Below are 56,800 nucleotides of genomic sequence, written 5' to 3'. Positions count from 1 at the left end.
GCGCGTACGGGCACGGGGCCGGCCCTGACGACGGTCGAAGGGCCGGGGGAGGACGGGGGCGGTGCGGACGCCCCGCTCAGAAGGTGCGACAGAGCATGGCGGCGACGCGGCACAGGTCTACTGCCCGCCGCTTCGTGAGGTCCGCCTGTCGCTTCATGGGTCCGATCGTAGGGAGGTACGGGCGGAGATGTCACCGCCGTGTCGAATGATGAGACGCGATCATCCGCGATGTGGGACGGAGGGAGGGGGCACGCACTCCGGGGCCTTCGCAGCGCTCCTCCGGGACCGTCCCGCATCTGCGGACCGGACTCGGGTGTCTCACTATCCGGATCAGCCCGTCGGCAGCGGTGCCGGACGGGCCGGCCCGTGAGCGGCGGGGCAGCCCCCGGCCGTTCGCGGCGGTCCGTGGCGGTTCACGGCGGACGGCGGCCCGCCACGGCCCGCGGCGGTCCGGTCAGCCCGTGAGGGAGACGTCCGCGCCGGTCACCGAGATCTCCAGGCCCTTCTCGGTCACCTTGACCTGCCGGAGTTCCAGGCCCTGGGGCAGTCCGTCGATCTCGCCCTGGAAGTCGGTCTTCTTCCGGACCAGCTCCTCGACGCCCGGGATGCCCTCGCCCGGCACCTCGTCCGCGCGCACCTTGATCGTGTGGCCGTCGACGCGGGTCACGGTGGACAGCACGCTGCGCGAGATCGGGCGGCCGAGGACGTCGACCGTGCCGGTGACCTTCGCCTTGCCCTTGCCGCCGTACTCCACGACGACACCGTCGCTGGCCGCCGCCGTCAGGTCCGCGTAGCTGACGAGCGCGGTGCCGGTGGCGCGGGCTGCCGTGGCGCTCCGGTAGCCCGACCCGAGCTTCACGTCGTGCAGCTCGGCCCGGACCTCGCTGACCCGGATCGCGCGGCCTGCGGCGCTGGTCTCCATACCGGTGAGGCTGACGTCGACCCGGTCGAGCCGCGAACCGGCGAGCTGGGTGAGGAAGGGGAAACCCTTGATCGAGATCTCCGTCGTGGCGGGACCGCCACCGCTGATCGTGACCCGGTCCTCCGCCTCGGACTCGGCGAACCAGACGGCCGCGCGGTCGACGGCGAGGAAGAGGCCGCCGAGCACCACGACCAGGACCAGCAGTATTCGCAGTGCGCGCATGTGTCGTTTCCCCACCCTGAGCCGATCGGTCCCCCGGCGCCCGGGAGCCTGCTGCCGCAGGAGTGGACGCCCCCTTGATGACCGACGACCGGCGGCCCCCGATCGGTTCCCGGGGAGCGCCGGCCGGGGCCGTGCGAAGGTCAGAGGATGGCGCGGCCGACCAGGTAGACGGCCGGGGCCGCCACGGTCAGGGGCAGCGCCACCCCGGCGGTCATGTGCACGAAGCGGGACGGGTAGTCGTAGCTCGCCACCCGCAGCCCGATGAGCGCACACGCTCCCGCCGCGAGGCCGAGCAGCACGCCTTTCGCGCCGAAGTCGGTCAGATTGCCGGTCGTGAGGCCCGCGCCCGCGCCCGCGAGCAGGGCCACCGCGAGGGAAGCCGCGCCGGGCAGCGGGAGGGCGCGGACGAGGGTGGCCGCCGCGACGGCCACTCCGCCGACCGTCACCGCGTCCGGGACCGCCGCGAGGTGTCCGCCGGCGAGCACCGCCAGGGACGCCGAGACGACGGTGGCCATCAGGCCGTACATCCGTTCGTCGGCCCCCGCGTGGCTGCGGAGCTGGAGCACCACCGTCAGCAGCACCCAGACGCCCAGGGTGCCCAGCAGCGCGGCCGGACCGTGCTCCCGGCCCGCCGCGAGCAGGACGACGTCGGCGACCAGCCCGCCGGCGAAGGCGAGCGCGATGCCCTGACGGGCGGGCCACATGCCGTTGAGCCGGAACCAGCCGGCGGCCGTGACCGCCTGGAGGAGCACCACCGGGACGAGCAGGGCGTACGGCCCGATCGCCGCACCCCCCGCGAGCAGCAGACCGAGTACGGCGGTGAGCGCCGCGGGCTGCATCCCCGGCGCGATGACCGGCGAGCGGCCTTCCGCACGGGCCCGCTGAGCGTCGGTGATGCGGGCGTTGCCCAGCGTCGTGGGCGCGCTGTAGCCCGTGTCCCCGGGCCCCGGCCGCGCGGCCACGGGCTCGGGAGCGGAGGCGGACACGTCCGGTGCGACGGAGGCGAGGGGGGCCTCGGGCGGCAGCGGGAGGGAGCCGGACGCGCCCTGCGGCGGCGACTGCGCGGACCCGGCCGCCGAGGCCCCGTACGACAGCTGGTGCGGATACGACGGCCGGCCCTGGAGCTGGGGCTCCCGGTACTGCCCGGGCTCCTCGTACGGCTGCGACTGGCGCTGGGGCCCCTGGAACTCCCGCGGCGCCTGGTGCTGCGGGGGCTCCTGGTACCGCTGGGGCTCCTGGAACTCCTGCGGCCCCTGGTACGACTGCGACTGGAGCTGGGGCTCCTGCAACTCATGCGGCCCCTGGTACGGCTGCGACTGGAGCTGGGGTTCCTGGTACGGCTGGTGCTGCCCGTACGGAGAGTGCGGCTGCGGCGTCCCGGACGGGGCGGGCTGCCGCTGCCCGTACGGGTCCGGCTGCGGCGTCCCGTACGGGTCCGGCTGCCGCGGCCGCCCCGGGTGGCCGTGCGCCTGCCCGGGCGCCTGGCTTCGCCCCTGCGCCTGTGCCGGGTACGGGTCCCCGCCGGGCCGGATCGCCGGCTGGTACTGCGTGTCCCAGGTCGGCGCCTGCCACGTCTGCGTCGCGCCCTGGTCGGAGTCGGCCGGCTCCTGGGACGCGGACGACTGCCCGGCCGTCCCGTCGGGCCAGTGCGGCGACGCCGGGGGCTGCCGCTCGGGGTCGTACGGATACGGGTACTGCTGATCGCTGCTCATGGCCTGCGGTTCACCCTCCTGCGAACGGCGGGAGCACCTCGACCGTGCCGCCCTCGGCAAGGCGTACGGTCTCATGCCCGCGGGCCCCGACGGGGTCGCCGTCGATGAGGAACGAGCATCGCCGGAGCACCTGGGTCAGCTCCCCGGGGTGCCGTCTCCGCGCCGCGTCGAGTGCCTCGGCGAGGGTCGCCGCCGCGTACGGTTCCTCCGCGGTGCCCGCGGCGGCCTTGGCCGCAGCCCAGTAGCGGATCGTCCCCGCTGCCATGGCGCCACTCCTTCGGTCGGTTCGTCGGACGCCTCGTGCGTCAGCTCTCCATGATGGGTCACGCGGGCGGCGGCGCCGTCGCCCAGTCGGCGATGCGGGCCAGGAGCCCGTCGTCCGCCGCGTTCTCCGCGTGGCCCATTCCCCGCTCCAGCCACAGCTCCGCGCCGCCGGGCCCGGCCGCCTCCGCGAGCATCCTCGGGTGGTCCAGCGGGAAGTACGGGTCCCGGTCGCCGTGCACGAGGAGCAGCGGGGCCGGGGCGATGAGCGGAACCGAGGCGACGGGAGAGAGCGGGACGGGGTCCCAGTCCTCCGTGGCGATGCGGGTCCGGAATCCGTGGCGCCCGACGAACCGGCCCGAGGGGCGGGTGACCACCCAGTGCAGCCGGCGCATCGGGGCCGTCCCCCGGTAGTACCAGCGGGCGGGGGCGCTGACGGAGACCACCGCGTCCGAATGCGCCCCTGTGCGCTGCGTGCGCCCCTCGCGCTCCGGCACGCGAACGGCCGAAGCCCGTGCCATCGGTTCCGCCGCGTACAGAGCGCCGTGCCGGAGCACGACGGAGCCGCCCATCGAGAAGCCGACGGTCACGACCCGGGTGTGCCCGAGCTCCCGCGCCCAGGCCACCGCCGCGGCCAGGTCCAGCACCTCGCGGTCGCCCACCGTGGAGCGTCCGCCGGACCGCCCGTGGCCCCGGAACGAGAACGTGATCACGGCCGCACGCTGGGCGAACGCCCGCGCGGCGCGACGTACGGCCGGGCGGTCGGCCGAGCCCGTGAACCCGTGCGCGACGACGATCGCGGGGGTCGCCGCCGGGCCTTGGGGCAGGTGGTCACCCGGCGCCCCGGAACCCGCCGTACACGGTTCGTACACCGCCTCGACCGGGACGCCGTCATCGGTCAGCAAGGTGGCGCGGCGGGCGGGGGGAGTGAGCAAGGGAACAGAAGAACCCGGGAATCGGCCCTCGGACACGGAACTCATGTGGGCTATTCTGCTGCGAAGAGGATCCGGGCAAAGCAGCCCCCGGGTCCTTTTGTGCTTTACCGGCGTTGTTTCGGCGACGTTTCCACAAGCTCAGTGGTCCCGGGGCGCGGGACCGCACCGCACCACCTGTTCGACGAACGCCGCGGCGTGATCGCGGCGCCCTCGCCGTACAGCCGTACGAAGCAGTGCCGCATACTCCCCCGGGTCCGACCCGGGAGTGCCCCTCTCGCAGGGAACGAGGAGGACCGACGTAATGGGCGAGCGAACCGTGCAACACGATCGACCGAACCAGGCAGGTGGGCGGCGATGAGTTCACTGCTGCTTCTGACGAACGCACTCCAGCCGTCGACGGAGGTGCTCCCCGCCCTCGGGCTCCTGCTCCACAGCGTGCGGGTGGCCCCCGCCGCCGGCCCGGCCCTCGTGGACACCCCGGGCGCCGACGTGATCCTCGTCGACGGGCGCCGGGACCTTCCGCAGGTCCGTTCGCTCTGTCAGCTGCTGCGGTCCACGGGGCCGGGCTGTCCGCTGATACTGGTCGTGACCGAGGGCGGCCTCGCCGCCGTCACCGCCGACTGGGGCGTCGACGACGTCCTGCTGGACACGGCGGGACCGGCCGAGGTCGAGGCCCGGCTGCGGCTGGCGACCGGCCGCCGGCAGATCACCTCCGACGACTCCCCGATGGAGATCCGCAACGGCGACCTCTCCGTGGACGAGGCGACGTACAGCGCGAAACTCAAGGGCCGGGTGCTGGACCTGACCTTCAAGGAGTTCGAACTGCTGAAGTACCTCGCCCAGCATCCGGGCCGGGTGTTCACCCGCGCCCAGCTCCTCCAGGAGGTCTGGGGCTACGACTACTTCGGCGGGACGCGGACGGTCGACGTCCACGTACGGCGCCTGCGCGCCAAGCTCGGCCCCGAGCACGAGTCTCTGATCGGCACCGTGCGCAACGTCGGCTACCGCTTCGTCACCCCGGAGAAGGTCGAGCGCGCGGCCGAGGAGGCGAAGGACCGGGCCGCCGCGCAGCGGCAGCGGCAACCCCGGCGGGAGGAAACGGAAGCCGTCGCCCGTTCGGAGCAGTCGCCGGCCGCCGGGCTGCCGGAAGAAGCCCCGGTGGAGACTGCCAAGAGGTAGGTCCATCCGCGTAGACTGCGGCGCGTGGCCAAGGTGACGCGGGACGATGTGGCGAGACTGGCGGGGACGTCGACCGCGGTCGTCAGCTACGTCATCAACAACGGACCCCGGCCGGTCGCCCCGGCCACGCGCGAGCGGGTGCTCGCCGCGATCAAGGAGCTGGGCTACCGGCCCGACCGGGTCGCCCAGGCCATGGCGTCGCGGCGCACGGACCTCATAGGCATGATCGTGCCGGACGCCCGGCAGCCGTTCTTCGCGGAGATGGCCCACGCGGTCGAACAGGCCGCCGCCGAGCGCGGGAAGATGGTGCTCGTCGGCAACTCCGACTACCGCGACGAGCGCGAGGTCCACTATCTGCGGGCCTTCCTCGGCATGCGCGTCTCCGGTCTGATCCTGGTCAGCCAGGGCCCCAGCGAACGCGCCGCCGCCGAGATCGAGGCATGGGACGCCCGGGTCGTCCTGCTGCACGAGCGCCCCGAGGCCATCGACGACGTCGCCGTCGTCACCGACGACGTGGGCGGCGCCCAGCTCGCCACCCGGCACCTGCTGGAACACGGCAACGCGTACGTGGCCTGCCTCGGCGGCACCGACGAGACCCCGTCGGTCGGCGACCCGGTCGCCGACCACATCGAGGGCTGGCGCCGGGCCATGCACGAGTCGGGGCGCTCCACGGAGGGCCGGCTCTTCCAGGCCCCGTACAACCGCTACGACGCCTATCAGGTCGCCCTCGGGCTGCTGGCGGGCCCAAACCGGCCCCCGGCGATCTTCTGCGCCACGGACGACCAGGCGTTCGGCGTGCTGCGGGCCGCCCGTGAGCTGCGCATCGACGTGCCGGGCGAGCTGGCGGTGGCGGGCTTCGACGACGTCAAGGAAGCCGGTCTCACCGATCCGCCGCTGACCACGGTCCACTCCGACCGCCCGGCGATGGCGCGGGCCGCGGTGGACCTGGTGCTGGACGACGCGCTCCGGGTCTCCGGATCGCGCCGGGAGCGGCTGAAGCAGTTCCCCTCCGCCCTGGTGGTCCGGCGCTCCTGCGGCTGCGGGGAACCGAACCCGTCGGCGTGACCGTCGGCACGCGCGCGGCGGCGTGACCGTCGGAGTCTCCCGCGCCGTGAAGCCTTTACAGCGGGCATACGCGGTTCTTCCGGGCTTCTCAGGACGTACTCAGGCCCTTCTCATGTTCACTGACCAGCCTGGTGGACATGACGGAGAACCTTCGCCCGAGCGGCGCGCACCCGACGGACCAGAACCCGACGACCCCGCACCCCCCGTACCCCTCGCACGCCTCCTCCGGCACGGTGCGGGACGCCGGGGCGTACAACGACGCGACGACGCACGAGGGCCCGGCCCACACCGGCGCGGCCCACGAGGGCGCGACGTACGGCGGCGCGGCCCACGAGGCCGCTGCGGCGCACGGCGGTGCCACCGGCGGCTTCCCGCCGCCGCCTCCGTACGCTCCCTCCCCGCAGTACGCCCCCGAGCCTCCGTCCGGGCGGCGTGAGCGCCGGGCGAAGCGGCCGGTCGCGCTGCTCGCGGCGGTGGCGCTCGCCGCGGGCGCGATCGGCGGGGGCACCGCCACCCTGGTCGGGCAGCTGAACGACGCGGGCCCCGGAGCCACCGGCTCGGGCGGCGCGGTCACCGGCACTTCCGTCTCGCAGAGCAGCAAGGGCACCGTCGCGGGTGTCGCGGAGGCGGTCTCGCCCGCGATCGTCGAGATCGGCGCGGCCTCCTCGGCGGGCAGGTCCACCGGGTCGGGAGTGGTGATCACCGAGGACGGCGAGATCGTCACCAACAACCACGTCATCTCGGGCGCGCAGCAGATCCAGGTCACCCTCTCCACCGGCCGGACCTACACCGCCGACGTCCTGGGCACCGACCCGGACAAGGACCTCGCGCTCATCAAGCTCCAGGGCGCGAGCGGCCTGAAGACCGCGACGCTCGGCGACTCCTCGCAGGTCAAGGTCGGCGACCAGGTCGTGGCGATCGGCTCGCCGGAGGGCCTGACCGGCACCGTCACCAGCGGCATCGTCTCCGCGCTCGACCGGGACGTCACAGTCGCCAAGGACGACTCCGGCAGCTCCGGGCAGGGCCGGGGCGGGCAGGGCGGCGGCAACGGCCAGTGGCCGTTCGAGTTCGGGGGGCAGCAGTTCAACGGCGACACGGGCGAGGAGACCACCACGTACAAGGCGCTCCAGACGGACGCCTCGCTCAACCCCGGCAACTCCGGCGGTGCGCTGATCAACATGGACGGCGAGATCATCGGAATCAACTCCGCGATGTACGCGCCCAGTTCCTCGGCCGCGGGCAGCGGCTCCGCGGCGGGCAGCGTGGGCCTCGGCTTCGCGATCCCGGTGGACACCCTCAAGGCCGGCCTGGACGCCCTGCGCGCGGGCGACGGTTCCTGATCCCGCGCGCCGCCCCCGCCGTGCAAGGCTGGGAGCGCCCCCGCCGGCCGGAACGAGAAGAGGACACGCAGCGATGAGCCCCGCCGAGGACGAGCCCCAGCGCATCCTGATCGTCGACGACGAGCCGGCCGTGCGCGAGGCGCTGCGGCGCAGCCTCGCCTTCGAGGGGTACGGGACACAGGTCGCGGTCGACGGGTACGACGCCCTGGCGATGACCGAGGAGTACGCACCCGACCTGATCGTCCTGGACATCCAGATGCCCAGGATGGACGGCCTCACCGCCGCCCGCCGCATCCGGGCCACCGGCTCGACCACGCCGATCCTCATGCTCACCGCCCGCGACACCGTCGGGGACCGGGTCACCGGCCTCGACGCCGGGGCGGACGACTACCTGGTCAAGCCCTTCGAGCTGGACGAGCTGTTCGCCCGCATCCGGGCCCTGCTGCGCCGCAGTTCCTACGCCGCGTCGGCCGGCACGGACGCCCCCGACGACGACGTGCTCTCCTTCGCCGACCTGCGGATGGACCTGGCCACCCGCGAGGTCACCCGGGGCGAGCGGCGGGTCGAGCTGACCCGGACCGAGTTCACACTGCTGGAGATGTTCCTGTCCCACCCCCGCCAGGTGCTGACCCGGGAACAGATCCTCAAGTCCGTCTGGGGCTTCGACTTCGAGCCGAGCTCCAACTCCCTGGACGTGTACGTGATGTACCTGCGCCGCAAGACGGAGGCGGGCGGCGAGCCGCGCCTCGTCCACACCGTGCGCGGGGTGGGCTACGCGCTGCGTACGGGCGGGAGCGGGGAGGCGTGAGCACCGCGCGCCCCCCGGCGGGCGGGGCGGGACCCGCCGCGAACCGGTTCGTACGCCGCTTCCGCGCGCTGCCGCTGCGCTCCCGGCTGGCGATCCTGGTGGCCACGGCGGTCGCGGTGGCGGTCGCGGCGGTGGCGGTGGCCTGCTGGGTCACCACGCGCGACCGGCTGACCGAGCAGCTCGACACGACGCTGTCCCAGGTGAAGCCGAACGAGAACGCGATCCGTCTGCTGACGGCGTCCTGCACGAGCGGGCTGCCCGGCGACTTCCAGATCGTCGGGCCGTACACGATCCAGCTGGTGCCGGCCGTGGGGCAGCAGCCGTGCACGGTGCCCGGCAAGTCCGCCATCCCGATCGACGCCACGGACCGGGCTGTCGCCGGCGGGCTGCGCGAGGACACGACGCACACGACCACGGCCGAGGACGGCACGCGGATGCGGGTCCACACCTCGCCCGCCGGTCCGGACCGCCCCGGCCTCGCGGTCTCCGTGGCCGTCCCCATGAAGCAGGTCACCGATCCGCTGAACCAGCTGGCCTGGGTGCTGCTCGTCGTCTCCGGCATCGGCGTCCTCGGCGCGGGCGCGGCCGGGCTGTGGATCGCCCGCGCCGGTCTGCGGCCGGTCGACGAACTGGCCGAGGCCGTCGAGCACGTGGCCCGTACCGAGGACCTGACCGTACGCATCCCGGTGGACGGCGAGGACGAGATCGCCCGGCTGTCCAGCTCGTTCAACTCGATGACGGCCCAGCTCGCCTCCTCCCGCGACCGCCAGGCCCAGCTGATCGCGGACGCGGGCCACGAGCTGCGCACCCCGCTGACCTCGCTGAGGACGAACGTGGAGCTGCTGGCCCGCAGCGACGAGACGGGGCGGAAGATCCCGCCGGACGACCGCAGGGCGCTGATGGCCTCGGTGAAGGCCCAGATGACGGAGCTGGCCGCGCTGATCGGCGACCTCCAGGAACTGGCCCGCCCCGACGCGGCCGAGCCCGGTCCGCTCCAGGTGGTGGCCCTGCACGAGATCACCCGTACCGCCCTGCGCCGCGCCCGCCTGCGGGGCCCCGAGCTGACGATCACGGACGACCTGGCCCCCTGGTACGTACGGGCGGAACCGGCCGCCCTGGAGCGGGCGATCGTCAACGTCCTGGACAACGCGGTGAAGTTCAGCCCGCCGGGCGGCACGATCGACGTGCGGCTGCACCGGGGCGAGCTGACGGTGAGGGACCGGGGCCCCGGCATCCCCGCCGAGGAGCTCCCGCACGTCTTCGAACGCTTCTGGCGCTCCCCGACCGCCCGCCAGCTCCCCGGCTCGGGCCTGGGTCTGTCCATCGTGACCCGTACGGTGCACCAGGCGGGCGGCACGATCGCCCTGCGCCCCGCCCCGGACGGCCCCGGCACCGTGGCGGCCCTCACCCTGCCGGGGGCGCCGACGCCGCCGCCGGGGCTGTGAGGCGGCGGCGGACGCCCCTCACCCCGTCGGGTTGTGCCGGATCAGCGACTCGACCAGGCCGGACCGCTGGTTCGGGTAGTCCAGCGGGACGATGCCCAGGCCCGTCCATCCGGCCGTCTCGGCGCGGTCGAGGAAGGAGTGCACCTGCGGGTTGAGCCGGTCGGCGTTCCAGCGGGGCGGCATCAGGGCGGCCGTGGAGACGTAGTTCATGTAGAACTTGCCCGGCCGCTGTGCCGCCTTGCGGAACTGGGCCTCGATCTTCGGGTACTTGCCGAACGGCTCCGCCATGTAGTCGTCCTGGATGTCGAAGAGGGCCGGGTCGCCGTAGCGCACGCCGGGCAGCCCGCCGTTGTCCGCGAGCAGCACCACCTTGCCCCGGGCTCCGCCGAGGTCGGGCAGGGCGGGGTCGAGGCGGAACAGGGGCCGCCAGCCCTTCGCGTCGAGGTAGCGGTCGAAGATCCGCCGGAACGCGGCGTCACTCTCCTCGGAGTACTCCTGCTTGACCCGCATCAGCACGGTCTCGGTCGGCCGCGCGGCCAGGAAGTCCCGGCAGGCGATGAGGACGTCGCCGAACATCAGGTTCTGGAACGACGCCCCGTGATGGATCGCGAACGCGTCCCCGGTGATCCGGCAGCGTACGTCGAGGAAGCGGATGCCGCTCTCCAACTGCTGCGTGATCGTGGTGTTCTGGCACTCGGACCAGGGGCCGCCGAACCGGGCCCCCGAGTCGTGCGTGCCCGGGACGGTGAGCTGCCGGAGGGCGATGCCGTCGGGCAGGGCGGCCATCCAGTCCCGCGTCCCCCTGACCACCCGGGGCGCCTCCCGCGTGGCGGCCACGGCGGGCGCGGCACCGACGACCGCGGCGGCGGAGACGGCCAGCGCGCCGGCCAGGAAGCCTCTTCGGGTGCGCCGGGCGGGGGACTCGGACGTGAACGCGGGGGTGGACATGGGGACTGCCTCCAAGGGGCCGGGGGGCTGACCTAGATTGTGTCGGGGACACGTCAGACAGGAAAGAGGGCCCGCACGCCCGCCTCCGAGAGGTGCCGAGGTTAACGGAAAGCAGCGGAACGACATATTCACCGTGTCGCTCGCCGGAATTACCAAAGCCGCATAAAAAGGCTGCCGGAGATCACGAAGAAGCCATATCCTGTGGCCACTTGGCCGAACAATTCGGCCGGCACCGCCCCGAGGAACCGACGATTTCCGGCAGCCGCACGGGAAGCCGGAGTTCATCCTTCCCTCCATCGCGGAATCCTTGAGACGAAATACGAGGAAGACTTGTGCGACGCATACGCATGACCTCCGCCCTGCTTTCCCTGAGCGCCCTGCTGACCGCCTCCGCACTGGCCGCCCCCACGGCCGCGGCCGCCCCGCGGAACGACGGGCCGGCCGCCATGTCCGAGGGATGGGAGACGGTGCACGGGGACGATCTGGCGCGGATCACCGGGAACGGCGAGAGCATCCCCTCCCTGTCCGCCACCGGCCGCAGCCTCCCCGCCGCCGGCACCTCCGCCGTGGCGGCGGAGTCCGAGACGATGGCCCTCCAGTCGGTCCGCAACGGAAAGTTCACGGCCACCGAGAGGAACTACGCGGCGCCCAACACCGGAGTACTGCGTGCGCGTTCCGCCGAGGTCACCGGCGCCTGGGAGGGCTTCGCCTTCGAATGGCACGAGGACACCCAGACATTCGCGCTGAAGTCCCTGGCGAACAATCGCTACGTGGCGGTCGAGGGTAACTACTCCGGCAACACGCAGAACATCCTGCGCGCCCGTTCCACCGGAACGGGAACCTGGGAGCGTTTCACGCTGTACCACAACGAGGACCTGGACCGCTGGGCGCTCCAGTCCGCGCTGAACGGCCGCTTCGTCGCGATGGAGAACAGCTACACGGGCTCCCTCCAGTACGCGCTGCGGGCCCGGTCCATGGAAGTCACCGGCTCGTGGGAGCAGTTCGTCCTGTACAAGATCGAGGGCTGACCCGCCGAAGGCCGGAGGCCGGGGCCCACTGCCCCGGCCTCCGGCCGCGTCCCCGCCCGGCCGAGCCGCTTTGGGCCCCACCGGTGTGCCGGACGGCGCCCGCCGGCCCCGGTCCGCGGCCCTCAGACCGCGTGCGAGGAACGGAACCTGCGCCGGTACTCCGTCGGCGTCGTGTTCAGCCTCCGCCGGAACGCCCGGACCAGGGTGTCCACCGTGCCGAACCCGCTGACGGACGCGATGCGTTCGAGGGTGGCGTCGGACGACTCCAGTTCGTTGCGCGCCTTCTCCACCCGCACGGACTCGATGTAGGCGTGCGGGGTCGTGTTCAGCTCGGTCTTGAAGATCCGGGTGAGGTGGCGGTCGCTGACGTGCGCGTACGCCGCGAGGTCGACGACCGTGAGCCGGCGGCCGATGTTGCGCAGGATGTGGTGGCGGAGGTCCTCGATGCGCCGGGTCGCTGAGATCTGCTCCAGCGGAACGCTGAACTGGCTCTGGCCGCTCTGCCGCTTCAGGTACATCACGAGCTGGCGGGCGACGCGCAGGGCGACGGCCTCGCCCAGGTCGTCGGCGACCAGCGCCAGGGACAGGTCGAGGCAGGCACTGATTCCGGCGCCGGTCCAGACGTCGCCCTCACGGATGAAGATCGGATCGGCGTCGACCTCGACCTCGGGGTGTTCGGCGGCGAGCTGCCGCGCGGTCGACCAGTGCGTGGTGGCGCGCTTGCCGTCGAGCAGACCGGCGGCGGCCAGCACATGCGCCCCCACGCAGACGGAGGTGACCCGCCGGCTCCGCGCGGCCAGCTCCCGCACCCGCTCCACCACCTCCGGGTCGACGAGGGCGTGCACCCGCCGCTCACGGCCGACCTCCACGGCCCCGGGCACGATGAGGGTGTCGATGCTCCGCCGGGCCGCCTCCCCGAAGGTGGTGTCCGGGAGGATGCGGACACCGGCGCCGGTGGTGACGGGCTCCAGGGACGCGGCGGCCAGGACGACCTCGTAACCCACCGCGTCGTCCGCCTCGCGCCGGGCGAGCGAGAACACCTCCGGCGGCCCGGTGACGTCGAGCAGGTCGACGCCCTCGAAGAGGACGATGACGACGAGTCGCCCCACGGTGTCCACGCCCGGCCTCCTCACTCCGACAGCCCACGCATGTCGGTATCTGCATGTTAGACGTCATTGCGGACATCATCGCTCCGGCCCTAGCGTCGGGAACGGCTCGGCACCCGAGCGCATCCCCTCCCCGACGTACGACTCTCCGAGGCGGTACACCCATGTCCCGAACCACCCTGCGCGAACTCAACGGCTTCGACGAGACCCCGGCCACACTGTCCGGTTCGACGCTGATCCTCGTCGACTACCAGAACACCTACACCCGCGGCGTCATGGAACTCGACGGCTGGCGGGACTCGCTCGACGCCGCCGCGCAGCTGCTGGCCCGGGCCCGCCGGGCCGGCACGAAGGTCGTGCACGTCATCAACGACGGCGGCGAGGGAACCCCGTACGACATCCGAGCCGACATCGGGGGCATCCACCCGGACCTCACCCCGGCCGCAGGCGAGGCGGTCGTCGTCAAGCACGCGCCCGACTCGTTCCACGGCACCGACCTGGGCGACCACATCCCGCAGGGCCAGGACGTCGTCATCGCCGGCTGGATGACCCACATGTGCGTGGCCTTCACGGCCCAGGGCGCCTTCCTGCGCGGCAACCGCCCCACGGTGGTCGCCGACGCCTGCGCGACCCGGCCCCTGCCGCTGGCCGGCGACCCGGACGGCATCCCCGCACAGCAGCTGCACGCCTCGGCGCTGGCCACGGTCCAGGACCTGTACGGGGTGGTGGTCCCGACGCAGGAGGCCCTGAAGTAGCTCTCGCTCCCCCAGAAGTCCGGGCGCCTCCCTTCCGTGCCCCTATGCCCCCGCGATTGGTCCGTCGCCGCGCCGGCCACCGGGCGATCGGCGGCGCGGGCTTCCACCGGCTCCCGGCCGCGCCACGTCTGATCTGCACGTCCTTCCCCACATTCCTTGCGTCACCTGAGCGCCGGGTGGCAGTGTTCGCACGACTGAATACGTGTGCGGCCTCCAAAGACCAGGTGGGGATGGACGAGCAGGCGTTCGACGCCTTTTACGCCGGAAGCGTGGGCCGGCTCATCGGCCAGCTCTACGCCATGATCGGTGACCGCGCCGAGGCGCAGGACGTGGTCCAGGAAGCCTTCGTACGGGCCTGGGAGCGCCGGACCGCCCTGGACAAGGACGGTGCGCCCGAGGCGTGGGTGCGTACGGTGGCCTACCGGCTGGCCGTCAGCCGGTGGCGGCGGGTGCGCACCTCCCTCACCTTCGCGAAGCGGCAGGGGCCGCCGCCGAACGTGCCGCCGCCGGACGACCACCATGTGCTGCTGGTGGCGGCGTTGAAGCAGATACCCGCGGCGCAGCGGCGGGTCATCGTGCTCCACCACCTGTGCGATCTGGAAGTGAAGCAGGTCGCCGAGGAGACCAGTTCCCCTGTCGGCACGGTCAAGGCGCAGCTGAGCCGGGGGCGGGCTGCGCTGGCGAAGATTCTGGCCGATACTGAGCTGGATCCGCGGGCGGGCCGGGTTTCGGAGGTGGAGCGTGGGTGAAGAGACCGGCTTGGACGAGCGGCTCGCCGACCTCGCCACCGGGGGCCGGCTGGGCGCAGTGCCGATGGCGGCCGAGCAGATCCGGGCGCGAGGCGACCGCCGTCGGCGGCGCAAGCGGGCGGCTCGCGCGTCGGGCGGTGTGCTGCTGGCCGCCGCTGTGGTCGTGGGCGGCCTGACGTTGCTCCGCCCCGGGCCGGAGCAGGCTCCGACCGCGGCGGATCCGAACCCGTCCGCGAGCGCTTCCCTGTTCGTGGCCCCGACACCCGCACCGGGTGAGGAGTACGCCAGCGAGTTCGGCTACGTGTACGACGCGGCCGTGCTGGACGGCGGCACAGTCCGCGTCACCGTCCAGCAGCTGCGCGATGAGGCGGGGACGGCCGTGCCCACCGGGGTGGTGCACGAGCTGACCCTGCCGGCGACGACCCCGGTCGAGGTGGAGCATCTGACCGGGGGCACGCCCGGAGACGTGCGGCTGGAGGATGTCGCGGGCCGGCTGCGGGCCGGGCCGCGATGGGTGTTCGCCCTCGACTACGACGCCGAGGGCCGGGTCCGGTCCTTGCGGGAAGCTCACTGGCTGACCGTCAAGTGACGTCGGTCCTGCTCCGGTCGCCGTCCGGGACGGGCCGGGAAATGTTCCGGCCGGATGCAACCCGGTGGGCGGTGTGGGGCGTAGAGACCGTGTAACCCGTCCGCGCCGGCCTCCAGGAGCACGTCGACCATGACCGCCTCATGCCGCCAGGCCACGTTGCGCCTGCTCACCGCCCTCGCCCTCGGCACTCTCGTCCTGACCGGCTGCGGCGGGACGGCCGAGGGCCGTGCCGCGGCCCCCTCCCCCGTAGAGGCGTCGACCACCGCACCGGCCGACAGGGTCCCCTTCGCCGGTACCAAGCAGTTCGTGACGATCGACAGGGCCTGGGCCGAGGGCGGGCTGACGAAGCTGTCGGTGCGGCTCGCCGAGAAGAAGGTGAACACCCAGTTCGACACCTGGGAGATCATCCCCGGCACGGGCGCCCGCTCCACGGTGACCCTGGCGAAGGACGCACGGGTCCTGCTGACCGTGCCGGTGCGCGGCGAGGACGCCGCCGGGGTCCGGGGCAGTGAACCGGTGCCGACGCCGCAGGCCGAGTTCGTCACCCTGCTGACGCGGCTGGAGCCCCGGACCCGCCGAAGCGCCGGATTCGACCTGAGCTTCGACGGAGAGGGCCGGGTCGTCAAGTTGCAGTCGCTGTACCGGCCGTGAGCCCGGCGCGCGGACGAACGGCGCGCACCGGACACGAGGCGGGTACGGCGCACGCGCAGCAGGCAGGACGTACGGGTTCCCGCCGAGGACCGCAGCGGAGGTGGGACATGGACGACGCGACCGGCCTGGAGGGCCGGCTCGCCGACCTCGCCGCCTCGGGCCGGCGGTACGCCGCGACGCCCACCGCCCGGGAGGTCCGGGCGCGCGGCGACCGCCGCCGGCGGCGCAAGCAGGCCGCTCGGGCCACGGGCGGCGTGGTGACGGCGGCGGCTCTGGCCCTGGGGGTCCTGTCAGCGGTGCGGCCGGGGCCGCAGACGGCACCGTCCGCCGCGACGCCCACGGCAGCGGTCAGCGCCTCACCGTTCGTGGCCCCGGCGCCCGCGCCGGGAGAGGAGTACGCCAGCGAACTCGGATTCGTTTACCACGCCGCGACAGTGAAGGGGAATACGGTCCGGGTCACCGTGGCACAGATTCGTACGGAAAAGGGAATCGTCACACGCACCGGAGCGGTGCACCGACTGACCCTGAAACCGGAAACTCCGGTCGAGGTCAAACACCTGGCCGGCGGAGAAGCAGGGGACATGCGGGCAGGAGAATTGGTGGACCGGCTGAGCGCCGGGCCGAAATGGGTTTTCGCCGTCGACTATGACGCCGAGGGCCGCGTCCAGTCGCTTCGCGAGGCGCACTGGCTGACCGTGGATTAACCCGCCCACCTGGCAGAACACGCTCCACAGAACAGGGCGACGACCACCCTCCGGAACACTGGACCGGGGGGCGGTCGTCGATATCCCGCCGGTCTTCGTGATCGGTCGGGATCTTTCTCGTTCCGGGGCGGCACACCTCTCGAAGCCGAAATAGAAATAGTTCGAGACGGGTGCAACCCGGGGTGCGGTGCGGGGCGTAGAGAGTGTGTAACCCAAACACACCGCCCAAGAGGAGCAGTTGAGAATGAATGCTTTCCGCCGTCACTCCGCCAAAGGCTGGCTCACCGCTATCGCTCTCGGCACCCTCGTCCTGACCGGCTGCGGCCAGCCGCCCGCGGACCGCACGGCCGCCTCCGCGGGCGCCCGGACCGCTTCGTCCGCCGCGACCGACGAAGCGCCGGGCGACTCCGGGTCCGACGACGGCGACAAGGCCACTCCTGCCGCCACCGACGGCAAGCAGACCGATCCGCTCGCCCGAGCCGACAAGACGGGCTTCCGGACGGACACGGACTCCGACGACGACGCAAACGCCGCCGCGAACGCCGACGCCAACGCCCACACCGACACCGACACCGACACCGACAGGAAGTCCGTCGCCCCAGTCGCGCCGGCCTCCCCTGCGGACTCCCAGGGCGCCTCAACGGCGGCCGGCACGGCTCCCTTCGCCGGTTCCGAGCCGTTCGTGAACATCAGCAGGGCGTGGATCAGCGACGGTCGCGTCCACCTGTCCGTGCGAACCGCCCAGAAGAAGATCAACACCCGGTTCGACACCTGGGAGATCATCCCGGGCACGGGTGCCTTCACGACGGTGCCCATGGCCGAGGACAGCAAGGTGCTGCTGGCGGCCCCGGTTCGCGACGAGGTCGCCGGCACGAGCCGCGGAACACTCCTCCCGTACTCCCCCACCCAGCTGGTCGCCCTCGTCAACCGGCTCGACCCCAGGTTCTCCGACGGCGTCGGGTACGACCTGGTCGTCGACGACGCGGGCCGGGTGACCGCCCTGACCTCGCTGTTCAGGCCCTGACGTGCCGCGAGCCGCCACGAACGGGGCCGGCGGCCCGAGGACATGTGCGACCGGGGGTACGCCCGGGAGGGCGTACGCCGGCCGCACGGGTGACGGGGACCGAGGGGGGCGTCAAGGCCGCCCGCCGCCACCCGCCACCGCCCGCCGCCAGGACCCCTCCGCGCCCGCACCCACGAGCACGACCGCCGCGAGGGCCGCGGCGACGCGAAGGGGCGGCGGGCCCGCAGGCCCGCCGCCCCCTTCCTCCCCCGGTGGGTTACTGGATGACCGTGATCCGGTCCGTCGCCGGCGGGGCCAGCGGGGCGGTGGCCGTGGAGTGGGCCGCCAGGTAGGCGTTGAACAGGTCCAGGTCGGACGCGCCGACCAGCTTGTTCGTGCCCTCGCCGAGGGCCGCGAAACCGTCGCCACCGCCCGCGAGGAACTCGTTCATCGCGACGCGGTAGGTGCGCGCCGGGTCGATCGGCTCGCCGTTCAGCCTGATGGTGCCGGCGACGACGCGGTCCGCGCCGGTCTTCGTCAGGTCGAGGGTGTAGGTGAGGCCCCTGGAGACCTGGAGGATCTTCGGGGCGGCCTCGTTGCTGCCGCTGACCTGCTGCTGGAGAGCGGTGACCAGCTGCGCGCCGGTCAGGTCGACGACGTTCATCATGTTGGTGAACGGCTGCACGGTGAACGCCTCGCCGTAGGTGACGACCCCGTCGCCCTCACCGCCGGACGCCTTGTGCACCAGGTCGGCGCGGATGCCGCCCGGGTTCATGAACGCGACTTCCGCGCCGCCCTTGTCGGCCGGGGCGAGCCCTTCGAGCTGGGCGTCGGCGATGACGTTGCCGAGCGGCTTCTCGGGGGCCGTGGAGCCCCGGCCGTTGATGTCGGCGCTGATCCAGCCCTGCGGCCTGCTCGCGACCGGGGCGGCGAGCTTGTTCCAGCGGTCGATCAGGCGCGTCATGTCGGCGGCCCTGGGCTGGTCCCGGGTGACGACGTGGTTAGCGGACTTCACCGACGTACGGACGATGTCCTTGGTGCGGCGGTCGTAGGTGAGCGTGGTGTCCGTGTACAGCTTGCCGAACGAGGAGGCCGAGGTGACCATGCGCGGCTTGCCCGACGGGTCCGGGACGGTGCACACGTACGCCTGGTGGGTGTGGCCCGTGACCAGGGCGTCCACCTTCGGCGTGATGCCCTTGGCGATGTCGACGATCGGGCCGGAGATGCCGTCGCCGGCGCCGGGGCTGTCGCAGTCGTAGTCGTACGAGCTGGAGGCCGGGGCCCCGCCCTCGTGGATCAGCGCGACGATGGACTTGACGCCCTTGCGGTCCAGCTCGCGGGCGTACTTGTTGATCGTCTCGACCTCGTCGTGGAACCGGAGGCCCTTGACGCCGTTCGCGGTGACGATGTCCGGGGTGCCCTCCAGCGTCACGCCGATGAAGCCGATCTTGACGCCCTTCTTCTTCCAGACGGTGTACGGCTTCAGCAGCGGCTTGCCGGTCTTCTCCTCCGTCACGTTCGCCGCGAGGTAGGGGAAGTCGGCCCCGCCGAACTCCTTGCCCTCCTCGTAGCAGCCCTCGACCGGGTGGCAGCCGCCGTTCTGGAGGCGTGCCAGCTCGCTCGCGCCCTCGTCGAACTCGTGGTTGCCGACCGCCGTGACGTCCAGGTCGAGGCCGTTCAGCGCCTCGATCGTCGGCTCGTCGTGGAAGAGGCCCGACAGCAGCGGGCTCGCGCCGACCATGTCGCCGCCGGCCGCCGTGACGGAGTACGGGTTGCCCTTGCGCGCGGTGCGCAGCGAGGTCGCCAGGTACTCGACGCCACCGGCCGGGATCGACTCGACCGTGCCGTCCGCGTGGGTCTTCTTGACCGTGCCTGCGGAACCGGCCGGCGGCTCCAGGTTGCCGTGCAGGTCGTTGAACGACAGCAACTGCACATCGACCGTGCGGGACTTGTGGCCGTTCCCGTGTCCGTTCCCGTTCCCGTTGCCCCGGTCGTGGGCGCCGGCCGGCATCGCGGCGACGAGCGCGCCCACGGTGACCAGGCCGGCCGCGGCGGCGAGCGCCCGCCGTGTCGCACGGTTCTTCTGCGGAGTCGCTGACATCGGTCCCCTTGTGTGTCAGTGGTGTCAGTGGTGTCGCAGGGGTCACGTCTGGAATCCTGCGAGCCGCAGCCTAGAGTCAACGCGCGTAGCGCAACAGGTGTCCGGGGTTACGGAGTGGTTGCCATCCGGCCAAATGGCGCGTCAGCACTGCCACACAAGGGTTCACATCACCCGTATTGCCCCGGGGGCGTGCCGTCCTCCTCATGAGCAAGTGAGCCACCCCCTTCGAGCGGGGCTTCCACGCCCGGCGCGCGTCCACCACGGCTGGTCGCGGACCCACCTGGAGTCGGTGATCCACCGGCAGCCGCACCTCGCCGAAGGCGCCGCCGCGAACAGCTTCGACCTCAGCCCGCCCGGGAAGTCCGACGCCGTGCGGCAGACCCTCAAGGCCCCCTACCGCCTGGACTGCCCCGAGCTGACGGGCCGGCCCGCCGAGCGTGAGCCGGAGGACGCGTTCATCGACGACGACGCCCGGTTCCCGACCGAACCGGGCGTCGGGTTCCCCTCCGTCGGGCGCCGGGGCCGCGCCTCCGCCCGAGGCGCGTACCCCCGGCCGCCCCGCACCCGTCTCTTCCGGGCCCGCGCTCCCCCCGGAGCCCGCGCCACGCGCACCGCTGGGCGCACAGCTCGCCGTACGCTCGGATGCATGACGACTGACGCACCCTTCCCCGCTCCCGGACGCGAGGTACAGACCCTCGACGCACTCGACTCCGCGCAGGCCGACACCGTCCTCGCCCTGCTCGCCGAGGCGGCCCGGTTCGACGGCCGGCAGGCGGTCTCCGAGCAGGGCCGGCTCCGGATCCGGGGCGGACACCGTGACGGCGTACGGCACTTCCTGCTCACCGTCGACGGCGCCCTCGCCGGGTACGCCCAGCTGGAGGACACCGACCCGGTCGAGGCCCCGGCCGCCGAACTGGTCGTCCACCCCGACCGGCGTGGCAGCGGGCACGGCCGGGCCCTGGGGGCGGCCCTCCTCGCCGCGACCGGCAAGCGGCTGCGGGTCTGGGCGCACGGCGGCAGCTCCGCCGCCCGCCACCTGGCGCAGGTTCTCGGCCTCTCCCTCTTCCGCGAGCTGCGCCAGCTCCGGCGGAGCCTGGTGCCGCTCGACCTCGCGGAGCCGGTGCTGCCCGAAGGCGTCACCGTACGGACCTTCGAGCCGGGCCGGGACGACGCCGCCTGGCTCGCGGTGAACCGCGCCGCGTTCGCCCACCACCCCGAGCAGGGGTCGCTGACCCAGCAGGACCTGGACGACCGCAAGGCGGAGCCCTGGTTCGACCCGAAGGGCTTCTTCCTGGCCGAGCGGGACGGGGAGATCGTCGGCTTCCACTGGACGAAGGTGCACGCCGAGGAAGGGATCGGCGAGGTGTACGTCGTCGGCGTGCTGCCCGAGACCCAGGGCGGCGGTCTCGGCAAGGCGCTGACCTCGATCGGCCTGCACCACCTGGCCGCCGAGGCGCTGCCCACCGCGATGCTCTACGTGGACGCGGACAACACGGCGGCCGTGAACGTGTACGAGCGGATGGGCTTCAGCACGCACGAGGTGGACCTGATGTACCGCACGGAGTCCTGACCCACCGCACGGGGTCCCGAGGCACCGTACGGAGTCCTGACCCACCGTCGGCCGGACGTGGGGCGGCGTCACTTGACGCCGCCCCTTCGGCAGGGGCTTCACCGAACCCCACGCGTGCCTGACCGGACTCGGGGTGACCCGGCAGTTCACCGAGTACCACCCCGCCTCCCACTACTGGCCCCTCCAGCTCGTCGAGACCGGCATCCTGCCGGCCCTCGCCGTGTTCGCCGCCGTCCGGGCCCCGCGCCGCCTGTACGGCTGAGCGGACGCCTCCGGTACGAAGCCGCCGTCCGGGCCCCGCGCGGGGTGGGCCCGGACCGCGAACGGCCACGCCCCGCCCCGGGGGCGGCCCGCCGCGACGGACACGTACAGTGACCGTGAGCCCCACCCGCAGGCACACCGCTTCCTGTACGTCATGTCGCCGTTACCGGCCATTCAGACGCCCTTGCGACCCTCACGGGATGCAGCCAGCTGTGCCCGCCCCCCGCCGCAACGGGAGAGCCCGGGGAAAAGCCTCCACAGGCTCCCCCGCCGGCTCCCCCCGTCGTGACCCGGGGTTTCCCGGGCCTTCCGCGATCTTTCCCGGCTCCGACGCGCCCGCGGAGCCCTCCACGCGGAACAATGGGCCCATGAGCCAGCAGCCCAGCTCCGAGGTCCCGGTCCAGCCCGCCGCCCAGCCGTCCGTCGGCGCACTCGCCGCGCACCGGCCGCACGCCACCCACGCCTCCAACGGGGTCGGCTTCTCCACCGCGGCCGATCTGGATCCCGACCTCGACTCCGACGCGGACGCCTACGAGCCCGACCGGGACGGCGACGAGCTGCCCCAGGGACGCTTCCTGGACCGCGAGCGCAGCTGGCTCGCGTTCAACGAGCGGGTCCTGGAACTCGCCGAGGATCCGGCCACGCCCATCCTCGAACGGGCTAACTTCCTCGCCATCTTCGCCTCGAACCTGGACGAGTTCTTCATGGTCCGGGTGGCCGGGCTCAAGCGCCGCATCGCCACCGGCGTCGCCACCCGCTCCGCCTCCGGCCTCCAGCCCCGCGAGGTCCTGGACCTCATCTGGACCCGCTCGCGCGAACTCATGGCCCGGCACGCCGCCTGCTACCAGCAGGACATCGCCCCGGACCTGTCCGACGAGGGCATCCAGCTGATCCGCTGGCCGGACCTGACCGAGAAGGAGCAGGCCCGCCTGTTCACCTTCTTCCGGCAGCGCGTCTTCCCGGTCCTGACCCCGCTGGCCGTCGACCCCGCGCACCCCTTCCCGTACATCTCCGGGCTCTCCCTCAACCTCGCGGTCGTCGTCCGCAACCCGGTCAGCGGCCACCGCCACTTCGCACGGGTCAAGGTCCCGCCGCTGCTGACCCGCTTCCTGGAGGCTTCGCCCCAGCGGTACGTGCCCATCGAGGACGTCATCGCGGCCCACCTGGAGGAGCTGTTCCCGGGGATGGAGGTGCTGGCGCACCACATGTTCCGGGTCACCAGGAACGAGGACCTGGAGGTCGAGGAGGACGACACGGAGAACCTCCTCCAGGCTCTGGAGAAGGAGCTGATGCGGCGGCGCTTCGGCCCGCCGGTCCGCCTGGAGGTCGAGGAGTCCATCGACCCGTACGTCCTGGACCTGCTGGTCCGCGAGCTGAAGGTGTCCGACGCGGAGGTCTACCCGCTGCCCGGGCCGCTCGACCTGACCGGCCTGTCCGCCATCGCCTCGCTGGACCGGCCGGAGCTGAAGTTCCCCAAGTTCATCGCGGGCACCCACCGGGACCTGGCCGAGGTGGAGTCCGCCTCCGCGCCCGACATCTTCGCCGCCCTGCGCGAACGGGACGTTCTGCTCCACCACCCGTACGACTCGTTCTCCACCTCCGTCCAGGCGTTCCTGGAACAGGCGGCGGGCGACCCGGACGTGCTGGCCATCAAGCAGACCCTGTACCGCACCTCCGGCGACTCCCCGATAGTGGACGCCCTCATCGACGCCGCCGAGTCCGGCAAGCAGGTCCTCGTCCTCGTCGAGATCAAGGCCCGCTTCGACGAACAGGCCAACATCAAGTGGGCGCGCAAGCTGGAGGAGTCCGGCTGCCACGTCGTGTACGGACTCGTCGGGCTGAAGACCCACTGCAAGCTCTCGCTGGTCGTGCGCCAGGAGGGCGACACGCTGCGCCGCTACTCCCACGTCGGGACCGGCAACTACCACCCCAAGACGGCCCGGCTCTACGAGGACCTCGGGCTGCTGACGGCGGACCCCCAGGTCGGCGCGGACCTCTCCGACCTGTTCAACCGGCTCTCCGGCTACTCCCGCCGCGAGACCTACCGCCGCCTCCTGGTCGCCCCGAAGTCCCTGCGCGACGGGCTGATCGCCCGGATCAACAAGGAGGCCGCCCACCACCGCGCGGGCCGCCCCGCCTACGTGCGGATCAAGGTCAACTCGATGGTCGACGAAGCGATCATCGACGCCTGCTACCGGGCGGCCCAGGCGGGCGTGCCCGTCGACATCTGGGTGCGCGGGATCTGCGCGATCCGCCCCGGCGTCGCCGGCCTCTCCGAGAACATCCGGGTCCGCTCCATACTCGGCCGCTTCCTCGAACACTCCCGGGTCTTCTCCTTCGGCAACGGCGGCGAGCCCGAGGTGTGGTTCGGCAGCGCCGACATGATGCACCGCAACCTCGACCGCCGGATCGAAGCCCTGGTCCGGGTCACCGACCCCGCCCACCGCGCCGCGCTCAGCCGACTCCTGGAGACCGGTATGGCCGACACCACCGCCTCCTGGCATCTGGGCCCCGACGGGAACTGGACCCGGCACGCCACGGACGCGGACGGCCAGCCGCTGCGGCACGTCCAGGAAATGCTCATCGACGCCCGGAGGCGCAGGCGTGCGACGCCCTGACCAGCAGACGACGACCCGGCCGACGACGGACACGGCCCCCGGCACCACCGGGGACGCGCCGCCCGCCGAGGCCACCGGCACGGGGACGCGGCGTCCCGCCGACGTCACGGGCGCGGCACGCCCCCCGGACGCCGTCGCCGCGTCCCGCTCCGCCGGGGACCCGACCACGGAGACGGCCCTCGCGCCCTACCTCCGGGCGCAGGCCGCGGCCTTCCTGCGCAGCCTGCGCCTGCACCACGAGCACAGCGCCCCCGCGGACGCCGGCGGCCAGGACGCCGCGGCGGCCACCCGCGCACTGCGCCGCTCGGCCCGCCGGATCAGCGGCACCCTGCACACCTTCCGGGCCGCGCTCGACCCGCTCTGGGCCGATCAGCTCCGCACGGAACTGACCTGGCTCTCCGGCCTGCTCGCCCGCGAGCACGCCTACGCCAACCGCCTCACCCGCCTCATCGAGTCCCTGCACCAGCTCTCCGGCCCGGCCCTTCCCGCCGCCCGGGGAGCCAGGGCCGCCGGGGAGGGCGGCGCCGCCGGCGCCCAGGGCCGCGCCGCCCTGGGCGTCGGGGCGGCGCGAGCCGGGGCACTGCTGGAACGCCGCCTCACCCTGGCCCGGACCCGGTCCCACTCCGCGGCCCTCCAGGCGCTCGGCTCCGCCCGCTTCCACGCCGTCGCCGACGCCGTGGCGCTCCTGGCCTCCGACGTGCCGCTGGCCCCCGGCCCCGCCGGACGGACCGCCGAGGCGGCCCTCCTGGAGCCCGCCGACCGCGCCGAGCAACGGCTCCTCGCCGCCGTGGCCGCGCTGCCGCCCGAGGGCACGGAGCCGTACAACGAGGCCCAGGACGCGGCATGGCACCAGGCCCGCCTGCTGCTGCGGCTGCACCGGTACGCCCACGAGGTCGTCCTCGGCGCCGCCGCCCCGGCCCTGGCCGGCCCCGCGCACGCCCTTGACCTGCACCGGGACGCGGTGGAGGCGGCCGAGGCGGCGGCAGCAGCCGCCCGCACCCCCCGGATCGCACCGGCCACGGCGTACGCGCTGGGCGTACTCCACGCGGACCAGCGCCACGAGGCGGAGGCGGCGCGGGCCGCGTTCCGGGAGACCTGGCCGTACGCCACCGTCCTGAGCGCCCCATGAGCCGGGGGCCCCTGCGTCCCGGTTCCGGCGAACACCGCGCCGGAACCGGCGCCGTCCTGGCGGCGGGCTGCGTGCTGTGGCGCCGCGCCGCGGACGGCCACGGGGTCGAGGTCTGCCTGGTCCACCGGCCGCGCTACGACGACTGGTCCTTCCCGAAGGGCAAGCTGAAGCGCGGCGAGGACCCGCGGACCGCCGCCGTACGGGAAGTGCTGGAGGAAACCGGCCACCACTGCGCCCCGGGCGACCGGCTGCCGACCGCCCGCTACCGGGTGGACGGCCGGCCCAAGGAGGTCGCCTACTGGGCGGCCGAGGCCACGGGCGGCTCCTTCACCGCCAACGACGAGGTGGACCGCGTCCTGTGGCTGGCCCCCGAGGCCGCCCGCGTCCGGCTCACCCAGCCCCGCGACGTCCGGCAGCTGGCCGCCCTGCTGGACTCTCTCGCCGCTTCCTGACCACCGCGCCGGGCCGCTCCGCACCCGCCTGCCCGACACGGTTCACCTGCCGTTCATCCTCCCCCGCAAGCGGCTTCACCTGTTCTGCCTAATTTCGGACGTACACGGTGCGCGGCACCAAGCCACAGCACCCTCCTCATCGCACGCCGTCGTAGAACGAAGTGACCACGGCGGCTTCTGGAAGGAACACCCGAAAGTGAAGCTTCAGCGCAAGAACCGGCTTCGTGCCACCGCGCTCGGTGCCCTCGCCGTCTCCGGCGCCCTGGTCCTCACGGCGTGCGGTTCGGACGACAACAGCGACGGCGGAACGGCCGGGGCCGGCGAGAAGACGACCGCCGCCTCGAACGTCGACTGCGGCAAGGCCAAGGGCCAGCTGCGCGCCTCCGGCTCCAGCGCCCAGAAGAACGCCATGGACCTCTGGGTCAAGAACTACATGGCCGCCTGTGAGGGCGTGGAGATCAACTACAACTCCTCCTCCTCCGGTGAGGGCATCGTCGCCTTCAACCAGGGCACCGTCGGCTTCGCCGGCTCCGACTCGGCGCTGAAGCCCGAAGAGGTCGCCGAGTCGAAGAAGATGTGCAAGACCGGCCAGGGCATCAGCCTCCCGATGGTCGGCGGCCCGGTCGCGATCGGCTACCACCTGGAGGGCGTCGACAGCCTCACGCTGGACGCCCCGACCCTCGCGAAGATCTTCGACAGCAAGATCAAGAAGTGGAACGACCCGGCGATCGCCAAGCTGAACGACGGCGTCGAGCTGCCGGACAAGGCGATCCAGGCGTTCCACCGCTCCGAGGACTCCGGCACCACGCAGAACCTCGGCAAGTACCTCGGCGCCGCCGCTCCGAACGAGTGGAAGTACGAGGCCGAGAAGAAGTGGCCGGCCCCCGGTGGCCAGGCCGCCTCCGGCTCCTCCGGTGTCGCCGCACAGGTCGCCCAGGTCGACGGCGCGATCGGCTACTTCGAGCTCTCCTACGCCAAGTCCAAGAGCATCACCACGGTGGACATCAACACCGGTGGCGCCACCCCGGCGAAGGCCACCTCGGAGAACGCCTCGAAGGCCATCGCCGCCGCCAAGATCAAGGGCACCGGCAAGGACCTGGCGCTGGAGCTCGACTACACCACCAAGGCCGAGGGCGCCTACCCGCTCGTCCTGGTGACGTACGAGATCGTCTGCGACAGCGGCAACAAGCCCGAGACCCTCGACACGGTCAAGTCCTTCCTCTCCTACACCGCCTCCGACGACGGCCAGAAGATCCTCACCGACGCCGGCTACGCCCCGATCCCGGCCGAGATCAACACCAAGGTCCGCGAGACCATCGGCTCCCTCTCGTAACACCCCGGGGCGGCCGGGCCCACCCGGCCCGGCCGCCCCGCCGGCCTCGCGCCACCGACGCCACGCGTCACCGGCGGGCCGGCCCGGCGCACCCCTCCGGACCGGCCCTCCACCCGCCCACTCTCCATCCGGTGCACCGCCGCCAGGGGAGCACACCGCTCCCCCACACAGACCGGAAAGACCATGGCTTCCACCACACCGATAGAAACGCCACCGGCGCCGCCAACCCCGCGGCCCAGCCCCCGGTCCACCGGGCGCATGGGCGACAAAGTCTTCCTGGGCCTCTCGCGAGGCTCGGGCATCCTGCTGCTGGTGATCATGGCGTCGATCGCCGTGTTCCTCACCTACCGCTCGGTCATCGCGATCTCGAAGAACGAGGGAAACTTCCTCACCACCTTCGACTGGAACCCGGCAGGCGACCCGCCGGTCTTCGGCATCGCGGTCCTGCTCTTCGGCACCGTCGTCAGCTCGATCATCGCGATGGTCATCGCGGTTCCGATCGCTGTCGGCATCGCCCTGTTCATCTCGCACTACGCGCCGCGCAAGCTGGCCGCGCCCATCGCGTACGTGGTGGACCTGCTGGCCGCCGTACCGAGCATCGTCTACGGCATCTGGGGGGCCCTCGTCCTGGTGCCGCACCTGGAGGGCCTCAACCTCTGGCTCGACCAGTTCTTCAGCTGGACGTACGTCTTCGACAAGACCGCGATCGGCGTCCCCCGGTCGCTCTTCACCGTCGGCATCCTGCTCGCGATCATGATCCTGCCGATCGTGACCAGCGTCAGCCGCGAGGTCTTCCTCCAGGTCCCGAAGATGAACGAGGAAGCCGCGCTCGCCCTCGGCGCCACGCGCTGGGAGGTCATCCGGCTCTCGGTGCTGCCCTTCGGCCGCTCCGGCATCATCTCCGCCTCGATGCTGGGCCTGGGCCGGGCGCTCGGTGAGACGATGGCCGTGGCCACGGTCCTCTCCCCGAGCTTCCTCATCTCGCTGCACGTGCTCAACCACGGCGGCGGGACGTTCGCCCAGAACATCGCGGCCAAGTTCGGCGAGGCCGACGCGTTCGGACGCGACGCGCTGATCGCCTCCGGTCTCGTCCTCTTCGTCCTCACCCTGCTGGTCAACGGCGCGGCCCGGCTCATCATCGCCCGCCGCAAGGAGTACTCGGGGGCCAACGCATGAGCAACGCACCCACCGGCGTCATCGAGCGCCCGACGCCCGCACCGCCCGCCCCCAAGAGCAGCCTCGGCAGCCGCTCCCTGCCGCGTCTGGCGCCGCTCGGCTTCGCCGTCGTGTCGGTCGCTCTCGGCATCGGCATCCCGTTGGCCGCCGGCTGGCACAGCCGCGTCCAGTGGGGCATGCTGTCGGCCCTGTTCTTCCTGGCCATCTCGTACGCGGCGACCACGATCGTCGAGAACCAGCGCCAGGCCAGGGACCGCCTCGCCACCAGTGTGATGTGGGTCTGCTTCCTGGCCGCCGTCATCCCGCTGGCCTCGCTGCTGTGGACGACGGTCTCCCGCGGCGCCGAGCGCCTGGACGGCTACTTCCTCACCCACTCGATGGCCGGCGTGCTCGGCTACGAGGCCAGCGGCGGCGTCTACCACGCGCTGATCGGCACCCTGGAGCAGGTCGGCATCGCCACGGTGATCTCCGCCCCGCTCGGCCTGCTGACCGCCGTGTACCTCGTCGAGTACGGCAAGGGCTCGCTCGCCAAGGCCGTCACGTTCTTCGTCGACGTGATGACGGGCATCCCCTCCATCGTGGCCGGTCTCTTCATCCTGTCGATCATGCTGATGGCGAACCTGGAGCCGTCCGGGCTGATGGGCGCGCTGGCCCTGACGATCCTGATGATCCCCGTCGTGGTCCGCTCGACCGAGGAGATGCTCAAGCTCGTCCCCAACGAGCTGCGCGAAGCCTCCCTCGCGCTCGGCATCCCGAAGTGGCGCACCATCCTGAAGGTGGTCCTGCCCACCGCGATCGGCGGCATCACCACGGGCGTCATGCTCGCGATCGCCCGTATCGCCGGTGAGACCGCGCCGATCATCCTGCTCGTCTTCGGCAGCCAGCTGATCAACACGAACCCCTTCGAAGGCGCCCAGTCCTCACTGCCGTTCTACATCTACGAGCAGTACAAGATCGGCGAGGTCGCCTCCTACGACCGCGCCTGGGCCGCCGCCCTCGTGCTGATCGCCTTCGTCATGATCCTGAATCTGGTGGCCCGCGGCATCGCCCGCTGGAAGGCCCCGAAGACCGGTCGCTGACGCGGCCACAGCGACCCCCCGAAAGAAGCAGTGATTCCCATGGCCAAGCGCATCGACATCAGCGGCCTCACCGCCTACTACGGCAGCCACAAGGCCATCGAGGACATCTCGATGACCGTGGAGCCCCGCTCCGTGACCGCCTTCATCGGCCCCTCCGGCTGCGGCAAGTCCACCTTCCTGCGCACCCTGAACCGGATGCACGAGGTGACCCCCGGCGGCCGTGTCGAGGGCAAGGTGCTGCTGGACGACGAGAACCTCTACGACGCCGGCGTCGACCCGGTCACCGTGCGCCGCACGGTCGGCATGGTCTTCCAGCGCCCCAACCCCTTCCCCACCATGTCGATCTTCGACAACGTGGCGGCGGGCCTGCGGCTGAACGGCAACTACCGCAAGAGCGAGCTGAACGACGTCGTGGAGAAGTCCCTGCGCGGCGCGAACCTCTGGAACGAGGTCAAGGACCGTCTCAACAAGCCCGGCTCCGGGCTTTCCGGCGGTCAGCAGCAGCGCCTGTGCATCGCCCGCGCCATCGCGGTCGAGCCGCAGGTCCTGCTGATGGACGAGCCGTGCTCGGCGCTCGACCCGATCTCGACGCTCGCCATCGAGGACCTGATCGGCGAGCTGAAGGAGCGCTTCACGATCGTCATCGTGACGCACAACATGCAGCAGGCGGCCCGTGTCTCCGACCGCACCGCGTTCTTCAACCTCGCGGCGGTCGGCAAGCCGGGCCGGCTCATCGAGATAGACGAGACGGAGCGGATCTTCTCCAACCCGTCGGTCCAGGCCACGGAGGACTACATCTCCGGCCGCTTCGGCTGAGCCCGGCCGCTCCGCCCCACAGACGGCCTTGCGGTGCTGCATGGCGGTGCCACCACAAGGCGAAAGGGTCCGCCCCCGTTCAGTTACGAGAACGGGGGCGGACCCACACGTGTCACCACGCGCCCTGGGCTCAGCCGAAGAGGAGGAGCACCGCCCCGTAGCTCAGCGCGGCGACCAGAGCCGCGGCCGGCATGGTGATGAACCAGCCCAGGATGATGTTCTTGGCGACACCCCAGCGCACCGCGTTCACCCGCTTCGTGGCGCCGACGCCCATGATCGCGGAGGTGATGACGTGCGTCGTCGAGATCGGCGCGTGGAACAGGAACGCCGAACCGAACATGATCGAGGCGCCGGTCGTCTCCGCCGCGAAGCCCTGCGGCGGGTCCAGCTCGATGATCTTGCGGCCGAGGGTACGCATGATGCGCCAGCCGCCCGCGTACGTGCCCAGCGAGAGCATCAGCGCACAGGCGATCTTGACCCAGACCGGGATCTCGTCGTTGGGGCCCTCGATGTCCGCGATGACCAGGGCCATCACGACGATGCCCATCGTCTTCTGCGCGTCCTGGAGGCCGTGGCCGAGCGCCATGCCCGCCGCCGAGACCGTCTGTGCGATCCGGAAGCCGCGCTTGGCCTTGTGCGGGTTGGCGTTCCGGAAGATCCACATGATGCCGACCATCACCAGATAGCCGACGAGCAGGCCGACGAAGGGGGAGATGAACATCGGGATGACGATCTTCTCCAGCACGCCGGACCAGATGACGTCCGTCCCGCCGGCCAGCGCCGCCCCGACCATGCCGCCGAACAAGGCGTGCGAGGACGAGGAGGGAAGGCCGTAGTACCAGGTGATGAGGTTCCAGATGATCGCGCCGACCAGCGCCGCGAACAGGATCCCCATCCCCTTCTGCCCGACGGGCGTGGCGATGAGGCCCTCGCTGACGGTCTTGGCGACCCCCTGGCCCAGGAAGGCGCCGGCGAGGTTCATCACCGCCGCCATCGCCAGAGCCGCACGCGGGGTCAGCGCCCGGGTGGAGACCGAGGTGGCGATGGCGTTCGCGGAGTCGTGGAAGCCGTTCGTATACGTGAAGCCGAGCGCGACACCGATGGTCACGATCAGCGCAAAGGTGTCCACGAGGTTCAGGACTCCTTGACCGCGATGGTCTCCACGGTGTTCGCGACGTGCTCGAACGCGTCAGCCGCCTCTTCCAGCACGTCCACGATCTGCTTGAGCTTCAGCACCTCCATGGCGTCGTACTTGCCGTTGAAGAGCTGGGCCAGCAGCTTGCGGTGGACCTGATCGGCCTGGTTCTCCAGGCGGTTGATCTCGATCCAGTACTCGGTGAGGTTGTCCATGGTCCGCAGTCCCGGCATGGCCTCGGCGGTCAGTTCCGCCGCCCGGGCCAGCACCTCGATCTGCTGCTCGACACCCTTGGGGAGCTCCTGGACCTGGTAGAGGACGACCAGGTCGACGGCCTCCTCCATGAAGTCCATGATGTCGTCGAGCGAGGACGCCAGCTTGTAGATGTCCTCGCGGTCGAACGGCGTGATGAAGGAGGAGTTCAGCTGGTGGAAGATCGCGTGGGTGGCGTCGTCCCCCGCGTGCTCCGCTGCCCGCATACGCTCCGCGATCTCGACTCGGGAGGCAGAATCCGCCCCGAGCAGTTCCATCAGGAGCTTCGAGCCCGTGACAATGTTGTCCGCGGACGCGGAAAACATGTCGTAGAAGCTCGTCTCCCTGGGGGTCAGACGAAAGCGCACGTGGGGTCCTCGGGGTGCTTTGAGTTCGGTCAGGCTGATGCTAGGCGCATCATCCGGCCACGGCTAACCGGCGTTCTTCAGTGTCGCCCATCGAGCACGGCGTTCAGCACGGACCCCCGGTCACGTTTCGGCAGGATTCGTTACGATATACCGGCCAGGGGTATAAGCACGGCAAGGGTGACGAGGCGGGCCCGGGCAGCGGAAGCGTCCGGCGCCACCCCCCGGCACGACCGCACGGCCGCAGGGCAGCAGGGCAGCAGGGCGGGACCGCATCACCCGCAGGACCGCGGGGCCGCGGGGCACACACGGGCAGCAACGGGAGGACAGGGATGACCACGACCGGGACCACAGGGGCGGAATCGGCGGGCGTGGCGGCCCCGGACACGGAGACGGCCGCCCCGGCGGACATCGTCACCGACCACGACCGCGGCATTCACGGCTACCACCACCAGAAGGACGAACACCTCAAGCGGCTGCGCCGGATCGAGGGCCAGATCCGCGGCCTCCAGCGCATGGTCGACGAGGACGTCTACTGCATCGACATACTCACCCAGGTATCGGCGTCCACCAAGGCTCTCCAGTCCTTCGCCCTCCAGCTGCTGGAGGAGCACCTGCGCCACTGTGTCGCAGACGCGGCCGTCAAGGGCGGCGAGGAGATCGACGCGAAGGTCGAGGAGGCCACGAAGGCCATCGCCCGCCTGCTCCGCACCTGAGGCGTGGCCCCGTCAGCAGCAGTGGCGGTGCGGACGTCGCGGGCGTCACCCCCGGCGAGCGGCCTGCCGGGGGACCGTCGCCCAGGACGCCGCGCCCCGCACGTCGAGCACCTCGTCGATGCGGTCGGCGCTGAGGCGTTCCCCGACCGCCGCCGACGCGGCGATCATCAGTTCGCCGCACAGCTCGATCTCGGCGAGGGCCACACAGTCCTGAGCGTTCGGAGCGCTGAGCGTCACCACCTGCGCCACCTCTCTCTGCCGTCTCCCGGGGCTGTCACCGGCCCCCGGCACACCGGCTTCCCAGCCTAGGGAGCCCGACAGGCGCCGCGCATGGCACGGACGGACCATTTGCGCCCCCTCCCAACCGGCCCCACCGACCGGCCCGTTCCGGCCGCGCCCCTTTTCCGGAGGCCACGGCCACCCGCCCGGTGCCGCCGCGGACCGGCGCGACACCCCCGCCACGCGCCCCCGCGCCCACCTCCGCCATCGGCGTCCGACGCCCCCGACGCTCACCCCTGCCGGATCGCGCCGGTGTAGATGGCGTCCTCGTCCGGCAACGTCACCGTGACCGGCAGCCCGAACCCGTACAGCAGCAGCGTCGAGACCACCGACACCTCCGGGCCCTCGGAGGAGAAGGTGAAACGGTGCCGGACCTTCCGCAGCCGGCCGTCCTCGTCCAGGTACGCGTCGAACGGGACGGCGTCCACGCTGAACCCTTTCGCCGCCGCGCCGAGCGCCCCGCGCGACTGCGGCGATGCGGCCCGGGCCGCCCGGCCCAGATCCGCGACGCCCCGGTAGTGATGCACGGTCACCCCGGCCAGCTCGGACTTCCCCGCATACGTCACATCGGCGGCGCCGCGCAGCAGTTCGGCCGCCGCCATCGGATCGGTGACCCCGCCGGTGACGAGGTTGCCGTCCTTCAGCGTGGTCGTGTCGATCCTGACCCACTTGTCGTCGGGCACCCCGGCACCGCGGTTCTTCATGTACAGCGCTCCCGGAGCCAGTAGCTCGGTGATCGGCCGATGGCCGTCCCCACCCGCCGCCTCCTCGGGCAGCACCACCTTGATCCGCCCCGTCTGCGTCCGGAAGTCGTAGGCGCCCTGCCCCCGGATCGTCACCCGCGTCCCGCCGGCCGCCGTCTCCATCGACGTACGGGTCTCCGCGCCGCCCGCCTCCACGAGGGCGTCCGCCGCCCGGCCGAGCACGTCGAGCGGGCGATCGGCGGCCACGGAGCGCCGCGCGGAACCATCGGTCGCGCCGCGCCCCTCGTCCCCGCCGAAGCACCCGGCGGCGACCGCGATCACTCCGGCCACAGCGAAGGCGCGGACAGCGCGGACCCCGCCTCCGTCCCTGTACTGCTGCACCACCATCGCCTGCCAACCCCCAACGACTACCGCCCGGCCGAGCCCACGCCCGCCCCGCATAACGACCGCCGCCGCCCCCCGTCACGCCGTCCCGGCGCGCCCCGCCCCCGGAACGTCGGCCGACGCGGCCACGGCCCCACCCGGATGGCGGGCTCCTCTGCGTCCGCGCCTTCGATCCGGGTGCACCCCCTCGCGATCCGGGGCGCTCCCCCCGCTCACCGGCTTCCGGTACGCGGCCCCCCGTTCGCGGGCCGCGGCCAGTACCGTGGTCGGGTGCATGAGGATCGCCGCGCCCCGGCCCGCACCACCGCCCCGCGCCCCCACGTCGAAGCCGCTCCCGCTCCCTCAGCGACACCCGTCGTGGTGCCCGCCCCGGCCCGCACCCTGGCCGCGCACCCGCCCGCCTTCGCGCCACCGCCCCCTCCCGGCTCGCCGGCCGGGCACAGTGCCACCACGATCGAGCGCGGCTCGTTCTGCCTGGCCCGCTGCACCTGCGGCTGGTCGGGACCGGCGCGCAGGTCCCGGGACCGGGCCCGTACCGACGCCGCCGAGCACCTCGCCACCCCCTGACCCGGCCCGCCGGACACCTCGACATCCCCTGACCCGGCCCGCCGGGCGGCTCGTATCGCATCCGGCCGCCGGCCTGCCCGCTCGGGGCGGTCGGCGCCAGTGGGGAACGGCAGCCGACCGTCAACGGCCGAGGGCGCCCCTGAAGGTGACGACCGCTGCCCCGGGCAGGGGGGCCGCGGGCGGCCGACAGCGACGCGCAAGCCGCGCGGAGCGCCCGCTCAGCACGTTGCCCCAGGCACTCGGAGCACCTGGGGCAACGGGAGGAACAGGGAGGAACAGGGAGGAACAGGGAGGACCGTCGATCAGCCGGGGGGGGGAAGACAAGACCGGCCAGGTGGCACCGGCCGGGCGGCCGGGAAAGACCGGCCGGACGAGCCGAAGTCCGTCAGGCGGCCAGATCCTTCTGCTCCGGGTCACCCCGCCCCGAGCCGGGCCGCGGCTCGGGAATGCCCACCGCCTCACCCTGCTCGTCCGCGTACACGACGGCCGGGCTCTGCGACCGGACGAACCAGCCGACCCGCGGTGAACGGGCGACCGCCGCCATCAGCGGCGTCAGCAGGGCCATGGCGAGCGGGGCCAGCAGCAGGGCGACGGCCGTGCCGAGTGCGAAGCCGCCGATCACGTCGGTCGGGTAGTGGACGCCCATGTAGATCCGGCTGAAGCCGGCGAAGAGAGCCAGGCCGATCGCGACGAAGCCGAACTTCCGGTTCGCCACGAAGATGCCGACGGCGATGCCCATCGCCAGGGTGGAGTGGTCGCTGACGAACGAGAAGTCCGTCTTGCCGTGGATCAGGACCTCAAGGCCGTCGTGGTCGTTGAACGGACGCGGCCGTTCGACGAAGCCGCGGATCGGGATGTTGACGAGGATCGCGATGGCGGCGGAGAGCGGCGCCCACACGATGGCGGCCGCGGCCGTCACCGAGTCCTCGGCCGTCCCGCGCTTGCGCAGGCTCCACCAGCACCACAGGCCCACCAGGACCAAGCCGAACATGATCCCGTACTCGCCGACGAACTCCATGACCCGGTCGAACCAGGTCGGAGCCGCCTTCGCGAGCCCGTTGATGTCGTAGAGCAGACTGACGTCCGGGTTCGACCCGTCGAGTTCGAGTCCAGCCATCTGCTGCGGCCCCTTGCCTTGTCTGCTTCTTCTGCTGCGACGCGCGTCCTTGCCCGCCGCCGTGGTCGAACCCCCGTGTCCGGTGCGATCCGCTACCGCACTGCACCGCATCACTGCGACGCATGGTCAGTGCGCATGTCGTTCCCGTCCCTCGTCCAGGGAACGGCCCGGCCGTCGTGTGCGTTCCACTCTCCACCGAATGATCACCATGACGTTATCGAAGAGTGACTCGTCGTCGCAGCTCAGGGCCCAGGCTTCACGGAGAGTTCCGGCTGCGGCCGACTGCCCGTCAGCACCCTTCGCCGTTCCGGAAGCCCCGGACGGGTCGTCCGTACGGTAGCCGCCGCCCGTGGCCCCCGGGACCGCCCGCGAGCCACCCGCGGAGGCACCGCGAGGCACCGGAGGGGCGAGAGAGGGGCGAGAGAGACGTCCGGGAGACATCCATCACCCTGTGGGCAGATCCGTCGGAAGCGCCGCGGCGCCGTCCTTGGTGACCCGCGTCGCACCGAAGTAGTCCGGCGTATCGATCTTGTCGAACCGGATGACCGCCCCGGTGTACGGCGCGTTGATCATATAGCCGCCGCCGACGTACAACCCGACGTGCCGGATCGTGCGCGAATTGGTCAGGTCGTCGGAGAAGAACACCAGGTCCCCCGGCAGCAGCTCGTCCCGCGAGGGATGCGGACCCGCGTTGTACTGGTCATTGGCGACGCGCGGCAGCTCGATGCCGACGGTCCGGTACGCGGCCTGCGTCAGCCCCGAACAGTCGAACCGCCCCTGCTGCTCCGGCGTCCCGTTGCCGCCCCACAGATACGGGGTGCCGAGCTTGTTCTGTGCGAAGTGGATGGCCGCGGCGGCCTGCTGGGAGGGCGCAACACGGCCGACGGGCCGGGCGAAGCTCTTCTCCAGCGAACGGATGATCTTGACGTAGTTCTGCGTCTCCTTGTACGGCGGAACTCCGCCGTACCTGATCACCGCGTCGGGGCCCGCGTTGTACGCGGCCAGCATGTTGCTCGTCGGGTCGCCCGGCACCGACTTCACGTACCCGGCGAGCGCACAGTCGTACGAGGCAGCCGAGGGGATGGCGTCGGCCGGGTCCCAGACGTCCCGCTTCCCGTCGTTGTTGCCGTCGATCCCGTGCGTGGCCCACGTCCCCGGGATGAACTGGGCGATGCCCTGCGCGGCGGCATGGCTCTGGGCCGTCGGGTTCCAGCCGCTCTCCTGGTACAACTGCGCGGCGAGCAGGGCGGGGTTGATGGAAGGGCAGAGATTGCCCCACTTCTGCACCAGCGGCTGGAAACGCGCCGGGACCGCGCCCTTGGCCAGCGCCACGGCACCGCCGCGCCCCGCCCCGGCCAGCCCGGCGGCGGCCGAGTAGGTGCCGACGACGAGCAGCGCCAGGAAGCACATGACCATGCCGACGCCGATGCCACCGAACACCCAGAATTTCCGCACCCCTCAACCATCCCTCATCGGGGCGCGCTTCAGTGGTGTTTTCGACGGTGTGTACGAGTCATCCGCGGCACACCACCGGCGCACCCGAAGCACACGGGGGCGCCGTGGGCTCACCGTTCACAGGACTGACGCCGCCTCAGCCGTCCGCCGCCGACCAGAAGTCGGAGCGGACGTTGGGGCGGGGCAGCGGATAGACGTCCTCGTACGCGGGCCCGTTCGGCTCGGAGGCGGGGGCGGCGACCTCCGACTCCCGCACACACGGACTGTCGGCCTCCAGGAACGCCTGCCCCTCGCCGCGGAAGGAGACACTGACGCCGAATCCGTTCCTGGTGACCGCGTAGACGGCCGGGAACTTCTCGTCCTTGTTGGCCGCCTTGATCCGGTAGTCGTTCTTCCGCCAGAAGGTCTCCGCCCGGTCCAGGAACGTCTGCCGGCGTTCGGCGGAGACGATGGTCATGACGGTCCGCCGCCGGGTCACCCCGCAGGCGCGGGTGGTCGTCGGCCCGTGCGCCCACCGCACCTCGGGGTCGATGGCCTCCAGGACGGCGTCCAGCATCGCGTCGGACCGCTCCGCGGCCTCCTGCATGTCCATCCCGCTCCCCGCCTTCTCCCCGGCCCCCTCCCCCGCTGCCTCTCTCGTCCCCTTCTCCGCCGCCTTCTCCGCCTCCTTCACCGCCTCCTTCGCCGTCGCGTCTCCCGTCCCCTTCTCCGCTCCGGTGTCGCGACCGCTTCCCGCCCCGGTGTGTACGCCGTCGTCGCGTGCGCTCTCGCTCCCGCACCCCGACAGCGGGACCCCCAGGATCAGGGCCACCGCGACGAGGGGCAGGGCCCGCTTCGCTCGCCTCACTTCGGTTCCTCCATCTTGAGCCGGCCGGCGTTGCCAGACACGATCAGGGCGATGCTGTCCGCGGACACGGCGTCGCGTTCCGGGCTGAAGTAGTTCGAGTGCGAGTCCAGACTGACACCGCTCCCGCTGACGAGCGGCGGACCGTCGGCCACCGGAAAGCGCCGCGCCCCGAACGCCTCGCTCGCCGGATCCTTCCCGAACCACAGGTCGTCGTCACCCGGATCGGCCAGGTCGCCGGCGAAGTAGGCCCCGCCCGGCCCGCCCGCGATGAGTCCGATCCCGCCCACGACGGCCTGGGTCTTCGAGGGAAGCTTGGTCACCGGGTCGTTGGCGGCGGCACCCACGAAGACGTGCTCGCTGCCCACGCCGAGGTCCACGGCGTGGTCGACGCCGACCCCCGGACTGCCGACGAGAATGATGTCGTCGACGCCGGGAATCCCCCCGGGCCGGGCCGCCGCGGCGCCCACGGTGCGGGACCCGTAGGAGTGGCCGATGGCCGTCATGTGCGGGTCCTCGTGCCTGTTCGTCACGGAGATCCCGCCCATGAAGTCGCGGTAGGCCGCCCCGCCCTTCTCGGCACGCCCCGTTCCCATGACGGCGAAGTAGCCCGCGACCCCGTCCCTGTCCGGCAACTGCGGCGCGTCGTAGCCGAGCCAGACGATGGACGCCGTGGAGGCGTCGTACCCCTGCGCCCCGATCGCTGTGTCCCGGGCCCGCCCGATGTCGTTCTTGGCGAACTCCTCGTCGAGCGCGGTGTTGAGCCCCGGTACGTACGCGGAGACGTGCTGGGAGGCGTCGGGATCGCCGAACGAGACGATCGCGCGCCCGTTGCCCTCGTCGCCGATGCCGATCAGGAACATGGGCGGCTTCCCGTCCTCCTTGAGCTGCCGCTCGATCTCCCGCAACCCGGCCGACTGGTCGCGGGCCCTGTCCGTGTCGACCCCCTCCAGCCTGTCGATCAGCGCCGGGAGATTCCTGCGGTTGGCGGCGTCGCGCGCGACGACCGGGATGCCGTCCAGATTGCCGACCCGCTCCGGGACCAGCTCGATGTACCGTTCGCGCTCCTCCGGCGACAGCCCGTCCCACCACGCCTTGCGCTGGGCTGGCGTGGCGTTCTGCGGGATCCGCTCACTCAGGTGCGCGCGCTCGGCCTCCCGCACCTCGGCGTCTACCCGCGCCCCGGAGCCGGGCAGCGCCAGCCCGGCGCCCGCGCCGCCGACGGCCTTGTTCCAGTCCCAGGCCGCGCCGATGTAGTCGCCCCGCGCCCACTTCTCGCCCGCGCCTCGGGAGTCCCGCCCCCACTGGTCGACGACGCGCCGCCCGCTATCGCCCGGCCGCAGGACCGCGTCGACGACCCCCTGGACGTCACCCCTCAGCCCGCCCCCGAGAAACCCGTCGAAGAATCCGCCGCCGTGGGGGCCCGCGGGTCTACCCGCGTCGACCGGCACGATCACGCCGCCCGGCGGGAAGGCGCCTTCGCCTTGGGGGGTGGGGGCGTCCCCTTGGGGGGTGGGGGCGCCGGGGGTGCCGGAGGCGCTGCCCGTGGTACCGGTGCCGGAGGTGCTGCCCGTGGTGCCGGTGCCGGAGGAGCCGGTGCTTCCCGTCGCGCCGCCGGTGGGCTCGGTGGTCGCGGATCCTCCCGTGTCCCCGCTGGTACCGCTGGTACCGGTGCTGCCGGTGCTGCCGGTGCTGCCGGTGCTGCCGGTGCTGCCGGTAGGGCTGGACGCGTCACCGCTGCCATCGGTGCTTCCGCCCCCCGCCACGACGTCATGACCGGGGGCCGGGCACGAGGTGGCCGTCAGTTCGCAGATCGCGCTACGGATCTCCGCGGTGAGCTGCCTGCCGGTTCCGGTGGCCATCAGCCCACCGACAAGAGCGACGACCACCAGGACGAGCCCCAGGTACTCCAGCGCGGTCTGCCCGCCGTCGCCGCGCGGTCTCATCATCCGCGCGAAGCTGAACAGCCGTCGCTCGGCCCGTTGCTCCAGAACGCTCCGGAACCATCGGCGGCTCTCCGGCCGGCACAGCAGCACGATGACGGCCACCGGCATCACCAACCGCGCGACGCCTTGGCCCCCGGCTCCGCCGTCCAGCTCCGCGAGGGCGCCTATGCCGAGCCACGCCTGAACGACGAGAAGGCCGTACCAGACCCGGACGCCGCCACGACGAACGTAGAGCGACAGCACGAAGGCACCGACACCGGGTAACGACGCGTAGAGCAATAACCCGAAGAGGTAACCATCGACCGCGTCCACCGAGGACGCGGTCGACAGGGCCCTGAGCACGCCCACCAGGGTGGCGACGAAGAGAACGTGAAGGAGGACCAGTGCCGCCTGCAACGGCCGAGGCATCGACCGCCCACCCGGACCGGCGACGGCAGCGCTTACATCGAGGCAGACAGGAACCGCGCTTCTTCGTATGCCGGACAAGTGCTGTCCCCTACCTCGTGAGTGGGCGGAGCGCGCGACCGGTCAGTCACTCCGCGTATGCGACCACACGGGCGGGGGGCCCGACATGGGCCCCAGGGCCCAATGGAGGGCTCAAACTCCGTGAGGGGAAGACGAGTTGGGCCCGCTTGCCCCAATCACGACCCGCTTGCCGCCACCGATGGGGCACCTGCCGACCAGAAGTCGGAGTGGATGTTGGGTCGCGGGATGAGCTGCGCTCCCGGATCAAGGAACGCGGTAGCCGGGCTGGTGCTGTCGGCGACCTCGGATCGACGAACGCAGGGGCTGTCCACAGTGAAGTGCGCCTGCCCTTTGTCTGCAACGGTCAGACTGACTTGGAAACCATCCTCCGTCTTTACGTAGATAGCGGGGGCATCGACGTGACTATTAACGGACGTCACGCGATGACCACTTTTCTTCCAGAACCGATCCACTACGCCAAGGAAACTTCCCCTTCGCTCAGCGGAGACGACCGTCATGACCGTGCGTCTGCGAGTAACCGTGCAATTCCCAGTCGTTGTTGGACCGTGCACCCAATGCACACTCGGCTTGATCTCAGCGAAAACCCCGTCAAGCATCCCATCAGCGCGCTCAGCAGCATCCTGCATATCCATGCTTTCACCACGGTGCCCCGTACATCCAGCCACTAAGGCCCCTACAAGGAGGGCCATAAACAAAAATTGAAACCTGAGCATCAACGCGGCTCTTCCCTTTGAATCATATGCCCGCGCCCTGCAGCAATCAGCGCCATATTTTCGACCGACGTCCTGTCGATTTCCGGATCAAAGTACTCCGAATGGGCGTCGACCGTGATTTTCCCCTTCCCGACCAAGGGCGGCCCGTCCCCCACCTCGAAGCGACGGGCTCCAAACGCCTCACTGGCAGGATCTTTACCGAACCAGAGATCATCATCATTACGGTCGACCAGGTCGCCGAACACGTACGCCGCGGCCGGTCCACCGAACAGCATCTCGGCAGCCCCGACAGCAGACTCGCCCTTCGATGGCAGTTTGGTCACCACATCATTGGCGGCCGCCCCGACGAACACATGATCCCGCCCCACCCCCAAGTCGTCGGCACTGTCGACACCGACCCCGGGGCTTCCCACGAAGACGATGTCGTCGACACCTGGAATTCCACCTTGCTGCGTGGCAGCACCTACCGTACGCGAACCGTAGGAGTGGCCAATAGCCGTCATATGCGGATCCTTGTTCTCATTGACAGTCTCCATTCCGTTCATGAATTCGCGGAAAGCCTGCCCACCTTCATCCGCACTGCCACCCGCAGCAACTGAAAGAGTACCGAGCCCGTCCGGCGACTGCGGAGCATCGTAGCCAAGCCACGTGATAGCGGCAGCGGGTTCCCCGTACTGGTTCGCAGCGATGGACAGATCACGTGCCCGCTTCAGATCACCCACAGCGAACTCCTCATCCAACGACGTGTTCAACCCCGGAACATAAGCCGCCACATTCCGCGCCGTATCCGGATTGCCGTACGAGACGATCGCCCGGCCATTGCCCTGATCGCCGATTCCCAGCAGGTACATGGGCGGTTCCCCCACCTTCGGTACCGTCCGCAGCTGCCGGTCGATCTCCCGGAGAGCGGCGAGCTTGGTAGCCGAATCCTCGTCGCCCCGCCCCTCCAGTTTCCCCATCAGCAGCTGGAGGTTGTCCCGGTTCGCCGCGTCCCGTACGAGGGCCGGAAGCCCGTCCAGGTTGCCGATCCGGTCCGGGTACACCGCGAGGTACTCCTCGCGCTGTTCGTCCGTCAGGCCCGCCCACCACTTCTTGCGCTCCGCCGGGCTCGCGTCGTGCGGGATCGCGTCCTTCAGGTAGCTGCCCGCCGCCTGCCGCACCGCCGCGGCATCAGCCGCGGCGTCGGTCCACGTGGCCGCCGGGACGTCCAGGCCCTCCTGGGCCTTCAGCGACCGCAGGATCCTGGTGTACCGCCAGTCCGCGTCGGCCGCCGTCCGTACGGCCTGGGCCACCCTGTCCGCGATGTCCTGGGCCTTGCCGGCGTTCGGGTTGGGGGCGACGAGCCCGGACGGAGTGACCATGCCGGGGTTCGGAATCCCGGAGGCCGTCCCGCCCGCCAACGGCTTCCCGTCGACCAACCCCTCGCCCGCTGCCGGGTACGTCACCGAACCGTCCGCGTGGACCGTGAACTTCAGCGCCGCCGCGTCGTCCAGGGCCCCCTGCAAGACCCGCTGCTGGGTCTTGATCTCGTGGGCCAGGCTGTTCAGCGTGGTCCGCAGCAGTCCGCACTCGGTGTAGATGTACTGGAAGTTCATCCCCAGCCGACGCAACCGCCCGACGGCCGCGCCCACCGCCTCCCCCTTCTGCGTATCGCGCAGACCGGGCAGGAGCTGGCCCTCGATACGGTCCCGGGCCGCATCGGCACGGTTGCTCACCCGGCCCCAGCCGTCCGCGGCCTCCTCCAGCTCGGCGCACCTCACCTCGCGTAACGCGGCCCACGTCAGCGCGGAACCGGCCCCGCCTCCCGGCCCGCTCACCACGTGCCGCCACCGGCCGGCGTCTTCACCCGGTCGAAGCCGCTCCTCACCGCCTCGTTGACCTGCGACTGTCCCCGTACAACCGCCCGCAGTTTCCCGGCGAGGCTTCCGCACTCGCCGCGCGCCTTCTCGATCCGCCGCTCCCACGAGGTCCGTACGGCACTCAGTTCGGCCAGCGCGGAGAGCGATCCGGCACCCGACGTCACCCCTTGGTGCGCCACCGCCAGTTCGCCCTTCACCGGACCCAGGTGCGTGACCAGCTGGTCGGCCCCACCGGCAGCCCGCAGCCACGGGCCGCCGCTGTGCCGCAGGTCACCGCCCTCGCCCGCCCCCGTCGCTCCGGCCGGTGCCCCCAGCCGCCCCCGGCCGTCGTTCGGCTGCCCGGCCACGGTTACTCCGCCCACAACGCTCACCCCGTTCTCTTGATCGTGGAGCCGCACTGTGCCAAATCCCCGGTGCGCGACGTGCCGTCCGTCAATCGGCTGGGCGCGGGCTCCGTACGCACCCGGCCCCGTGGTTCCCGGCCGTGCGGAGCGGGAACGTCGTCCCGGTCGCACCCCGCGGTTCACCCGAACGAAGGGGAGCCGGTCCCGAGCCCCCACCGGCACAGGTCCCTCGTCGCCCCCGCACGCCACCTGGGGCCGAGACGCCCTCCGCCGTGCGGCGGAGGTCCGGGTCCTGACCTCGTCCCCCGGAACAGAGCGCTCGGGAGCGGAGGCTGACGCCCGGCCACATGTCCGCCGCCACGATGGAACGCATGCGCTCTCCGAAGGAACAGCCGACCGCCCTCAGCCCCGTGTTCCCTTCCCCCGCCCCGCTCCCGCCGCCGCGGTGGGCGGTCCGCGCCGCTCGGCTGGTCCCGCTGATCGTGCTGCCGACCGGGCTGTGGCGGCTGGCGATGGTGTGCGGGCTCCCGTCGGGGTACACCGCGGAGGGCTTCGTACCGTTCGACACTCCCGGTGCCAAGCTGTGGATGCTGATGCTGAGCGTCGTGTGCGAGCTGCTCGCCCTGTTGACCCTCGGCCTGGTGCGGCCGTGGGGGGAGACCACGCCCCGCTGGATACCCGTCATCGGCGGCCGTACCGTGCGCCCCCTGGCCGCCGTCGTGCCGGCAGCCGTCGGGGCACTCGCGCTGACGGCGATCTGGGCCACCATGCCGTGGTGGTGGGCGTCCCCCCACCCGGACATGACGCCCCTCGGCAGCCTTCTGGTCGGCGTCATCTACCAGCCGCTCGTCCTGTGGGGGCCGCTTCTCGGGGCGGTCACCGTCTCCTACTACCGGCGCACCCGGACGCCCCGGCCTCCCACGGACCGCTGACTCTCCGGGACGGCCTTCGAGCTCTCCTGGAGAACGTTCCCCCAGGACCCTCCTCCCCTTACGCGGCCCTTCCCCGCATGGTTCTGCCCCGCCCCCTCCGGCCGCCCACGCGGTCCTTTCCGCGCGCGGTCCTTCCGCAGGCCGTTTACGGGCCTCCGGTGAACCCGGCACGTCGCGCCCACTCGACGCGGGCTTCCCCGCTCCCGCCTGACGAAGCATCGAACAGGATGCCGACCGGCGCACCGACGGCTCTCGAACGGCGCATGCGAACACGCCCTGCTCCGTGAACGCTGCAACCGCTTCAGGAACCCATGGCCACCGTCGTTGCCCCTGGTCACAGCGCGTGATACACAGAGTAACCAGACGTGTGCGCGAGGAACCGGGCGAGCCGCAGGTCAGGGCTGCCGCCCCGGTCACACGTGCGAGATCCGGGTAAAGAGACCCGGGAAGACGTCGTGCGAGCGCGGTTTCATCAGCGAAGATAGAAGGCGACCCGTGCCGGACGGCACGGGCAGCGAACTACCCAACAGGGGCGGTGACTTACATGATCCTGGCAGCAGAGAAGGGCGACATCACCACCATCATCGGCGGAATCGCTCCGGACTGGGGGCCGTTCGGGACGCTGGGCAACGAGGCGCGCATCATGATCGAGGTGGTGATGGCCATCGCCATTCTGCTCTGCCTCGGCATCGCGATCTGGGGCGCGGCGAAGCAGCGCATCGGAGCGACGGCACTCCGAGACACGTTCAGCGCGGAGCAGGGCAAGGGCCTGATCGTGGCGGGGCTGACAGGGGTCTTCATCATCGGCTCCCTGGGAACCTTGTTCACCATCGTGTACGGGATGGCCGTCTGACCCCCGGTCGGCCGTTCCGCTCCGGGCCGTCCCCGCCCGCTCTCCCCCGTCCGCCCGTCGCGCCCACCGGCTGAGGTTGCGTACCCCTGATGTCGAGTCACTACACCGCGCTCACGCGGCAACCAGCACGGCTACCGTCGTGCTGCGCGGTTCCGCACACGACCGAGGGAGCGAACGCGGCATGAGTCCCGGTGACGAGCACGACTACCGCGGCAGGGAGCAGGGGGGCCGGCCGGACGACCCGTACAGCACCCTCGGCGGCACGCGTCAGACCCGCACCCGTCTCCCCGACGGCGACGCGGGCCACCCCCACGCGCGCCGCCCCGTCCGCAACTCCCGCTCCCTCGTGACGATCACCGGGGTAGTGGTGCTCCTCGTCGCTGCCATCGCCCTCGCCAACCGCGGCGGTGGCAGCGGCAACGACACCTCCCGGGCCGGCAAAGGCGCAGGGACCACGGGAAGCGCCCCCACCGCGGCCACCGGCACCAAGCCCGTACAGGGCAAGAACGGCACGATCGCCTCCGGTTTCGCCCACGACGAGCAGGGTGCGCAGAGCGCGGCGGCGAACTACACGGTGGCGCTGGGGTCGGCGGAGATGTTCAACGCCGGGACCCGCCGCGGCATCATTGAAGCGACACACGACCCGGCAGTGGCGTCGAAGCTTCGAGCGGACCTCGACGCTGCCTATTCTCCCGCCTTCTACGCGAACGTCGGTCTCAACGATGACGGAAGTACGCCCCCCGGGCTGACCTTCATTTCAAGGACCGTGCCGGTGGGCACCAAGGTCGTCGAGATGGACGGCGACGTCGCCACAGTCGAGGTCTGGTGCACCGGCCTCGTCGGACTCGCCGGAGAAGGTGCCACCAAGCCCGTCACCGGCACCTGGTTCACCATCTCCCAGAAGCTCAGGTGGGTGGCCGGGGACTGGAAGATCACCTCATCAAGCCAGGAGGAGGGGCCGACTCCGGTGAGCGGGGACAACCGTGCCTCGGCAGCTGACGAGATGGCGGCAGCAGTTGACGGATTCGGAGGCTTCACCTATGCCCGATAGCCGCCTTGTCCGCAGACTGAGGCTGGCCGGTATCGCCGCCATCGTGCCCCCGATCCTGATCGGAACGGCACCCCGAGCGGTCGCCGACCCGACGCCGTCCCCCTCGCCGAGCCAGAGCGACAAGCCCTGCGACCTCATCGTAGGACTTGCCAAGGAGTACTGCGAGGATGGGGAGAACGCCCGTAGCCGCTCCATCGCTCCGTCTACCGACGATCCCCTCGACCCCCTCTCCTCCCTGGCCCGAGGCTGCGCCGACGCCGCCTCCTGGATCGTCGGCAAGCTCAGCGAGGCCGTCGAGTCCACGGCCGACGTCGACTTCACCAACCCCAGGTTCCTCCAGCAGTACGCCGTCATCTTCGCGGCCTCCACCATCCTCACCCTCGTCCTCTGGCTGCTCGCCGTCGCCAAGCGCGCCATCCGCGGCGTCCCCCTCACCACCGCGATCTCCGAGGCCGTCGGCTTCCTCTGGCTCACCGTCCTCGCCTCGGCCTTCACCCCGCTGATCCTCTACACGATCGTCTCCGCCACCGACGGCGTCACCGAGGTCATCTCCTCCGCCACCGGGGGCCAGACCGACGTCTTCTTCGGCTCGTTCGCCGAAGCCCTCAAGAAGGGCGAGGACATCGGCGGCGGACCGATCATGCTGATCGTCGTCTCACTCGTCTCGATTCTCGCCGCCGGCATCCTGTGGCTGGAGCTGGTCATCCGCGCCGCCCTGCTCTATGTCGGCGCGCTCCTCGGGATCGTCGTCTACGCCGGCCTCGTCGACAAGAACATGTGGGGCCACGTCCGCCGCTGGGCCGGCATCATGATCGCGGTGATCATGGTCAAGCCCGTCATCGTCATCGTGCTCGGGCTCGCCGGAGCACTCTCCTCGGACGAGGGCCCCGACGCCTTCTCCGCCGTCGTCTCCGGCCTCTCCATCATCCTCCTGGCCATCTTCGCCTCCGCCATGATCTACCGCTTCGTCCCCGGCTTCGGCGACGAGATCCAGGGCGCCCGCACCAACCGCAAGCAGGCCACCGACGGCTCCCAGGCCGCCGCGATGATCAGCTCTCCGGCCGCCCTCGTCTCCCAGGGCATCAAGACCCACAGCGGCCGCAACGACCAGAACAGCGGCGGCGGCGGAGCCCGCCCCGCCAACCCGGCCAGCGGCGGCGTCGCCGCCCACAGTTCCCGCACCACCGGCGGAGGTGGCGGGTCCTCCTCCGCCGCGCCCTCGCCCCGCAGCGGCTCCGCGCCCACCTCCGGCACCCCCCACAGCAGCCGCTCCTCCCGAGGCGGAGGCGGCTTCGGCACCACAGGCAACTCGAACACAGGAGGGGGAGGGCGTTGACGACCCAGACCCACACGATGACGCCCCGCCGCACGTATCTCATCGGCCGCGCCCGGCCGAACGCGATCGTCGGCAAGAACCGGGACACGGGCGAGATCGCCCTGATCATCGTCGGCGCGTTCCTCGGCATGATGAGCGGGCTCCTCGTCCCGGTCCTCTCCCTGCGCATCGTCTGCCTCGTGGGCTTCCCGATGCTGGCCCTCGCCATCGTGTACGTCCCGTACAAGGGGCGGACCTTCTACAAGTGGTTCGAGATCAACCGCAGCTTCAAGCGCTCCCTGCGCCGCGGCACCGCCTACCGCTCCAGCGCCATGGAAGCGGGCGTCAGCGCCGACGGCCGCGAGGTCGAGATCGGCCCGCCGCCCGGCATCGGCCGGATCAGCTGGCTCGCCGCCCCCTTCGGCCCCGACGAGATCGCCGTACTCCTCCACGCCGACCGGCGCACCGTCACCGCCGCCATCGAGATCGAGGGCCCCGGCGTCGGCCTCCGCGACAGCGAGGACCAGGAAGCGCTCGTCGACCGTTTCGGCACCCTCCTCAAGCACGTGGCCAACGGCGACGGCTTCGTCACCCGACTCCAGATGCTCGCCCGCACCCTCCCCGCCGACCCCGACGCCCACGCCAAGGACGTCGCCCAGCGCGGCGACAAGACGGCCCCGGGCTGGCTCCAGGAGTCCTACGACCAGCTCCAGTCCATGGTCTCCACCTCCAGCGAGCAGCACCGCGCCTACCTCGTCGCCTGCATGCACTACAGCCGCGAACTGGCCGCCGAGGCCAACGCCATGGCCCGCGCCGCCCGCCCCCACGGCGGCCGCAGGCTCGACCGCGACGCCGGCCTCGCCGTCGTCATGGCCCGCGAGCTCACCGACATCTGCGCCCGTCTCGCCGAGGCCGACATCCGCGTACGCCAGCCGCTCGGCCAGAGCCGACTGGCCTCCCTCGTGCACTCCATGTACGACCCCGACCACCCCATCGACCACATCCAGGCCATGACCAAGCGCAACGCCTGGCCCGCCGAACTGGACGCGGTCGAGCCCACCTTCCTCCAGGCCAAGACCCGCGAGTCCACCACCCGCGCGCCCTGGTGCCACGCGACGGCCTGGGTGAAGGAATGGCCGATGACTCCCGTCGGCGTCAACTTCCTCGCCCCGCTCCTCGTCCACACCCCCGACGTCATCCGCACGGTCGCCGTCTGCATGGACCTCGAACCCACCGAGGTCGCCATCGAACGCATGCTGACCGAGAAGACCAACGACGACGCCGAGGCCAGCCGCCAGGCCAAGATGAACCGCACCGTCGACCCCCGCGACATCGCCGCCCACGGCCGGCTCGACCAGCGGGGTGAAGATCTCGCCAGCGGCGCGGCCGGAGTGAACCTGGTGGGGTACATCACGGTGTCGTCCCGCTCCCCCGAGGCCCTCGCCCGCGACAAGCGCACGATCCGCGCCTCCGCCGGCAAGTCGTACCTCAAGCTGGAATGGTGCGACCGCGAGCACCACCGGGCCTTCGTGAACACGCTCCCCTTCGCCACCGGCATCCGCCGCTGACACCGGGACGCCCCGCCGCACCACCCCGGTCAGACCCGCCACTCCCCCACCCGCCCGCCACCCGCCCAGCCCGTCACCCCGCCGACCCGAGCCGCACACCCCGCACGAAGAGAAGAGAGGGCACCCCCACCATGCGAGACCCCCTGTCCGCATTGTCGGATGCCTTCACCTCCTTCCTCTTCGGCAAGGTGGAGACGACCCGGCTCCCCGTCCGTACGTCGACGGGCCAGGCCCAGGCCGTCTACCTCCCCACCGCCGCCCCCGGACTCGGCGACTCCGGCGTGATCATCGGCCGCGAGGTCTACAGCGGCAAGGGCTACATCTACGACCCCTTCCAGCTGTACGGGCAACAGCTCCCCGCCCCCCACTGGCTCGTCCTCGGCGAATCCGGCAACGGCAAGTCCGCGCTGGAGAAGACCTACGTCCTGCGCCAGCTCCGCTTCCGCGACCGCCAGGTCGTCGTCCTCGACGCCCAGGGCGAGGACGGCGTCGGCGAATGGAACCTCATCGCCCAGGAGCTGGGCATAACCCCCATCCGGCTGGACCCCACGGCAGCGCTCAACGGCGGTATCCGGCTCAACCCCCTCGACCCCTCCATCACCACCACCGGCCAGCTCGCCCTGCTCCGCACGATCATCGAAGTCGCGATGGGCCACGGACTCGACGAGCGTTCCGGCTTCGCCCTGAAGGTCGCCCACGCCTACGTCACCGCGACCATCACCGACCGCCAGCCGGTCCTGATGGACATCGTGGAGCAGCTGCGCCATCCCAAGCCCGAGTCCGCCGCGGCGATGAACGTCGACATAGACGATGTACGGGCCTGGGGCCTGGACGTCGCCCTCGTCCTGGACCGGCTCGTCGACGGTGACCTGCGCGGCATGTTCGACGGGCCCACCACCGCCGGCATCGACCTCGACGCCCCCCTCATCGTCTTCGACCTCTCGCACATCGACCGCAACTCCATCGCGATGCCGATCCTGATGGCGATCGTCGGGGTCTGGCTGGAACACACCTGGATCAGGCCCGACCGCAAGAAGCGCATCTTCCTGGTCGAGGAGGCGTGGCACATCATCAACTCCCCCTTCGTCGCCCAGCTCTTCCAGCGCCTGCTGAAGTTCGGACGCCGGCTCGGGCTCTCCTTCGTCGCCGTCGTCCACCACCTCAGCGACGTGGTGGACGGAGCCGCGGCGAAGGAAGCGGCGGCCATCCTCAAGATGGCCTCCACGCGCACGATCTACGCCCAGAAGTCCGACGAGGCCAGAGCGACCGGCCGGGTCATCGGGCTGCCCCGCTGGGCCGTCGAGATCATCCCGACCCTGACCCCGGGCATCGCCGTCTGGGACGTCAACGGCAACGTCCAGGTCGTCAAACACCTGATCACCGAGGCCGAACGCCCCCTGGTCTTCACCGACCGCGCCATGACCGAGGGATCGACGGACGACCTGCTTCCCGAGGACATCCGCGCCGCCGAACTGGAAGCGGAGCAAAGGGCCGTCCGGATCGAACACCAGCAACGGATGAACGAGTCGTCCGAGTCAACGGTGGCCTGACATGGCACGCCAGACAGCCCGCGGCCGCGGCCCGGCCCATCACGACGGACACGACCGGCCCCAGGGCGGCGGCGGCATCCCGGACGGGCTGCTGATCGGCCTCCTGGGCCTCCTCCTCGCCGCCACCCTGGTCGCCTGGACGGCCACCGGCCTCGCCGGGCTCTTCGCCCACGGGGCCTGGCCGGACGGCGTGACGTTCACCCGGTCCCCGCTCGCCCTGCGTGAACTGGCCACCGCCCCCCAGGACCTGCCCGCCGCCTGGCCCGGGACGCCTCCGGCCCAGCTCGCCGGGTACGGATTGTTCTGGGGCCTGTTCATCGGCGAACTGATGGTGCTGGCGGTCCTCACGGTGTTCGCCCTGGGAGTCGTGGCCCGTGGCCGCGCGGTACGGGAACGACGCCGCGAGGAACGGGTCTCCGGAGCGCACGAGAAACGGCTCTCCGCGCAAGAAGCGCGGGCCCCGCAGCCGGACACACCGACACCCCCGCCGCCGGCGCCCACGACACCACAAGCAGCACCGGCACCGACACCAGCACCGGAAGCGGCACCGGAAGCACTGCCGCCACCCCCGCCCCGCCCCACCGCCGAAAGCGCCCCCGCAGCCGACCCCGCGCCCCGCCCCTTCGGCGAAGACGCCCTCCTCCCCTCCGGGGCCACCGCCTCCCCCCTGCTGCCCTCCCCCCGCGCGCCCCTCCTCGTCTACGCCGCCGCCCCCGCCCGGCGTCCCACCGTCGTCCAGGCCATCCACGACGCCGAGGGCCCCGCCCTCGTCGTCACCTCGGACCCCACCGTCTGGGCCGAGACGAAGGACGCCCGAGGCAAGCTCGGCCCGGTCCTCGTCTACGACCCGGGCCACCTCTGCGACACCCCGGCCCGCCTCCACTGGTCACCCACCACGGGCTGCGAGCTCCCCGACGCCGCCGCCGCCCGCGCCGCCGCCCTGCTCGCCCCGGTACGCCCGCAGGCCCGGATCGACGCGGCGGTGGCCGACACGGCGCAGACGCTCCTCCAGTGCTGGCTGCACGCCGCCGCGGTGGACGGCCGCCCCTTCCGCCAGGTCCTCCGCTGGGCCTCCGGCGCCGGCGCCCGCGAACCGGTACGCCTCCTCCGTACGCACCCCAAGGCCGCGTCCGGACTCGCCGGGCTGCTGGAATCCGCCCTCACCGCCTACCCGGAACGGCGGGAGGTGGCGCAGGAACTGACGGTACGGGCGTTCGCCGCGCTGTCCACGGTGCACATCCGCGAGGCATGCACGGCGAACCGAGCGGATTCCCTCGCGCTGGAATCTTTCGCGCACGAAGGGGGAACGCTCTATCTGGTGGGCGAACCCATCGAGGACCCTCGCTCCCGCCCCGGCGCGATGCCCCTTCTCACCGCGCTCGCCGCACACGTGGTCGAGCACGGCCGCCGCATGGCCGCACGGTCATCCGACGGTCGGCTCGACCCACCAATGACGCTCGTCCTCGACGACGTCGCGGCCGTCGCACCCCTTCCCCAGCTCCCGGAGCTGCTCGCCACGGGCCAGAACAGGGGCATGCCCGCCCTGGTGCTGCTCCGCTCGCGGGAACAGGGCCGGGCCCGCTGGCAGGAGCACCTGCATGCTCCGGCGCCGGGCGCCGGCTAGGGCGTGTCCCGCCCGAGGACGTACTCCACCTCCAGCTCGCCCCGGCCGCCCGGAGCCGGAATCCGCTGCCCGGAAGGGACGAAGCCGAACCGCCGGTAGAAGGCGGCGGCCCGCGGGTTCTTCTCGTGCACATAGAGGCGCACCCGCTCCAGCCGGGGCGAGGACGACGACCACGCCCACGCGACCGCCTCCCGGAACAGCGCGTCCGTCACTCCGGTGCCCCGGACCTCCGGCCGGACGAACACACCGACCAGATGCGCCTGGTCGACCACAGCCGCCTCCCCGAAGCGCACATCGTCCTCGGGGCTCTCGACGAGCACGGTGGCCGTCCCCACCCACACCCCCTCCGGCGACTCCGCGACGAACTGCCGGACACGGCCGCCCCCGCTCTCGGCGGCACCAGCCGTGCGCTCCTGCCAGAAGGCGTCCGGCCTCGCCACGGCGTCCTCGTACGACTCCAGAAACGCCACGGGGGCCACCGGATCCCTCAGGGCATCCAGCCGCAACTGCCTGGCCTGCGGCCATTCGTCTGCCCGCACCGCACGCACCACATAGTCCATGCCCCGATCCTCACCCCCCGCCCGCCCCGATTCAACCGACTAAGTCCCCGGCCGAGGCCGTCCCGGAGGCGAAGGCGGGGACCGCGGCCCCCGCCGGGTCGTACCCCGGTACTACGGCCCGCCCCGCGTCCAGCCCCCGGTCGGACGACCGTGCCCCGTCGGCTCCGTAGCGTCGACCGCATGATCAAGGCACACGGACTCACCAAGCGGTACGGCGACAGAACCGTCGTCCAGGACCTCGACTTCACCGTCCGCCCCGGCACAGTGACCGGCTTCCTCGGCCCCAACGGCGCCGGCAAGTCCACGACGATGCGCATGCTCCTCGGCCTCGACGCCCCGACCCACGGCCGCTCCACCGTCAACGGCCGCTCCTACGCCACCCACCCCGCGCCCCTCACCCAGGTCGGCGCGCTGCTGGAGGCCCGGTCCGTGCACCCGGGCCGCTCCGCCCTCAACCACCTGTCGGCCCTCGCCCACACCCACGGCATCCCCCGCCGCCGCGTCGAGGAGGTCATCGCGCTCGCCGGGCTGACCGACGCCGCCCACCGGAGGGTCAAGGGCTTCTCCCTCGGCATGGGCCAACGGCTCGGCATCGCCGCCGCACTCCTCGGCGACCCCGCCACCGTCATCCTGGACGAGCCGGTCAACGGGCTGGACCCCGAAGGCGTCCTGTGGATCCGCAACCTCCTCACCTCCCTCGCCGCCGAGGGCCGGACCGTCCTCGTCTCCTCCCACCTGATGAGCGAGATGGCCCTCACCGCCGGCCACCTCATCGTCATCGGCCGGGGCAGACTCCTCGCCGACACCACGGTGGCCGAGCTGATCCGTTCGGCCGGCGGATCCTCCGTCAAGGTCCTCACCCCGCAGCCGGAGGAACTGAGCACCCGCCTGACGGCCCCGGGCGTGACCATCACCGCCACGCGCGTCGCCGCCACGGAGCCCCCGGCCCACGAACTGCGGATCAAGGGCATGGACGCCGCGAGCGTCGGAGCCGTCGCCGCCGCGCACGCGATCACGCTGCACGAACTCACGCCGCAGACCGTGTCACTGGAACAGGCGTTCATGGACCTCACCCAGGACTCCGCCGACCACCGTTCGCGGCCCCGGCGACATCACCCGCAATCCCCACCGCACCCGCACCCTCGCCAGCCGGTCTCCGCCACCCCCGCCCCTTCCCCCGGAGCAGCAGCATGACCACAGCCCCCTCCGCCCCCCGAGCCCCCGGGCCGGCCGCGGCGCCCTCGCCGCGGCCGTCACCACCGGCATCGGCGCCGCCAGCGCGGTACCGCATCACCCCGGCCCGTGTCCTGCGCTCGGAGTGGCACAAGCTCCGGTCCCTGCGCTCCACCTGGGTCACCGTCCTCTCCGCGGTCGTCATGGTCGTGGGCGTGGGCCTGATCATGGGCGCGACCTACACCCCCGGCGGCGGGGACTCCGACGTCGACACGGTCGTACTGACCCTGTACGGCAGCCTCCTCGGCCAGCTGTGCCTGATCGTCCTCGGCATCCTCGTGACCGCCGGCGAGTACGCGACGGGCATGATCCGCTCCTCGTTCACCGCCGTCCCCGCCCGGCTCCCCGTGCTGTGGGCGAAGGCCACCGTGTTCGCCGCCACGGTCTTCTCGGTCATGTTCGCGACGTCCCTCATCACGTTCGGGGCGGCTCAGGCGTTCCTCCACGACACCGACCAGACCGCCTCGCTCACCGATCCGGGCATCCTGCGCGCCCTGGCGGGGAACGCCGCTGCGCTCACCCTGCTGGGCCTGATCGCTCTCGGCCTCGGCGCACTGCTGCGCTCGGTGCCCGGTGCGATCGGCGCGTTCATCGGCGGGGTCATGATCCTGCCGGAGATCCTCGGGATGCTCCCGTACGGCGCCGTGGAACGCGCCATCATGTACTTTCCCACGCAGGCCGCCGGCGCACTGGGCTCCGCCACCCCCATCCCGGGCACCGTCTCCCCCGGCCCCGCCCTGCTCGCCCTCCTCCTCTGGGCGGGCGTGACGATGGCCGCGGCGGCCCAGGCGGTCGCCCGACGCGACGTCTGACCCTGGAGGAGAGCGAGCAGATGACGGACCGTCTCCGGGGCGTCGGCACCGACCCCGCCCCGCCCGCCGGCGCCGACGGCACGGCCGCCCTCACCCGGACCATCCGCGGCGCCCTGGACCGTCTCCGGGCCTTCGACCGGCGACGGCCACGGGTCTGGGATGCACTGGTGACCGCGTTCTGGGCCGTGGCGGCGGTGCTCGACTACACCTCGGGCGGCTGGCGGAACGTCGCCCGCGATGTGACGGCGCCCGAGCCGCTGGTGCTCCTGATGAGCCTGTGGTTCACGCTGCCGCTGCTGTGGCGCCGTACGCACCCCCTGGCCGTTCTGCTGCTGATGGCCCCGGTGTCCCTCGTCAACATCTGGACGGGTGCCGTGGTGCAGGCAGCCCTCCTCCAGCTGGTGCCGGTCTTCCAGATCGTCCTGCGCTCCTCCTTCCGCACGGTCGGGGCCGCGGCTCTGCTGTTCGTCGCCCCGGTGCCGGCAGGCGGCGTCCGCATCCCGTCCAGCTGGGGCCAGGAGATGGTCTCGTACGTCTGGGGCCTGGTCTTCGTCGTGCTTCTGGGGATCGCGGTACGCACCCGCCGCGAGTACACCGAGGCCCTGGTCGAGCGCGCCCACCGGCTGGAGCACGAACGCGACCAACAGGCCCGGCTCGCCGCCGCGGCAGAACGCACCCGCATCGCACGGGAGATGCACGACATCATCGGTCACAACCTGTCCGTCATCACGGGCCTCGCCGACGGCGGGGCGTACGCGGCCCGGAAGAGCCCGGAACGCGCGGGACAGGCGCTGGAGGCCATCGGCGCCACCAGCAGGCAGGCGCTGTCCGAGCTCCGCCGCCTCCTGGGCGTCCTGCGGGACGACCACCCGGACGCCGAGCGCGCCCCTCAGCCGACGCTCGACGAACTGGCCCCCCTCATCGACCGCGTACGCCGTGCAGGGCTGCCCGTCCGCTTGGAACTCCACGGCGAGCCAGGGCCGTCGGCGCTCACTCCGGGCCGCCAGCTCACCGTGTACCGGGTGGTCCAGGAAGCCCTGACCAACACCCTCAAGCACGCCGCCGCACGCACGGCGGTCCGGCGGCCCCCGGAAGATGCCCGGCAGCCGCCCCTGTCCGCGACGGTCGCCCTCACCTACTCGCGCACCCACCTGGACGCCCGCATCACCGACACCGGCAGCGGAGCCGCCCCGGCCGCGAGCGCGCAGGAAACACCGCCGCCGGCCCAGGGCATCATGGGCATGCGGGAACGCGCCGCACTGTACGACGGCACCCTCGAAGCGGGGCCGCTGCCGGACCACACCGGTTGGCGGGTACAGCTCCGCCTTCCCCTGGAGGACACGCACCCGTGACGACCGTACTCATCGCCGACGACCAGCCGATGCAGCGCTTCGGTTTCCGGATGCTGCTGGAGAGCCAGGACGACATGACGGTCATCGGCGAGGCGGGCCACGGTACCGAGGCCGTCCAGCTGGTCGCCCGCCACCGCCCGGACGTGGTTCTGATGGACATCCGCATGCCTGGCCTCGACGGCATCGGGGCGACCCGGCGCATCATCGCGTCGGGCGCCCGGACCCGCGTCCTCATCGTCACGACGTTCGACCTCGACGCGTACGCGTACGACGGGCTGCGCGCCGGCGCCAGCGGTTTCCTGGTCAAGGACGCCCGGCCCGAGGAGCTCCTCGCCGGCATCCGCGCGGTGGCCGCCGGTGACGCGGTAGTCGCGCCGGCCCTGACGCGCCGGCTCCTCGACGCCTACGTCCACCACCTCCCGGCCGAACCCGGCGCACCGGCCGCCACGGACCCGCGGATCAGCGCGTTGACGGAACGGGAGCTCGAAATCCTCACCGTGATCGGCCAGGGCTGGTCGAACACGGAGATCGCCGCCCGCCTCCACCTCGCCGAGTCCACGGTGAAGACCCATGTGACCCGCGTCCTCGCCAAGACGGGGGCCCGGGACCGGGTGCAGGCCGTCATCCTGGCCTACGACACGAGGCTGGTCACCCCCGCGTAGCCGGCGGGTTCGTGGGCGGCGGGGAGATATTCGACGGGCCCGTGTCCGGCACGCGGCGCGAAAGGGTCCGGAACGCAGAAAAGCCCCGTGCCAATGGCACGGGGCTTTCCCGGAAAAATTGTTCGGCGGCGTCCTACTCTCCCACAGGGTCCCCCCTGCAGTACC

The 56,800-nt window shown here is 71.8% G+C and carries 52 protein-coding genes and 1 pseudogene; 34 read left to right on the top strand and 19 right to left on the bottom strand.

Annotation, left to right across the window (positions count from 1 at the left end; genetic code table 11):
• Window positions 1–76: 76 nt before the first annotated feature.
• From ACIQMU_RS27055 to ACIQMU_RS27035, 5 genes are all read right to left on the bottom strand, one after another.
• Window positions 77–157, bottom strand: coding sequence for a putative leader peptide (locus ACIQMU_RS27055; RefSeq protein WP_350310325.1), 81 nt, complete (start codon window positions 155–157; stop codon window positions 77–79).
• A 297-nt stretch (window positions 158–454) separates the two neighbouring features.
• Window positions 455–1,144, bottom strand: coding sequence for a DUF2993 domain-containing protein (locus tag ACIQMU_RS27050; protein WP_352243533.1), 690 nt, complete (start codon window positions 1,142–1,144; stop codon window positions 455–457).
• A 140-nt stretch (window positions 1,145–1,284) separates the two neighbouring features.
• Entirely contained in the window at window positions 1,285–2,856 is a 1,572-nt protein-coding gene (locus tag ACIQMU_RS27045; protein WP_352243532.1) for a hypothetical protein, read from the bottom strand.
• A 10-nt stretch (window positions 2,857–2,866) separates the two neighbouring features.
• On the bottom strand, window positions 2,867–3,121 hold the full coding sequence (locus ACIQMU_RS27040) for a MoaD/ThiS family protein (protein ID WP_352243531.1): 255 nt from the start codon (window positions 3,119–3,121) through the stop codon (window positions 2,867–2,869).
• Window positions 3,122–3,179: 58 nt separating this feature from the next.
• The gene (locus ACIQMU_RS27035; RefSeq protein ID WP_402689892.1) at window positions 3,180–4,097 is read right to left on the bottom strand and encodes an alpha/beta hydrolase; all 918 of its coding nucleotides are present in this window, start codon (window positions 4,095–4,097) and stop codon (window positions 3,180–3,182) included.
• Between the two features lie 309 nt (window positions 4,098–4,406).
• Here ACIQMU_RS27035 and ACIQMU_RS27030 point away from each other — a divergent pair, with 309 nt between their 5' ends.
• The 5 genes from ACIQMU_RS27030 to ACIQMU_RS27010 all read left to right on the top strand — a co-directional run bounded on the left by ACIQMU_RS27030 (window position 4,407) and on the right by ACIQMU_RS27010 (window position 9,889).
• A complete protein-coding gene (locus tag ACIQMU_RS27030) occupies window positions 4,407–5,231 on the top strand; it encodes a winged helix-turn-helix domain-containing protein (protein ID WP_352243529.1) in 825 nt (274 codons plus the stop codon).
• A 24-nt stretch (window positions 5,232–5,255) separates the two neighbouring features.
• On the top strand, window positions 5,256–6,296 hold the full coding sequence (locus ACIQMU_RS27025; protein WP_352243528.1) for a LacI family DNA-binding transcriptional regulator: 1,041 nt from the start codon (window positions 5,256–5,258) through the stop codon (window positions 6,294–6,296).
• Between the two features lie 137 nt (window positions 6,297–6,433).
• The gene (locus ACIQMU_RS27020; protein WP_352243527.1) at window positions 6,434–7,636 is read left to right on the top strand and encodes a trypsin-like peptidase domain-containing protein; all 1,203 of its coding nucleotides are present in this window, start codon (window positions 6,434–6,436) and stop codon (window positions 7,634–7,636) included.
• A 73-nt stretch (window positions 7,637–7,709) separates the two neighbouring features.
• Window positions 7,710–8,444: a response regulator transcription factor gene (locus tag ACIQMU_RS27015; RefSeq protein WP_352243526.1), complete on the top strand. Its 735-nt coding sequence runs from the start codon at window positions 7,710–7,712 to the stop codon at window positions 8,442–8,444.
• Window positions 8,441–9,889, top strand: a complete 1,449-nt coding sequence (locus ACIQMU_RS27010; RefSeq protein WP_402689891.1) for an ATP-binding protein — start codon at window positions 8,441–8,443, stop codon at window positions 9,887–9,889. The genes ACIQMU_RS27015 and ACIQMU_RS27010 overlap by 4 nt, the downstream gene beginning before the upstream one ends.
• Before the next feature lie 18 nt (window positions 9,890–9,907).
• Here the strand turns inward: ACIQMU_RS27010 and ACIQMU_RS27005 are convergent, their stop codons facing one another.
• Complete coding sequence (locus ACIQMU_RS27005) at window positions 9,908–10,837, bottom strand: phosphatidylinositol-specific phospholipase C (RefSeq protein WP_352243524.1); 930 nt, start codon at window positions 10,835–10,837, stop codon at window positions 9,908–9,910.
• A 347-nt stretch (window positions 10,838–11,184) separates the two neighbouring features.
• On the opposite strand from ACIQMU_RS27005, the gene ACIQMU_RS27000 reads away from it, so the two are divergent.
• Complete coding sequence (locus ACIQMU_RS27000; protein WP_402689919.1) at window positions 11,185–11,865, top strand: fascin domain-containing protein; 681 nt, start codon at window positions 11,185–11,187, stop codon at window positions 11,863–11,865.
• A gap of 122 nt (window positions 11,866–11,987) precedes the next feature.
• Here the strand turns inward: ACIQMU_RS27000 and ACIQMU_RS26995 are convergent, their stop codons facing one another.
• Window positions 11,988–12,983 carry a DJ-1/PfpI family protein gene (locus ACIQMU_RS26995; protein ID WP_352243523.1) on the bottom strand — a complete coding sequence of 332 codons (996 nt, stop codon included), beginning with the start codon at window positions 12,981–12,983 and terminating at the stop codon, window positions 11,988–11,990.
• Between the two features lie 152 nt (window positions 12,984–13,135).
• Between ACIQMU_RS26995 and ACIQMU_RS26990 the strand changes: the two genes are divergently transcribed.
• The 6 genes from ACIQMU_RS26990 to ACIQMU_RS26965 all read left to right on the top strand — a co-directional run bounded on the left by ACIQMU_RS26990 (window position 13,136) and on the right by ACIQMU_RS26965 (window position 17,443).
• On the top strand, window positions 13,136–13,726 hold the full coding sequence (locus tag ACIQMU_RS26990; protein ID WP_352243522.1) for an isochorismatase family protein: 591 nt from the start codon (window positions 13,136–13,138) through the stop codon (window positions 13,724–13,726).
• Window positions 13,727–13,956: 230 nt separating this feature from the next.
• Entirely contained in the window at window positions 13,957–14,475 is a 519-nt protein-coding gene (locus ACIQMU_RS26985) for a SigE family RNA polymerase sigma factor (protein WP_352243521.1), read from the top strand.
• Window positions 14,468–15,064, top strand: coding sequence for a hypothetical protein (locus ACIQMU_RS26980; protein WP_352243520.1), 597 nt, complete (start codon window positions 14,468–14,470; stop codon window positions 15,062–15,064). Before ACIQMU_RS26985 ends, ACIQMU_RS26980 begins: the two co-directional genes overlap by 8 nt.
• Before the next feature lie 129 nt (window positions 15,065–15,193).
• On the top strand, window positions 15,194–15,715 hold the full coding sequence (locus ACIQMU_RS26975) for a hypothetical protein (protein WP_352243519.1): 522 nt from the start codon (window positions 15,194–15,196) through the stop codon (window positions 15,713–15,715).
• A gap of 107 nt (window positions 15,716–15,822) precedes the next feature.
• Window positions 15,823–16,419 carry a hypothetical protein gene (locus ACIQMU_RS26970; RefSeq protein WP_352243518.1) on the top strand — a complete coding sequence of 199 codons (597 nt, stop codon included), beginning with the start codon at window positions 15,823–15,825 and terminating at the stop codon, window positions 16,417–16,419.
• A gap of 244 nt (window positions 16,420–16,663) precedes the next feature.
• Window positions 16,664–17,443 carry a hypothetical protein gene (locus ACIQMU_RS26965; RefSeq protein ID WP_352243517.1) on the top strand — a complete coding sequence of 260 codons (780 nt, stop codon included), beginning with the start codon at window positions 16,664–16,666 and terminating at the stop codon, window positions 17,441–17,443.
• A gap of 256 nt (window positions 17,444–17,699) precedes the next feature.
• Here ACIQMU_RS26965 and ACIQMU_RS26960 read toward each other — a convergent pair whose 3' ends face one another.
• A complete protein-coding gene (locus ACIQMU_RS26960; RefSeq protein WP_352243516.1) occupies window positions 17,700–19,523 on the bottom strand; it encodes a bifunctional metallophosphatase/5'-nucleotidase in 1,824 nt (607 codons plus the stop codon).
• A 646-nt stretch (window positions 19,524–20,169) separates the two neighbouring features.
• Between ACIQMU_RS26960 and mshD the strand changes: the two genes are divergently transcribed.
• The 9 genes and pseudogenes from mshD (at window position 20,170) to pstB (ending at window position 29,957) form a co-directional block, all read left to right on the top strand.
• Window positions 20,170–21,093: a mycothiol synthase gene (mshD, locus tag ACIQMU_RS26955; protein WP_402689918.1), complete on the top strand. Its 924-nt coding sequence runs from the start codon at window positions 20,170–20,172 to the stop codon at window positions 21,091–21,093.
• Window positions 21,094–21,232: 139 nt separating this feature from the next.
• Window positions 21,233–21,355: pseudogene (locus ACIQMU_RS26950) on the top strand (ABC transporter permease); the annotation flags it as partial.
• 367 nt (window positions 21,356–21,722) lie between these two features.
• Entirely contained in the window at window positions 21,723–23,972 is a 2,250-nt protein-coding gene (locus tag ACIQMU_RS26945; RefSeq protein WP_352243515.1) for an RNA degradosome polyphosphate kinase, read from the top strand.
• Window positions 23,959–25,101 (top strand): CHAD domain-containing protein, encoded by a 1,143-nt coding sequence (locus ACIQMU_RS26940; protein WP_352243513.1) that lies wholly within the window; start codon window positions 23,959–23,961, stop codon window positions 25,099–25,101. Before ACIQMU_RS26945 ends, ACIQMU_RS26940 begins: the two co-directional genes overlap by 14 nt.
• Window positions 25,098–25,553: an NUDIX hydrolase gene (locus tag ACIQMU_RS26935; protein ID WP_352243512.1), complete on the top strand. Its 456-nt coding sequence runs from the start codon at window positions 25,098–25,100 to the stop codon at window positions 25,551–25,553. The genes ACIQMU_RS26940 and ACIQMU_RS26935 overlap by 4 nt, the downstream gene beginning before the upstream one ends.
• Window positions 25,554–25,749: 196 nt before the next feature.
• Window positions 25,750–26,886 (top strand): phosphate ABC transporter substrate-binding protein PstS, encoded by a 1,137-nt coding sequence (gene pstS / locus ACIQMU_RS26930; protein ID WP_352243511.1) that lies wholly within the window; start codon window positions 25,750–25,752, stop codon window positions 26,884–26,886.
• A 183-nt stretch (window positions 26,887–27,069) separates the two neighbouring features.
• Complete coding sequence (pstC, locus tag ACIQMU_RS26925) at window positions 27,070–28,062, top strand: phosphate ABC transporter permease subunit PstC (protein ID WP_352243510.1); 993 nt, start codon at window positions 27,070–27,072, stop codon at window positions 28,060–28,062.
• Window positions 28,059–29,141: a phosphate ABC transporter permease PstA gene (gene pstA / locus ACIQMU_RS26920; RefSeq protein ID WP_352243509.1), complete on the top strand. Its 1,083-nt coding sequence runs from the start codon at window positions 28,059–28,061 to the stop codon at window positions 29,139–29,141. The genes pstC and pstA overlap by 4 nt, the downstream gene beginning before the upstream one ends.
• A 39-nt stretch (window positions 29,142–29,180) precedes the next feature.
• Window positions 29,181–29,957, top strand: coding sequence for a phosphate ABC transporter ATP-binding protein PstB (gene pstB, locus ACIQMU_RS26915; protein ID WP_352243508.1), 777 nt, complete (start codon window positions 29,181–29,183; stop codon window positions 29,955–29,957).
• A gap of 130 nt (window positions 29,958–30,087) precedes the next feature.
• Here pstB and ACIQMU_RS26910 read toward each other — a convergent pair whose 3' ends face one another.
• Window positions 30,088–31,086 (bottom strand): inorganic phosphate transporter, encoded by a 999-nt coding sequence (locus ACIQMU_RS26910; protein ID WP_352243507.1) that lies wholly within the window; start codon window positions 31,084–31,086, stop codon window positions 30,088–30,090.
• A 5-nt stretch (window positions 31,087–31,091) separates the two neighbouring features.
• Window positions 31,092–31,712, bottom strand: coding sequence for a DUF47 family protein (locus ACIQMU_RS26905; protein ID WP_352243506.1), 621 nt, complete (start codon window positions 31,710–31,712; stop codon window positions 31,092–31,094).
• A 329-nt stretch (window positions 31,713–32,041) separates the two neighbouring features.
• On the opposite strand from ACIQMU_RS26905, the gene ACIQMU_RS26900 reads away from it, so the two are divergent.
• Window positions 32,042–32,425: a metal-sensitive transcriptional regulator gene (locus ACIQMU_RS26900; protein ID WP_402689890.1), complete on the top strand. Its 384-nt coding sequence runs from the start codon at window positions 32,042–32,044 to the stop codon at window positions 32,423–32,425.
• A gap of 45 nt (window positions 32,426–32,470) precedes the next feature.
• Here ACIQMU_RS26900 and ACIQMU_RS26895 read toward each other — a convergent pair whose 3' ends face one another.
• The gene (locus ACIQMU_RS26895; protein ID WP_352243504.1) at window positions 32,471–32,674 is read right to left on the bottom strand and encodes a hypothetical protein; all 204 of its coding nucleotides are present in this window, start codon (window positions 32,672–32,674) and stop codon (window positions 32,471–32,473) included.
• Window positions 32,675–32,934: 260 nt separating this feature from the next.
• Window positions 32,935–33,795, bottom strand: coding sequence for a hypothetical protein (locus tag ACIQMU_RS26890; RefSeq protein WP_352243503.1), 861 nt, complete (start codon window positions 33,793–33,795; stop codon window positions 32,935–32,937).
• A 378-nt stretch (window positions 33,796–34,173) separates the two neighbouring features.
• Here ACIQMU_RS26890 and ACIQMU_RS26885 point away from each other — a divergent pair, with 378 nt between their 5' ends.
• Window positions 34,174–34,359: a hypothetical protein gene (locus ACIQMU_RS26885; protein WP_352243557.1), complete on the top strand. Its 186-nt coding sequence runs from the start codon at window positions 34,174–34,176 to the stop codon at window positions 34,357–34,359.
• Between the two features lie 385 nt (window positions 34,360–34,744).
• On the opposite strand, the gene ACIQMU_RS26880 is transcribed toward ACIQMU_RS26885, so the two are convergent.
• The 6 genes from ACIQMU_RS26880 to ACIQMU_RS26855 all read right to left on the bottom strand — a co-directional run bounded on the left by ACIQMU_RS26880 (window position 34,745) and on the right by ACIQMU_RS26855 (window position 43,150).
• Window positions 34,745–35,476: a phosphatase PAP2 family protein gene (locus ACIQMU_RS26880; RefSeq protein ID WP_352243502.1), complete on the bottom strand. Its 732-nt coding sequence runs from the start codon at window positions 35,474–35,476 to the stop codon at window positions 34,745–34,747.
• A 444-nt stretch (window positions 35,477–35,920) separates the two neighbouring features.
• Window positions 35,921–36,916 (bottom strand): bifunctional lytic transglycosylase/C40 family peptidase, encoded by a 996-nt coding sequence (locus tag ACIQMU_RS26875; RefSeq protein ID WP_352243556.1) that lies wholly within the window; start codon window positions 36,914–36,916, stop codon window positions 35,921–35,923.
• A gap of 151 nt (window positions 36,917–37,067) precedes the next feature.
• On the bottom strand, window positions 37,068–37,778 hold the full coding sequence (locus ACIQMU_RS26870; RefSeq protein WP_402689889.1) for a hypothetical protein: 711 nt from the start codon (window positions 37,776–37,778) through the stop codon (window positions 37,068–37,070).
• A complete protein-coding gene (locus tag ACIQMU_RS26865) occupies window positions 37,775–40,129 on the bottom strand; it encodes an alpha/beta hydrolase (protein WP_402689888.1) in 2,355 nt (784 codons plus the stop codon). Before ACIQMU_RS26865 ends, ACIQMU_RS26870 begins: the two co-directional genes overlap by 4 nt.
• 790 nt (window positions 40,130–40,919) lie before the next feature.
• A complete protein-coding gene (locus tag ACIQMU_RS26860; RefSeq protein WP_402689917.1) occupies window positions 40,920–42,737 on the bottom strand; it encodes an alpha/beta hydrolase in 1,818 nt (605 codons plus the stop codon).
• Window positions 42,734–43,150 (bottom strand): hypothetical protein, encoded by a 417-nt coding sequence (locus ACIQMU_RS26855; protein ID WP_402689887.1) that lies wholly within the window; start codon window positions 43,148–43,150, stop codon window positions 42,734–42,736. The genes ACIQMU_RS26860 and ACIQMU_RS26855 overlap by 4 nt, the downstream gene beginning before the upstream one ends.
• A gap of 344 nt (window positions 43,151–43,494) precedes the next feature.
• On the opposite strand from ACIQMU_RS26855, the gene ACIQMU_RS26850 reads away from it, so the two are divergent.
• From ACIQMU_RS26850 to ACIQMU_RS26820, 7 genes are all read left to right on the top strand, one after another.
• A complete protein-coding gene (locus tag ACIQMU_RS26850; RefSeq protein WP_402689886.1) occupies window positions 43,495–44,055 on the top strand; it encodes a hypothetical protein in 561 nt (186 codons plus the stop codon).
• 544 nt (window positions 44,056–44,599) lie between these two features.
• Complete coding sequence (locus ACIQMU_RS26845; RefSeq protein ID WP_003968086.1) at window positions 44,600–44,908, top strand: hypothetical protein; 309 nt, start codon at window positions 44,600–44,602, stop codon at window positions 44,906–44,908.
• A gap of 181 nt (window positions 44,909–45,089) precedes the next feature.
• On the top strand, window positions 45,090–45,959 hold the full coding sequence (locus ACIQMU_RS26840) for a hypothetical protein (RefSeq protein WP_402689885.1): 870 nt from the start codon (window positions 45,090–45,092) through the stop codon (window positions 45,957–45,959).
• On the top strand, window positions 45,949–47,295 hold the full coding sequence (locus tag ACIQMU_RS26835; protein WP_402689884.1) for a hypothetical protein: 1,347 nt from the start codon (window positions 45,949–45,951) through the stop codon (window positions 47,293–47,295). The genes ACIQMU_RS26840 and ACIQMU_RS26835 overlap by 11 nt, the downstream gene beginning before the upstream one ends.
• Window positions 47,292–48,842: an SCO6880 family protein gene (locus ACIQMU_RS26830; protein ID WP_352244063.1), complete on the top strand. Its 1,551-nt coding sequence runs from the start codon at window positions 47,292–47,294 to the stop codon at window positions 48,840–48,842. Before ACIQMU_RS26835 ends, ACIQMU_RS26830 begins: the two co-directional genes overlap by 4 nt.
• A 131-nt stretch (window positions 48,843–48,973) precedes the next feature.
• Window positions 48,974–50,392 (top strand): ATP-binding protein, encoded by a 1,419-nt coding sequence (locus tag ACIQMU_RS26825; RefSeq protein ID WP_402689883.1) that lies wholly within the window; start codon window positions 48,974–48,976, stop codon window positions 50,390–50,392.
• 1 nt (window position 50,393) lies between these two features.
• Window positions 50,394–52,016 carry a type IV secretory system conjugative DNA transfer family protein gene (locus ACIQMU_RS26820; RefSeq protein ID WP_402689882.1) on the top strand — a complete coding sequence of 541 codons (1,623 nt, stop codon included), beginning with the start codon at window positions 50,394–50,396 and terminating at the stop codon, window positions 52,014–52,016.
• On the opposite strand, the gene ACIQMU_RS26815 is transcribed toward ACIQMU_RS26820, so the two are convergent.
• Window positions 52,013–52,576: a GNAT family N-acetyltransferase gene (locus ACIQMU_RS26815; RefSeq protein WP_402689881.1), complete on the bottom strand. Its 564-nt coding sequence runs from the start codon at window positions 52,574–52,576 to the stop codon at window positions 52,013–52,015. The genes ACIQMU_RS26820 and ACIQMU_RS26815 overlap by 4 nt on opposite strands.
• A gap of 180 nt (window positions 52,577–52,756) precedes the next feature.
• Here ACIQMU_RS26815 and ACIQMU_RS26810 point away from each other — a divergent pair, with 180 nt between their 5' ends.
• Genes ACIQMU_RS26810 through ACIQMU_RS26795 form a run of 4 tightly spaced genes read left to right on the top strand, consistent with a single transcriptional unit; the run spans window position 52,757 to window position 56,635 of the window.
• Window positions 52,757–53,770 (top strand): ABC transporter ATP-binding protein, encoded by a 1,014-nt coding sequence (locus tag ACIQMU_RS26810; protein WP_352244102.1) that lies wholly within the window; start codon window positions 52,757–52,759, stop codon window positions 53,768–53,770.
• On the top strand, window positions 53,767–54,621 hold the full coding sequence (locus ACIQMU_RS26805; protein WP_352244103.1) for an ABC transporter permease: 855 nt from the start codon (window positions 53,767–53,769) through the stop codon (window positions 54,619–54,621). The genes ACIQMU_RS26810 and ACIQMU_RS26805 overlap by 4 nt, the downstream gene beginning before the upstream one ends.
• A gap of 20 nt (window positions 54,622–54,641) precedes the next feature.
• Window positions 54,642–55,973, top strand: a complete 1,332-nt coding sequence (locus ACIQMU_RS26800; protein WP_352244104.1) for a histidine kinase — start codon at window positions 54,642–54,644, stop codon at window positions 55,971–55,973.
• The gene (locus ACIQMU_RS26795) at window positions 55,970–56,635 is read left to right on the top strand and encodes a response regulator (RefSeq protein ID WP_402689880.1); all 666 of its coding nucleotides are present in this window, start codon (window positions 55,970–55,972) and stop codon (window positions 56,633–56,635) included. Before ACIQMU_RS26800 ends, ACIQMU_RS26795 begins: the two co-directional genes overlap by 4 nt.
• Window positions 56,636–56,800 lie beyond the last annotated feature (165 nt).

The sequence above is a fragment of the Streptomyces sp. NPDC091649 genome (assembly GCF_044756785.1).
Taxonomy (GTDB): domain Bacteria; phylum Actinomycetota; class Actinomycetes; order Streptomycetales; family Streptomycetaceae; genus Streptomyces.
The sequence above is the reverse complement of the archived record's forward strand: the minus strand, read 5'-3'. Positions and strand labels throughout refer to the sequence as shown.

Bases quoted from the DNA above. Each gene is read 5' to 3' on its own strand.
- ACIQMU_RS26840 (WP_402689885.1), top strand. From the start codon at position 45,090: ATGAGTCCCGGTGACGAGCACGACTACCGCGGCAGGGAGCAGGGGGGC.
- ACIQMU_RS26935 (WP_352243512.1), top strand. From the start codon at position 25,098: ATGAGCCGGGGGCCCCTGCGTCCCGGTTCCGGCGAACACCGCGCCGGA.
- ACIQMU_RS26850 (WP_402689886.1), top strand. From the start codon at position 43,495: ATGCGCTCTCCGAAGGAACAGCCGACCGCCCTCAGCCCCGTGTTCCCT.
- ACIQMU_RS26880 (WP_352243502.1), bottom strand. From the start codon at position 35,476: ATGGCTGGACTCGAACTCGACGGGTCGAACCCGGACGTCAGTCTGCTC.
- ACIQMU_RS26825 (WP_402689883.1), top strand. From the start codon at position 48,974: ATGCGAGACCCCCTGTCCGCATTGTCGGATGCCTTCACCTCCTTCCTC.
- ACIQMU_RS27055 (WP_350310325.1), bottom strand. From the start codon at position 157: ATGAAGCGACAGGCGGACCTCACGAAGCGGCGGGCAGTAGACCTGTGC.
- ACIQMU_RS26990 (WP_352243522.1), top strand. From the start codon at position 13,136: ATGTCCCGAACCACCCTGCGCGAACTCAACGGCTTCGACGAGACCCCG.
- ACIQMU_RS26865 (WP_402689888.1), bottom strand. From the start codon at position 40,129: ATGCCTCGGCCGTTGCAGGCGGCACTGGTCCTCCTTCACGTTCTCTTC.
- ACIQMU_RS26960 (WP_352243516.1), bottom strand. From the start codon at position 19,523: ATGTCAGCGACTCCGCAGAAGAACCGTGCGACACGGCGGGCGCTCGCC.
- ACIQMU_RS26890 (WP_352243503.1), bottom strand. From the start codon at position 33,795: ATGGTGGTGCAGCAGTACAGGGACGGAGGCGGGGTCCGCGCTGTCCGC.
- ACIQMU_RS26970 (WP_352243518.1), top strand. From the start codon at position 15,823: ATGGACGACGCGACCGGCCTGGAGGGCCGGCTCGCCGACCTCGCCGCC.
- ACIQMU_RS26845 (WP_003968086.1), top strand. From the start codon at position 44,600: ATGATCCTGGCAGCAGAGAAGGGCGACATCACCACCATCATCGGCGGA.
- ACIQMU_RS26820 (WP_402689882.1), top strand. From the start codon at position 50,394: ATGGCACGCCAGACAGCCCGCGGCCGCGGCCCGGCCCATCACGACGGA.
- ACIQMU_RS26965 (WP_352243517.1), top strand. From the start codon at position 16,664: ATGAATGCTTTCCGCCGTCACTCCGCCAAAGGCTGGCTCACCGCTATC.
- ACIQMU_RS26810 (WP_352244102.1), top strand. From the start codon at position 52,757: ATGATCAAGGCACACGGACTCACCAAGCGGTACGGCGACAGAACCGTC.
- mshD (WP_402689918.1), top strand. From the start codon at position 20,170: ATGACGACTGACGCACCCTTCCCCGCTCCCGGACGCGAGGTACAGACC.
- pstC (WP_352243510.1), top strand. From the start codon at position 27,070: ATGGCTTCCACCACACCGATAGAAACGCCACCGGCGCCGCCAACCCCG.
- ACIQMU_RS26945 (WP_352243515.1), top strand. From the start codon at position 21,723: ATGAGCCAGCAGCCCAGCTCCGAGGTCCCGGTCCAGCCCGCCGCCCAG.
- ACIQMU_RS27005 (WP_352243524.1), bottom strand. From the start codon at position 10,837: ATGTCCACCCCCGCGTTCACGTCCGAGTCCCCCGCCCGGCGCACCCGA.
- ACIQMU_RS26805 (WP_352244103.1), top strand. From the start codon at position 53,767: ATGACCACAGCCCCCTCCGCCCCCCGAGCCCCCGGGCCGGCCGCGGCG.
- ACIQMU_RS27040 (WP_352243531.1), bottom strand. From the start codon at position 3,121: ATGGCAGCGGGGACGATCCGCTACTGGGCTGCGGCCAAGGCCGCCGCG.
- pstA (WP_352243509.1), top strand. From the start codon at position 28,059: ATGAGCAACGCACCCACCGGCGTCATCGAGCGCCCGACGCCCGCACCG.
- ACIQMU_RS27000 (WP_402689919.1), top strand. From the start codon at position 11,185: ATGACCTCCGCCCTGCTTTCCCTGAGCGCCCTGCTGACCGCCTCCGCA.
- ACIQMU_RS26800 (WP_352244104.1), top strand. From the start codon at position 54,642: ATGACGGACCGTCTCCGGGGCGTCGGCACCGACCCCGCCCCGCCCGCC.
- pstB (WP_352243508.1), top strand. From the start codon at position 29,181: ATGGCCAAGCGCATCGACATCAGCGGCCTCACCGCCTACTACGGCAGC.
- ACIQMU_RS27020 (WP_352243527.1), top strand. From the start codon at position 6,434: ATGACGGAGAACCTTCGCCCGAGCGGCGCGCACCCGACGGACCAGAAC.
- ACIQMU_RS27050 (WP_352243533.1), bottom strand. From the start codon at position 1,144: ATGCGCGCACTGCGAATACTGCTGGTCCTGGTCGTGGTGCTCGGCGGC.
- ACIQMU_RS26835 (WP_402689884.1), top strand. From the start codon at position 45,949: ATGCCCGATAGCCGCCTTGTCCGCAGACTGAGGCTGGCCGGTATCGCC.
- ACIQMU_RS27015 (WP_352243526.1), top strand. From the start codon at position 7,710: ATGAGCCCCGCCGAGGACGAGCCCCAGCGCATCCTGATCGTCGACGAC.
- ACIQMU_RS27035 (WP_402689892.1), bottom strand. From the start codon at position 4,097: ATGAGTTCCGTGTCCGAGGGCCGATTCCCGGGTTCTTCTGTTCCCTTG.
- ACIQMU_RS27045 (WP_352243532.1), bottom strand. From the start codon at position 2,856: ATGAGCAGCGATCAGCAGTACCCGTATCCGTACGACCCCGAGCGGCAG.
- ACIQMU_RS26985 (WP_352243521.1), top strand. From the start codon at position 13,957: ATGGACGAGCAGGCGTTCGACGCCTTTTACGCCGGAAGCGTGGGCCGG.
- ACIQMU_RS26975 (WP_352243519.1), top strand. From the start codon at position 15,194: ATGACCGCCTCATGCCGCCAGGCCACGTTGCGCCTGCTCACCGCCCTC.
- ACIQMU_RS26815 (WP_402689881.1), bottom strand. From the start codon at position 52,576: ATGGACTATGTGGTGCGTGCGGTGCGGGCAGACGAATGGCCGCAGGCC.
- ACIQMU_RS27030 (WP_352243529.1), top strand. From the start codon at position 4,407: ATGAGTTCACTGCTGCTTCTGACGAACGCACTCCAGCCGTCGACGGAG.
- ACIQMU_RS26900 (WP_402689890.1), top strand. From the start codon at position 32,042: ATGACCACGACCGGGACCACAGGGGCGGAATCGGCGGGCGTGGCGGCC.